This is a genomic window from Novosphingobium sp. IK01, from assembly GCF_033242265.1.
Taxonomy (GTDB): Bacteria; Pseudomonadota; Alphaproteobacteria; order Sphingomonadales; family Sphingomonadaceae; genus Novosphingobium; species Novosphingobium pituita.
The window spans coordinates 455,614-512,355 of record NZ_BTFW01000001.1 but is presented as its reverse complement, the minus strand read 5'-3'; the positions used below and the strand labels follow the sequence as shown (position 1 = coordinate 512,355).

Annotated in this window: 53 protein-coding genes (2 of these 53 cut by a window edge); 23 read left to right on the top strand and 30 right to left on the bottom strand. The window is 68.2% G+C overall.

The annotated features are described in order from the left end of the window. The 5 genes in view from cobN to cobJ are tightly spaced (each overlapping or abutting the next) and all read left to right on the top strand, a layout consistent with a single transcriptional unit that may run on beyond the window. Positions 1-3,169, top strand: the 3' portion of a protein-coding gene (cobN, locus tag SBI20_RS02360) for a cobaltochelatase subunit CobN (protein WP_317973532.1). The gene continues 86 nt to the left of window position 1, outside the view; only the last 3,169 of its 3,255 coding nucleotides appear in the window; the start codon falls outside the window, past its left edge; the stop codon is at positions 3,167-3,169. Further along, entirely contained in the window at positions 3,166-4,296 is a 1,131-nt protein-coding gene (locus tag SBI20_RS02355) for a cobalamin biosynthesis protein CobG (RefSeq protein ID WP_317973531.1), read from the top strand. The genes cobN and SBI20_RS02355 overlap by 4 nt, the downstream gene beginning before the upstream one ends. Beyond that, positions 4,296-4,925, top strand: a complete 630-nt coding sequence (locus SBI20_RS02350; RefSeq protein WP_317973530.1) for a precorrin-8X methylmutase — start codon at positions 4,296-4,298, stop codon at positions 4,923-4,925. The genes SBI20_RS02355 and SBI20_RS02350 overlap by 1 nt, the downstream gene beginning before the upstream one ends. Then, the gene (gene cobI, locus SBI20_RS02345) at positions 4,922-5,665 is read left to right on the top strand and encodes a precorrin-2 C(20)-methyltransferase (RefSeq protein WP_317973529.1); all 744 of its coding nucleotides are present in this window, start codon (positions 4,922-4,924) and stop codon (positions 5,663-5,665) included. The genes SBI20_RS02350 and cobI overlap by 4 nt, the downstream gene beginning before the upstream one ends. Next, complete coding sequence (gene cobJ / locus SBI20_RS02340) at positions 5,662-6,438, top strand: precorrin-3B C(17)-methyltransferase (protein ID WP_317973528.1); 777 nt, start codon at positions 5,662-5,664, stop codon at positions 6,436-6,438. The genes cobI and cobJ overlap by 4 nt, the downstream gene beginning before the upstream one ends. On the opposite strand, the gene SBI20_RS02335 is transcribed toward cobJ, so the two are convergent. Then, positions 6,402-7,163 carry a cobalt-precorrin-6A reductase gene (locus SBI20_RS02335; protein ID WP_317976021.1) on the bottom strand — a complete coding sequence of 254 codons (762 nt, stop codon included), beginning with the start codon at positions 7,161-7,163 and terminating at the stop codon, positions 6,402-6,404. The genes cobJ and SBI20_RS02335 overlap by 37 nt on opposite strands. A gap of 13 nt (positions 7,164-7,176) precedes the next feature. Here SBI20_RS02335 and cbiE point away from each other — a divergent pair, with 13 nt between their 5' ends. Genes cbiE through ubiM form a run of 15 tightly spaced genes read left to right on the top strand, consistent with a single transcriptional unit; the run spans position 7,177 to position 20,213 of the window. Next, positions 7,177-8,412: a precorrin-6y C5,15-methyltransferase (decarboxylating) subunit CbiE gene (gene cbiE, locus SBI20_RS02330; protein WP_317973527.1), complete on the top strand. Its 1,236-nt coding sequence runs from the start codon at positions 7,177-7,179 to the stop codon at positions 8,410-8,412. Then, positions 8,409-8,816 carry a cobalamin biosynthesis protein gene (locus tag SBI20_RS02325; protein WP_411911486.1) on the top strand — a complete coding sequence of 136 codons (408 nt, stop codon included), beginning with the start codon at positions 8,409-8,411 and terminating at the stop codon, positions 8,814-8,816. The genes cbiE and SBI20_RS02325 overlap by 4 nt, the downstream gene beginning before the upstream one ends. Next, a complete protein-coding gene (cobM, locus tag SBI20_RS02320; protein WP_317973526.1) occupies positions 8,813-9,583 on the top strand; it encodes a precorrin-4 C(11)-methyltransferase in 771 nt (256 codons plus the stop codon). Before SBI20_RS02325 ends, cobM begins: the two co-directional genes overlap by 4 nt. Continuing rightward, positions 9,580-10,899, top strand: a complete 1,320-nt coding sequence (locus tag SBI20_RS02315; protein WP_317973525.1) for a cobyrinate a,c-diamide synthase — start codon at positions 9,580-9,582, stop codon at positions 10,897-10,899. The genes cobM and SBI20_RS02315 overlap by 4 nt, the downstream gene beginning before the upstream one ends. Further along, on the top strand, positions 10,896-11,651 hold the full coding sequence (cobF, locus tag SBI20_RS02310; RefSeq protein WP_317973524.1) for a precorrin-6A synthase (deacetylating): 756 nt from the start codon (positions 10,896-10,898) through the stop codon (positions 11,649-11,651). The genes SBI20_RS02315 and cobF overlap by 4 nt, the downstream gene beginning before the upstream one ends. Next, positions 11,644-12,267 carry a cob(I)yrinic acid a,c-diamide adenosyltransferase gene (gene cobO / locus SBI20_RS02305; RefSeq protein WP_317973523.1) on the top strand — a complete coding sequence of 208 codons (624 nt, stop codon included), beginning with the start codon at positions 11,644-11,646 and terminating at the stop codon, positions 12,265-12,267. Before cobF ends, cobO begins: the two co-directional genes overlap by 8 nt. A gap of 27 nt (positions 12,268-12,294) precedes the next feature. After that, positions 12,295-12,702, top strand: a complete 408-nt coding sequence (locus tag SBI20_RS02300) for a DUF1636 domain-containing protein (protein ID WP_317973522.1) — start codon at positions 12,295-12,297, stop codon at positions 12,700-12,702. Then, entirely contained in the window at positions 12,699-13,715 is a 1,017-nt protein-coding gene (gene cobT, locus SBI20_RS02295; protein WP_317973521.1) for a nicotinate-nucleotide--dimethylbenzimidazole phosphoribosyltransferase, read from the top strand. Before SBI20_RS02300 ends, cobT begins: the two co-directional genes overlap by 4 nt. Continuing rightward, positions 13,712-14,308 (top strand): histidine phosphatase family protein, encoded by a 597-nt coding sequence (locus tag SBI20_RS02290; RefSeq protein WP_317973520.1) that lies wholly within the window; start codon positions 13,712-13,714, stop codon positions 14,306-14,308. Before cobT ends, SBI20_RS02290 begins: the two co-directional genes overlap by 4 nt. Continuing rightward, positions 14,305-15,030 carry an adenosylcobinamide-GDP ribazoletransferase gene (locus SBI20_RS02285; RefSeq protein ID WP_317973519.1) on the top strand — a complete coding sequence of 242 codons (726 nt, stop codon included), beginning with the start codon at positions 14,305-14,307 and terminating at the stop codon, positions 15,028-15,030. The genes SBI20_RS02290 and SBI20_RS02285 overlap by 4 nt, the downstream gene beginning before the upstream one ends. Then, positions 15,027-16,019 (top strand): aminotransferase class I/II-fold pyridoxal phosphate-dependent enzyme, encoded by a 993-nt coding sequence (locus tag SBI20_RS02280; protein ID WP_317973518.1) that lies wholly within the window; start codon positions 15,027-15,029, stop codon positions 16,017-16,019. Before SBI20_RS02285 ends, SBI20_RS02280 begins: the two co-directional genes overlap by 4 nt. Then, complete coding sequence (gene cbiB / locus SBI20_RS02275; RefSeq protein WP_317976019.1) at positions 16,012-16,971, top strand: adenosylcobinamide-phosphate synthase CbiB; 960 nt, start codon at positions 16,012-16,014, stop codon at positions 16,969-16,971. The genes SBI20_RS02280 and cbiB overlap by 8 nt, the downstream gene beginning before the upstream one ends. Then, complete coding sequence (locus SBI20_RS02270; RefSeq protein WP_317973517.1) at positions 16,959-18,416, top strand: cobyric acid synthase; 1,458 nt, start codon at positions 16,959-16,961, stop codon at positions 18,414-18,416. The genes cbiB and SBI20_RS02270 overlap by 13 nt, the downstream gene beginning before the upstream one ends. Before the next feature lies 1 nt (position 18,417). Then, complete coding sequence (gene cobU, locus SBI20_RS02265; RefSeq protein WP_317973516.1) at positions 18,418-18,936, top strand: bifunctional adenosylcobinamide kinase/adenosylcobinamide-phosphate guanylyltransferase; 519 nt, start codon at positions 18,418-18,420, stop codon at positions 18,934-18,936. A gap of 14 nt (positions 18,937-18,950) precedes the next feature. Beyond that, positions 18,951-20,213 (top strand): 5-demethoxyubiquinol-8 5-hydroxylase UbiM, encoded by a 1,263-nt coding sequence (gene ubiM, locus SBI20_RS02260; protein WP_317973515.1) that lies wholly within the window; start codon positions 18,951-18,953, stop codon positions 20,211-20,213. A gap of 38 nt (positions 20,214-20,251) precedes the next feature. On the opposite strand, the gene SBI20_RS02255 is transcribed toward ubiM, so the two are convergent. The 7 genes from SBI20_RS02255 to SBI20_RS02225 form a co-directional block, all read right to left on the bottom strand. Continuing rightward, a complete protein-coding gene (locus SBI20_RS02255) occupies positions 20,252-21,307 on the bottom strand; it encodes an aromatic ring-hydroxylating dioxygenase subunit alpha (RefSeq protein ID WP_317973514.1) in 1,056 nt (351 codons plus the stop codon). 104 nt (positions 21,308-21,411) lie between these two features. Then, complete coding sequence (locus SBI20_RS02250) at positions 21,412-22,812, bottom strand: nucleobase:cation symporter-2 family protein (RefSeq protein ID WP_317973513.1); 1,401 nt, start codon at positions 22,810-22,812, stop codon at positions 21,412-21,414. A 36-nt stretch (positions 22,813-22,848) separates the two neighbouring features. Next, complete coding sequence (locus tag SBI20_RS02245) at positions 22,849-24,222, bottom strand: 8-oxoguanine deaminase (protein WP_317973512.1); 1,374 nt, start codon at positions 24,220-24,222, stop codon at positions 22,849-22,851. Beyond that, the gene (locus SBI20_RS02240) at positions 24,219-25,373 is read right to left on the bottom strand and encodes a purine nucleoside permease (protein WP_317973511.1); all 1,155 of its coding nucleotides are present in this window, start codon (positions 25,371-25,373) and stop codon (positions 24,219-24,221) included. The genes SBI20_RS02245 and SBI20_RS02240 overlap by 4 nt, the downstream gene beginning before the upstream one ends. A gap of 52 nt (positions 25,374-25,425) precedes the next feature. Beyond that, positions 25,426-27,825, bottom strand: coding sequence for a TonB-dependent siderophore receptor (locus SBI20_RS02235; RefSeq protein WP_317973510.1), 2,400 nt, complete (start codon positions 27,823-27,825; stop codon positions 25,426-25,428). A 215-nt stretch (positions 27,826-28,040) separates the two neighbouring features. Then, positions 28,041-29,633, bottom strand: a complete 1,593-nt coding sequence (locus SBI20_RS02230) for an adenosine deaminase family protein (RefSeq protein WP_317973509.1) — start codon at positions 29,631-29,633, stop codon at positions 28,041-28,043. Beyond that, complete coding sequence (locus SBI20_RS02225; RefSeq protein ID WP_317973508.1) at positions 29,630-30,751, bottom strand: purine nucleoside permease; 1,122 nt, start codon at positions 30,749-30,751, stop codon at positions 29,630-29,632. The genes SBI20_RS02230 and SBI20_RS02225 overlap by 4 nt, the downstream gene beginning before the upstream one ends. Positions 30,752-30,918: 167 nt before the next feature. Here SBI20_RS02225 and SBI20_RS02220 point away from each other — a divergent pair, with 167 nt between their 5' ends. Beyond that, a complete protein-coding gene (locus SBI20_RS02220) occupies positions 30,919-31,848 on the top strand; it encodes a LysR family transcriptional regulator (RefSeq protein ID WP_317973507.1) in 930 nt (309 codons plus the stop codon). 86 nt (positions 31,849-31,934) lie between these two features. After that, complete coding sequence (locus SBI20_RS02215) at positions 31,935-32,456, top strand: phosphoribosyltransferase (RefSeq protein ID WP_317973506.1); 522 nt, start codon at positions 31,935-31,937, stop codon at positions 32,454-32,456. A 115-nt stretch (positions 32,457-32,571) separates the two neighbouring features. Here SBI20_RS02215 and SBI20_RS02210 read toward each other — a convergent pair whose 3' ends face one another. The 18 genes from SBI20_RS02210 to SBI20_RS02125 all read right to left on the bottom strand — a co-directional run bounded on the left by SBI20_RS02210 (position 32,572) and on the right by SBI20_RS02125 (position 52,018). Next, the gene (locus SBI20_RS02210) at positions 32,572-33,588 is read right to left on the bottom strand and encodes an adenosine deaminase (RefSeq protein ID WP_317973505.1); all 1,017 of its coding nucleotides are present in this window, start codon (positions 33,586-33,588) and stop codon (positions 32,572-32,574) included. An 11-nt stretch (positions 33,589-33,599) separates the two neighbouring features. Beyond that, positions 33,600-34,895, bottom strand: coding sequence for a guanine deaminase (guaD, locus tag SBI20_RS02205; protein WP_317973504.1), 1,296 nt, complete (start codon positions 34,893-34,895; stop codon positions 33,600-33,602). Further along, positions 34,888-35,841 (bottom strand): xanthine dehydrogenase accessory protein XdhC, encoded by a 954-nt coding sequence (gene xdhC, locus SBI20_RS02200; protein WP_317973503.1) that lies wholly within the window; start codon positions 35,839-35,841, stop codon positions 34,888-34,890. Before xdhC ends, guaD begins: the two co-directional genes overlap by 8 nt. Beyond that, complete coding sequence (gene xdhB, locus SBI20_RS02195) at positions 35,838-38,180, bottom strand: xanthine dehydrogenase molybdopterin binding subunit (protein WP_317973502.1); 2,343 nt, start codon at positions 38,178-38,180, stop codon at positions 35,838-35,840. The genes xdhC and xdhB overlap by 4 nt, the downstream gene beginning before the upstream one ends. Beyond that, the gene (xdhA, locus tag SBI20_RS02190; RefSeq protein ID WP_317973501.1) at positions 38,173-39,600 is read right to left on the bottom strand and encodes a xanthine dehydrogenase small subunit; all 1,428 of its coding nucleotides are present in this window, start codon (positions 39,598-39,600) and stop codon (positions 38,173-38,175) included. The genes xdhB and xdhA overlap by 8 nt, the downstream gene beginning before the upstream one ends. A 2-nt stretch (positions 39,601-39,602) precedes the next feature. After that, positions 39,603-39,929, bottom strand: a complete 327-nt coding sequence (uraH, locus tag SBI20_RS02185) for a hydroxyisourate hydrolase (RefSeq protein WP_317973500.1) — start codon at positions 39,927-39,929, stop codon at positions 39,603-39,605. Then, positions 39,926-41,383: an NAD(P)-binding domain-containing protein gene (locus tag SBI20_RS02180; RefSeq protein ID WP_317973499.1), complete on the bottom strand. Its 1,458-nt coding sequence runs from the start codon at positions 41,381-41,383 to the stop codon at positions 39,926-39,928. The genes uraH and SBI20_RS02180 overlap by 4 nt, the downstream gene beginning before the upstream one ends. Then, positions 41,380-41,820, bottom strand: a complete 441-nt coding sequence (uraD, locus tag SBI20_RS02175) for a 2-oxo-4-hydroxy-4-carboxy-5-ureidoimidazoline decarboxylase (RefSeq protein WP_317973498.1) — start codon at positions 41,818-41,820, stop codon at positions 41,380-41,382. The genes SBI20_RS02180 and uraD overlap by 4 nt, the downstream gene beginning before the upstream one ends. Continuing rightward, the gene (gene hpxZ / locus SBI20_RS02170) at positions 41,817-42,197 is read right to left on the bottom strand and encodes an oxalurate catabolism protein HpxZ (RefSeq protein WP_317973497.1); all 381 of its coding nucleotides are present in this window, start codon (positions 42,195-42,197) and stop codon (positions 41,817-41,819) included. The genes uraD and hpxZ overlap by 4 nt, the downstream gene beginning before the upstream one ends. Next, positions 42,194-43,123 (bottom strand): allantoinase PuuE, encoded by a 930-nt coding sequence (puuE, locus tag SBI20_RS02165; protein ID WP_317973496.1) that lies wholly within the window; start codon positions 43,121-43,123, stop codon positions 42,194-42,196. The genes hpxZ and puuE overlap by 4 nt, the downstream gene beginning before the upstream one ends. Continuing rightward, on the bottom strand, positions 43,120-44,313 hold the full coding sequence (locus SBI20_RS02160; protein ID WP_317976018.1) for a pyridoxal-phosphate-dependent aminotransferase family protein: 1,194 nt from the start codon (positions 44,311-44,313) through the stop codon (positions 43,120-43,122). The genes puuE and SBI20_RS02160 overlap by 4 nt, the downstream gene beginning before the upstream one ends. A 43-nt stretch (positions 44,314-44,356) precedes the next feature. Beyond that, positions 44,357-45,601 (bottom strand): allantoate amidohydrolase, encoded by a 1,245-nt coding sequence (locus SBI20_RS02155; RefSeq protein ID WP_317973495.1) that lies wholly within the window; start codon positions 45,599-45,601, stop codon positions 44,357-44,359. Then, positions 45,595-47,196, bottom strand: coding sequence for a gamma-glutamyltransferase family protein (locus SBI20_RS02150; RefSeq protein WP_317973494.1), 1,602 nt, complete (start codon positions 47,194-47,196; stop codon positions 45,595-45,597). Before SBI20_RS02150 ends, SBI20_RS02155 begins: the two co-directional genes overlap by 7 nt. A 6-nt stretch (positions 47,197-47,202) precedes the next feature. Continuing rightward, the gene (locus SBI20_RS02145) at positions 47,203-48,162 is read right to left on the bottom strand and encodes a 5'-methylthioadenosine/S-adenosylhomocysteine nucleosidase (RefSeq protein ID WP_317973493.1); all 960 of its coding nucleotides are present in this window, start codon (positions 48,160-48,162) and stop codon (positions 47,203-47,205) included. After that, positions 48,162-49,487, bottom strand: coding sequence for an NCS2 family permease (locus SBI20_RS02140; RefSeq protein ID WP_317973492.1), 1,326 nt, complete (start codon positions 49,485-49,487; stop codon positions 48,162-48,164). Before SBI20_RS02140 ends, SBI20_RS02145 begins: the two co-directional genes overlap by 1 nt. Next, complete coding sequence (locus tag SBI20_RS02135; RefSeq protein ID WP_317973491.1) at positions 49,484-50,821, bottom strand: AtzE family amidohydrolase; 1,338 nt, start codon at positions 50,819-50,821, stop codon at positions 49,484-49,486. Before SBI20_RS02135 ends, SBI20_RS02140 begins: the two co-directional genes overlap by 4 nt. Beyond that, positions 50,818-50,964 carry a hypothetical protein gene (locus SBI20_RS02130; protein WP_317973490.1) on the bottom strand — a complete coding sequence of 49 codons (147 nt, stop codon included), beginning with the start codon at positions 50,962-50,964 and terminating at the stop codon, positions 50,818-50,820. The genes SBI20_RS02135 and SBI20_RS02130 overlap by 4 nt, the downstream gene beginning before the upstream one ends. Positions 50,965-51,121: 157 nt before the next feature. Beyond that, the gene (locus SBI20_RS02125; RefSeq protein WP_317973489.1) at positions 51,122-52,018 is read right to left on the bottom strand and encodes a LysR family transcriptional regulator; all 897 of its coding nucleotides are present in this window, start codon (positions 52,016-52,018) and stop codon (positions 51,122-51,124) included. Positions 52,019-52,146: 128 nt separating this feature from the next. Between SBI20_RS02125 and SBI20_RS02120 the strand changes: the two genes are divergently transcribed. Beyond that, positions 52,147-53,130, top strand: a complete 984-nt coding sequence (locus SBI20_RS02120) for an aldo/keto reductase (RefSeq protein WP_317973488.1) — start codon at positions 52,147-52,149, stop codon at positions 53,128-53,130. Positions 53,131-53,154: 24 nt separating this feature from the next. Here the strand turns inward: SBI20_RS02120 and SBI20_RS02115 are convergent, their stop codons facing one another. From SBI20_RS02115 to SBI20_RS02100, 4 genes are all read right to left on the bottom strand, one after another. Beyond that, complete coding sequence (locus SBI20_RS02115; RefSeq protein WP_317973487.1) at positions 53,155-54,126, bottom strand: asparaginase; 972 nt, start codon at positions 54,124-54,126, stop codon at positions 53,155-53,157. A 113-nt stretch (positions 54,127-54,239) separates the two neighbouring features. Beyond that, positions 54,240-55,664: a sensor histidine kinase gene (locus SBI20_RS02110; RefSeq protein WP_317973486.1), complete on the bottom strand. Its 1,425-nt coding sequence runs from the start codon at positions 55,662-55,664 to the stop codon at positions 54,240-54,242. Next, positions 55,651-56,328 carry a winged helix-turn-helix domain-containing protein gene (locus SBI20_RS02105; RefSeq protein ID WP_317973485.1) on the bottom strand — a complete coding sequence of 226 codons (678 nt, stop codon included), beginning with the start codon at positions 56,326-56,328 and terminating at the stop codon, positions 55,651-55,653. The genes SBI20_RS02110 and SBI20_RS02105 overlap by 14 nt, the downstream gene beginning before the upstream one ends. Before the next feature lie 114 nt (positions 56,329-56,442). Continuing rightward, positions 56,443-56,742, bottom strand: partial view of a xanthine dehydrogenase family protein molybdopterin-binding subunit gene (locus SBI20_RS02100; protein ID WP_317973484.1) — the final stretch only. It continues 1,986 nt past the right edge of the window; only the last 300 of its 2,286 coding nucleotides appear in the window; its start codon lies beyond the right edge, outside the window — the gene reads right to left on this strand; its stop codon occupies positions 56,443-56,445.

Here is a 56,742-nt window from a genome sequence, read left to right as displayed (position 1 = left end):
GCTGTCGTTTTCCGACAGCGACCTCGGGGCCTTCGGCGCTGCTTGGCACGCGGCACGCGCAGACGATCCGGCCTTTCCCGACATGCGCCTGGCCAATCTGGCCACGCTCGCCCATCCGCTGTCGGTCGATACTTATGTCGAGCGCACGCTGGGCGGCGCGCGGGCGATCCTGATCCGGCTGATCGGCGGGGAGGCCTATTGGGCCTATGGTCTTTCGCAAGTGAGCCTGCTGGCCCGCGCGCAGGGCATTGCGCTGGCCGTCCTGCCCGGCGACGGTCGCCCCGATCCCCGGCTGGACAGCTATTCCACGGTGCCCCCCGAAACCCTGCGCGCGCTCGACCGGCTCTGCACGCAAGGCGGCGCGCCCGCCGCCCGCGCGGCGCTTGCCCTTCTGGCCGGGCAGGCAGGCTTTGCGCCCGGAGCCACGCCCGCCGGGCAAGAGCCGCTCCCCCCCGCTGGCGGCTGGCACCCGGACCGGGGCCTCGTCGATCCGCTCAAAGTGCCCTGCGATCCGGCCCGCCCGCTGGTGCTCGTGGTGTTCTACCGTGCCTATCTGGCCGCGGGTGACCTTGACCCCATCGCCGCGCTGATCCGCGCGTTCGAGGCGCGAGGGGCTGCGGCGCTTGGCCTCTTTGCCTCCTCGCTCAAGGCCCCGGAGGCACGCGGGGCCATCGCAGAATGGATCGCCGCCCTCGCCCCGGCGGCCATCGTCAACGCCACGGCCTTTTCCGCCCGCGACGAGAACGGCCACAGCCCGCTCGACAGTGCCGGGGTGCCGGTCTTCCAACTCGCGCTCGCCACCGCGCCGCGCGCGGGATGGGAGGCCTCGCCGCGCGGGCTGTCTCCGGCAGACCTTGCCATGCATGTCGTCCTGCCCGAGATCGACGGGCGCATTCTGGCCGGTGTCGCCAGCTTCAAGGAAAGCGGCACGCCCGATCCGGCGCTGGGCCTTGCCCCGGCGCGCCATCAGGCCGATCCCGAACGCATCGCGGCCATCGTCGCGCGGGTCGAGGGCTGGATGGCGCTGGCCCGGCACCCTTCACCCCAATCTCTCGCTCTCGTGCTCTCGACCTATCCGGGCAAGCCCCACCTGCTAGCCCATGCCGTCGGCCTCGACGCGCTGGCTTCCGCGCAAGCCATTCTGGCCGATCTGGGCCAGCCGGTGCCCGCCGATCTCGCCACCGCCTTGCAGCACGAGCGCCTGACATGGCCGCTTTCCGCCTATCGTGAAGCGCTGGCCACCCTGCCCCCAAGCTTGCAAGCCGACCTCGCGCGAGCGTGGGGCGATCCGGCCCATGACCCAGCCTGCCGCGAGGGCGCATTCCATTTCACCGGTCTCCCCTGCGGCACCGTGCGCGTGCTGCTTCAGCCCGAACGCGGCGCCCACGCCACGCGCGAGGACGACTATCACGACCTCGACCGCGTGCCCTGCCATGGCTATGTCGCGTTCCATCTCTGGCTGCGCAGCCTTGGCCTCAATGCCCTGATCCATCTGGGCGCCCATGGCACGCTCGAATGGCTGCCGGGCAAGGCTGTCGCGCTTTCGGGCGCCTGCTGGCCCGAGGTGCTGGTCGGGTCGCTGCCGGTGGTCTATCCGTTCATCGTCAACGATCCGGGCGAGGCCGCGCAGGCCAAGCGGCGCATCGGCGCGGTCACCATCGGCCATGCCCCGCCGCCCCTCGTCCCCGCCGGCAAGGCCACCGGGCTGGACCGCCTCGAAGCCCTGCTCGACGAATTTTCCAACGCCGACGGTCTCGACCCGGCCCGGCGCGACCGCCTGACCGGCGCCATCTGCGGCGAGGCACAAGCCCTCGGCCTTGCCGCCGATCTCGGCCTCTCCCCCCAAGCCACCGCCGCCGAAACGATCACCCGCATCGACCGCTTCGTGTGCGAGATCAAGGAAAGCCGGTTTGGCGAAGGGCTTCACGTCTTTGGCCGGGGCGAACAGGGGCTGGCCGAGCGTACCGGCCTGCGCGCCGCGCTGGCCGGGCGGCGGGTGGCACCCGGCCCCTCCGGCTCGCCCTATCGCGGGCGCAGCGATGTCCTGCCCACGGGCCGCAATCTCTACACGATCGATCCGCGCGCGGTGCCCAGCCGCGCCGCCCATGCCCAAGGCGTGACCCTCGCCGAGGAACTCGTGCGCCGCCATCTTCAGGACCATGGCGACTGGCCGCGTGCGCTCGTCGTCGACCTCTGGGGTTCGGCCACGATGCGCACGGCGGGCGAGGAGTTTGCCATGGCGCTCCACCTGCTGGGCGCGAAACCGGTGTGGGACAGTGCCTCCGACCGGGTGACGGGCGTGGAAATCCTGCCCATTGCCCTCCTCGAAAGGCCGCGCCTCGACGTGACCTTGCGGGTCTCGGGCCTGTTTCGCGATGCCTTCCCGCAATTGCCGCTGCTGTTCGGGCAGGCCGTGCGCGCGCTGGCCGACCGCGACGAACCTGCCGAATGGAACCCCTTCGTCGGCCAGCAGGCGCCCCACCGCGTCTATGGCCCCCGGCCTGCGCGCTATGGCCTTGGCATGGGTGGGGCGCTTGAGACGTATGGCGAGCAAGGCCGCCGGGCCGGGGGCGAGGCCTGGCTCGCCGCCTCCGACCAGCCGCTCGACCACGCCGACCTCGCGCCCGATCCGCAAGGCTTGCGCGAACGTGTCGGACAGGCCGATGCCTATGTCCATGTGCAGGATCTGGAGGAGACCGACCTCCTGCTGGCTGCCGACTATGCCGCCCACGAAGGCGGTTTTGCCGCCGCGCAGGCGGCGGTCGGCGCCAACAGGGCCGCGCTCTATCACCTCGACAGCCACGACCCCGCCAAGCCCGTCGCCCGCCCGCTCCCCGAGGAAATCGCCCGCGTGGTGCGCGCCCGCGCCGCCCATCCCGGCTGGATCGCGGGGATGATGCGCCACGGCTTTCGCGGTGGGGCAGAACTGGCCGCCACGCTCGACCATCTGGGCGCCTTTGCCCATCTGGCGGGCGCCGTCCCGGCCCATCTGTTCGATCTCTATCATGACGCCACGCTGGGCGATGTGGATGTCCGCGCGTTCCTCGCCCGCGAAAATCCCGGCGCCCTGGCCGCTATGGAGGCCCGCTTTGCCGCGCTCCACCGCGCTGGCCTGTGGCAGACGCGGCGCAATTCGATCCTCGCCAGCCTGCCGGACACTCCCGCATGACATCGAACGGCACGATCCGGGGCTGGTGTCCCAATGCATGGCGCCCGATGGAGGCAGGCGACGGCCTGCTCGTCCGGGTCAAGCCGCGCATGGCGCGCCTCACCACGCCGCAGGCCCGCGCCATGTGCGAAGCCGCGCTGCGCCACGGCAACGGGATCATCGACCTCACCCGCCGCGCCAACCTGCAACTGCGCGGCGTGCGCGAGAGCCAGTGGCGCCCCCTGCTCGAAAGCCTGATCACGCTCGGCCTCGTCGACGAAGACCCCACCCTCGAAGCACGGCGGACCATCCTCGTCGCGCCCGACTGGCAGGTTGGAGACGATACCCATCGCATTGCCAGCGCGCTCGTCGAGGCTCTGCCCGCCCTGCCGCCCCTGCCCGGCAAAATCGGCTTTGTCGTGGATGCCGGGCCAGCCCCGGTTCTGACCGGCGAGGCGGGCGATTTCCGCATCGAGCGCGGCGCGTCGGGCGGCCTGATCCTGCGCGCGCAGGCCCGCCCGCTGGGGGCCGCCGCCCCGTTCGGGAAAGAGGCCGCCTTGCTCGCCGATCTGGCCTGCTGGTTCGCCCGGAGCGGCGGCGCGCAGGCAGGCCGCATGGCTCGCCACACCGCCCCCCTGCCCGACTGGGCCAAGGGCACGCAAGGCCCCGCGCGCCCGCGCCCACCTCTCGAACCGGGTGCGACCTCCCTCGGCATGGCGCTGGCCGCCCCGTTCGGACAGATCGAAGCCTCGGCCCTGCTGCGCGCGCTCGACCGTCCGGGCGTGAACGGCCTGCGCCTGACGCCATGGCGCGTTTTCTTGATCGAAGGCGGGCGTGGACACGATTTTTCCGGCTTCATCGCCGATCCCGCCGATCCCCTGCGCCGGATCGACGCCTGCCCCGGCGCGCCGCTGTGCCCGCAAGCCAGCGTGGAAACCCGCTCCTTGGCCCGCGCTCTCGCGCCCCATCTGACCGGCCACACCCATGTCGCAGGCTGCGCCAAGGGCTGCGCCTGCCCCGCCCCCGCCGATCTCGTCCTCACCGGGCGCGCGGGCCTGTTCGACCTTGCCCATCACGCCCGCGCCGGAGCCGCGCAGGAAACCGGGCTTTCCCCCCATGCCGTGCTCGCCCGTTTTGGAGCTGCCTGATGCCTCACGTGTATGAAACCGATGGCGCCGCGATCTATGCCCGCTCGTTCGCGATGATCCGCGCCGAGGCCGATCTCGCCCGCTTCACCCCCGATGAAGAGCCGGTCGCCGTGCGCATGATCCATGCCGCCGGCATGGTCGAACTGGCCCGCCATATCCACTTTTCCCCCACGTTCACCGCCGCCGCCCGCGCCGCGCTGGCCACAGGGGCGCCGATCCTGTGCGACGCGCGGATGGTCTCCGAAGGGATCACCCGCGCGCGCCTGCCCGCCGCCAATCCGATCCTGTGCCCGCTGCACGATCCGCAGGTTCCCGGCCTTGCCAAGGACATGGGCACCACGCGGTCTGCCGCCGCGCTCGAACTCTGGCGTCCGCATCTGGCGGGCGCGGTGGTCGCCATCGGCAATGCGCCGACCGCGCTGTTTCACCTGCTGACCATGCTTGAAGACCCGGCCTGCCCGCGCCCCGCCGCGATTGTCGGTTGCCCGGTCGGCTTTGTCGGCGCGGTCGAATCCAAGGCCGCGCTGTGGGAGGAAGCCCCCGTGCCGTGTTGCGTGGTCGAAGGGCGGCTGGGCGGCAGCGCCATCACCGTGGCCGCGATCAACGCGCTGGCGAGCCGCGCGGAATGAGCGCTCCCCTTTCTCCCATTCCGGGCACGATCCACGGTGTCGGCCTCGGCCCGGGCGCACCCGACCTGCTGAGCGTGCGCGCCGACCGCCTCGTGCGCGGGGCATCCCATGTCGCCTATTTCCGCAAGGCCGGACGACCGGGGCAGGCCCGCCGCATTGCCGAAGGCATGCTGCGCCCCGACGTGGTCGAGATCGCGATGGAATATCCGGTCACCACCGAAATCCCGTTCAGCGACCCGCGCTACAACGAGCGGCTTTCGGCCTTCTATGCGCAGTGTACACAAAGGCTCGTTGCGCTCTCGGCAGCGGGCGAGGATGTCGTCGTCCTGTGCGAAGGCGACCCGTTCTTCTATGGCTCGTTCATGCACCTGCACAGCCGCCTGTCGGGGCTGGCGCCGGTGGAGGTCGTCCCCGGCATCACCGGCATGGCAGGGGCCTGGAATGCCACGGGCCTGCCCATCACGTGGGGCGACGACGTGCTGACCGTGGCCATGGCGACGCTTCCCGAAGACGAACTCGTCCGCCGCATCCGCGATACCGACGCGCTGGTGGTGATGAAGATCGGGCGCAACCTGCCCAAGCTGATCCGCGCAGTGGCGCAGGCGGGCCGCGCGGACGAAGCCTGGCTCGTCGAATATGCCGCCATGCCCGAACAGCGCGTCACCCCGCTGGCGCAGGCGAGCAGCGTCACCCCCTATTTCTCGATCCTGCTGATCCACGGGAAAGGCCGCCGTCCATGAGCGCCGGGCAAGAAGGATGGCTGGCGATTGCCGGGCTGGGTCCGGGCGATGAAGCCCTGATCACTCCCGAAGTGCGCGAGGCCCTCGCCATGGCAACCGATGTCATCGGCTATACCCCCTATGTCGCGCGCGTCGCGCCCCGGCCCGGCCTGACCCTGCACCCCAGCGACAATCGGGTGGAACTCGACCGCGCGGCCCATGCCCTGTCGCTCGCACAAGAAGGCGCCCGCGTGGTCGTGGTTTCCTCGGGCGATCCGGGGGTGTTCGCCATGGCCGCCGCCGTGTTCGAGGCGCTCGAAGCCGGGCCGCTGTCATGGCGCAGCCTCGACATCCGCGTGTTGCCGGGCATCACCGCCATGCTCGCGGCCAGCGCGCGGGCAGGCGCCCCGCTCGGCCATGATTTCTGCGCGATCAACCTGTCCGACAATCTCAAGCCCTGGCCCCTCATCGAAAAGCGCCTGCGCCTTGCCGCACAGGCCGATTTCGCGATGGCCTTCTACAACCCGCGCTCCAAGGCCCGGCCTGAGGGTTTTGCCCGCGCGCTCGCCGTCCTGCGCGAGGCCTGTGGCGACAGCCGCCCGGTCCTGTTTGCCCGTGCCGTCTGCACGCCGCAGGAAGCCTTGCGCATAGTCCCCCTCGATCAGGCCCGGCCCGAGATGGCCGACATGCGCACGATGGTCATCGTCGGGTCGAGCCAGACCCGCCTGATCGAACGGCCCGGCGCAGCGCCCCTGCTCTATACCCCGCGTTCCGCACCTGAGGGGGGCGCATGATCGAGCCAGTCGAGCACGTCGACGGCCCGGTGAACCTCCATGCGGGGGGGCAAGGCAGGCCGGGCGATCATGATCACCGGCAGCCCCAGCGCGCGCGCGGCCTCCAGCTTGGCCTGCGCGCCGCTGCCCCCGGCGTTCTTGGCGACGATACATTCGATGCCGTGCGCCTCCATCAGCGCGCGGTCGCCTGCCACGGTAAACGGCCCGCGATCGACCACCAGCGCATGATCGGGCAAGGCGGGCGCCTCCCCCGGCGCATCGACAAACCGCAGGACATAACGATGCTGCGGCTGCGCGGCGAACGCCTCGACATGCTGCCGCCCGAGCGCGAGGAACACCCGGCGCGGCGCCCCGGCCAGTGCCTCGACCGCCTGCGCGATGGTGGCGACTTCACGCCAGCGGTCGCCCTCCTGCGCCTCCCACGCCGGGCGGGTGAGCGCGACGAGCGGCACCCCGGCAAGCTGCGCCGCCGCGCAGGCATTCGCGCTCATCGTCGCGGCAAAGGGGTGGGTCGCATCGACCAGGTGGGTGATGCCCTCCGCACGCAAGTAGGCCGCCAGCCCCTCCACCCCGCCAAAGCCGCCCACCCGCGTCGGGATCGGCTGCGCGCGCGGGTTTTCCGTGCGCCCGGCATAGCTGAGCGTCGCGCAAAGCCCGTGCGCGGCCAGGAGGCGGGCCAGTTCGCTCGCCTCGCTGGTGCCCCCCAGCACGAGAATGCGGCGCAAAAGGCGGTGCGGCATGGCTGATCCTGCAAAGCGGGCGGGGGAAGACGCCCCGTGGCTGATGATTGTGGGCCTGAGCGAGGATGGCTACGAGGCCCTCTCCCCCCCGGCGCGAGCGGCATTGGCCCAGGCCGATGTGGTGATCGGGCCGATCCGCCATCTTGGTCTGGTCCTGCCCCACCTTACGTGCCCGGCCCACGAATGGCCAGTCCCGTTCCGCGAAGGCGTGGCGCGCGTGATGGAATGGCGGGGCCAGCGGGTCGTCGCGCTCGTATCGGGTGACCCGTTCTGGTTTGGCGCGGGCAGCAGCCTTGTCGCCGGCCTGCCCCCCAATGAATGGATCGCCCATCCAGCCCCTTCCACCTTCACGCTGGCCGCCGCGCGGCTGGGCTGGGCGATACAGGATCTGGTCTGCCTTGGCCTTCATGCCGCCCCGTTTGCGCGCCTGCGCCCGCATCTGGCGCCGGGCCGCCGCGCGCTGGTCCTGCTGCGCGACGGCGCGGCGGTGGGCGACCTTGCCCGCTGGCTGACCGATCTGGGCTTCGGCGCGTCCACACTCCATGTCCTCGAAGCGCTGGGCGGCCCGCGCGAGCGGGTGCGCGAGGGCCGCGCCGATGCCTTCACCCTGACCGACATCGCCCACCCGGTCGCGGTCGGGCTTTCCTGTGCAGGCTCCGGCCCGGCGCTGGCGCTCACGCCGGGGCGCGACGACATGCTGTTTGCCTCAGACGGGCAAATCACCAAGGCCCCCGTGCGCGCGCTGACGCTGGCCGCCCTCGCCCCCCGCGCGGGCGAGCACTTGTGGGACATCGGCGCGGGTTCCGGCTCCATCGGCATTGAGTGGCTGCTGGCCCACCCCTCAACCCGCGCCACCGCCTTCGAAGCCGATCCTGTCCGCGCCGCCCGCGCGCGGGCCAATGCCGGGGCGCTGGGCGCCGACCGCCTGACCGTGATCGAGGGCCGCGCGCCTGCCTGCCTGCCATTGGACCCATCCGATCCGCGGCCCGACGCGGTGTTCATCGGCGGCGGATTGTCGCAGGCCCTGCTCGATGCGCTCCGCGCTGGTCTGCCTGCCGGAACGCGGCTGGTGGCCAATGCCGTCACCCTCGAATCCGAAGTGCTGCTGGCGCAGGCCCAAGGCCTGCACGGGGGCAGCCTGTTGCGGATCGAACTGGCCGACGCCGCCCCGCTGGGCCCGAGGCGCGGCTGGAAGGCGCGCTATCCCATCGTGCAGTGGAGCGTGACGCTGTGAGCGAGAGCCCCATCCTCGTCGCCGGTTTCGGCTTCCGCCGGGGCGCCAGCCTTGCCTCGCTGCATGCAGCATTGGCGCAGCATGGCGCAGCAAACATCACCCATCTGGCCACTGCCGACGACAAGGCCGAGGGCCTCGCCCCGCTGGCCCACGCGCTCGGCCTGCCGCTGCTGGCCATCGGGGCACAGGCGCTGGCGGCCATGCCCACGCAGACCCGCTCGGCCACGAGCCTTGCCGCACGCGGAACCGGCAGCCTTGCCGAAGCCGCCGCGCTGGCCGGCGCCCGCATGCTTAGCCCAAACGCCTCCCTCCCCCCCTCCCTCATCGCCCCCCGCCGCCTTTCGCCCGACCGCCGCGCCACGTGCGCCCTCGCGCTGGCAAGCCCTCAAGGAAGCCTTGCATGACCGTTCACTTCATCGGCGCCGGTCCCGGCGCGCCCGATCTGCTCACCCTGCGCGGACGCGACCTCATCGCGGCCAGCCCGGTCTGTCTCTATGCCGGGTCGCTGATCCCGCGCGCGGTGCTCGGCCATTGCCCGGAAGGCGCGCGGATCGTGAACACCGCCCCGCTCGACCTCGACGCGATCATGGCCGAAATTACCCGCGCCCACGAGGCGGGCCAGGATGTCGCCCGGCTCCATTCGGGCGATCTTTCGGTGTGGTCGGCCATGGGCGAGCAATTGCGCCGCCTGCGCGCGGCCCATATCCCGTTCACCGTCACGCCCGGCGTCCCTGCCTTCGCCGCCGCCGCCGCCGCGCTGGAGGCCGAACTGACCCTGCCCACGCTCGGCCAGTCGCTGGTCCTCACCCGCACGCCGGGCCGCGCCAGTTCGATGCCCCCGGCCGAAAACCTGACGGCCTTTGCCGCCACGGGCGCGACGCTGGCCATCCACCTCTCGATCCACAATCTGGCCCGCGTGGTCGCCGATCTTATGCCCCAATATGGCGCGGATTGCCCGGTCGCGGTGGTCTGGCGGGCAAGCTGGCCCGACCAGCGCATCGTGCGCGCCACGCTCTCCACCATCGAGGAGGCCGTGGGCGACACCATGGAGCGCACCGCACTGATCCTGGTGGGCCGGGTTCTGGGCGCACAGGACTTTGCCGAAAGCAGCCTCTATGCAACCGGCTATGATCGCCGCTTCCGCCCGCGCAAGGCGCAAAGCGCGCGATGATGCCCCCCGTCCCCCCCGGTCTTCTGGTCGCGGCCCCGGCCTCGGGCACGGGCAAGACCACGGTCATGCTCGGCCTGCTGCGTGCCTTTGCCCACCAAGGCCTGCGCGTGCAGCCGTTCAAGAACGGGCCGGATTATATCGACCCGGCCTTCCATCAGGCCGCCTGCGGACGCGCCTCGTTCAACCTCGACAGTTGGGCGATGGCGCCCGCGATGCTCCACGGCCTTGCCCGCCAAGGGGCCGGGGCCGACCTGATCCTGGCCGAAGGCTCGATGGGCCTGTTCGATGGCGTGGCCAAGGCGGGCGAAACCGGCAATGGCGCGAGCGCGGATCTCGCCCGCCTGATGGGCTGGCCGGTGGTGCTGGTGCTCGATGTTTCGGGGCAGGCGCAATCGGCTGCGGCGACCGCGCTCGGTTTTGCGCGGCTCGATCCGCAGCTTCCCTTTGCGGGCGTGATCCTCAACCGCGTGGCCAGCCCCCGCCATGAAAGCCTGCTGCGGGCAGGGATGGAGGCAGCGGGCCTGCGCGTGCTGGGCGCGCTGCCGCGCCGGGCGGACCTTTCCCTGCCCGAACGGCACCTCGGGCTGGTGCAGGCGATGGAGCATCCCGATCTGGACGCCACGCTCGACACATTGGCCACCCTTCTGCGCGATCATGTCGATCTGGATGCCCTGCGCGCCGCCGCATCCGGGCAGGCCCCCGATCATACCCCTTCCCCGCCCATGCCCCCACCGGCCCAGCGCATCGCGGTGGCGCGCGACGCGGCCTTTTCGTTCCTCTACCCCCATCTCCTTCAAGGCTGGCAGGCGGCGGGCGCGCAAATCCTGCCGTTCTCGCCGCTGGCCGACGAGGCACCCAATGCCGGGGCCGATCTGGTCTGGCTGCCCGGTGGCTATCCCGAATTGCACGCAGGCCGCATCGCCGCCGCGCAGACCTTCCTGAGCGGGTTGCGCACCCACGCGCAGACCCGCCCCGTCCATGGCGAATGCGGCGGCTACATGGTGCTGGGCGAGGCGCTGATCGACAAGGCGGGAACATCGCACGCCATGGCCGGGCTGCTCGGCCTCGTCACCAGCCATGCCCGGCGCCAGATGCATCTGGGCTATCGCCATGCGCGCCTGCACGCCCCCATCGGCGCGCTGCCCGCCGGAACAGCCCTGCGCGGCCACGAATTCCACTATTCGACGATTGTCGAGCAGCGCGACGAACCGCTGGCCCGCGTAGAAGACGCCAATGGCGCGCAACTGCCCGAGACCGGCTCGCGCCGGGGCATGGTCACCGGCACGTTCTTCCACCTGATCGGAGCGGCCACATGATCGACCTTACCCTGATCGGCATCGGCACCGGCAACCCGGACCACCTGACCGCGCAAGCCCGGCGCGCGATGGCCGGGGCCGATCTCATCCTCCTGCCGCGCAAGGGCAGCGACAAGGCCGATCTGATCGACCTGCGCCGCACGCTCTGCGCCGGACTGGAAGGCCCCCGGATCGTCGAATTCGACATGCCCGTGCGCGATGGCGCCGCCGCCTATCTCGGCGCCGTCCACGACTGGCACGCGGCGATCACCGCCCTCTGGCGCGCCGAAATCGAGGCGCACCTGCCCCAGGGCGGCAGCCTCGCCCTGCTCGTCTGGGGCGATCCGATGCTCTACGACAGCACCTTGCGGATCGCCCGGCGCTTGGCGACAAGCGGCATGAGGCTGACCATCCGGGTTGTTCCGGGGATCACCAGCATTCAAGCGCTCTGCGCGGCCCATGCCATTCCGCTCAACCCGCTGGGCGGCGCCGTGACCATCACCACGGCCCGCATGCTGCGCCGCCATGGCTGGCCGCAAGGGGCGACTTGCGTGGTCGTGATGCTCGACGATGGCACCACCCTCGAAACCCTGCCGCCCGAGGGCATCACCGTGTGGTGGGGCGCCTATCTGGGCATGGAGGCCGAGGCGCTCGACCACGGCCCCCTCGCGCTGGCCGCCCCGCGCATTGCCCGCCTGCGCGCGCAGCTTCGCGCCCGCCATGGCTGGATCATGGACATTTCCCTCCTGAAAAAGGACCAGACCGATGCCTGAAGCATCCCCCTCTTCCGAAGAGCAGGACGCCCGCCACGCGGCCAAGATGCGCAAGAAGCAGGCGGCGCGCGACACCATCCTGGCCAGCAAGACCCGCGAACAGGGCCTGCTGATCGTCCACACCGGCAAGGGCAAGGGCAAGACCAGCGCCGCGCTCGGCATGGTCGTGCGCGCGATTGGCCACGGGATGAAAGTCGGCGTCGTCCAGTTCGTCAAAGGGGCCATGCACACCGGCGAAAAGGCCGTGTTCGAGGCCTTCCCCCAGCAGGTCACGTTCCAGCCGATGGGGCAGGGTTTCACCTGGAACACCCAGGACCGCAGCGCCGACATCGCCGCCGCCCGCACCGCGTGGGAGGAAGTCAAGCGCCTGATCGCCGACCCGGACATTGCGATGGTTGTGGCCGACGAACTCAACATCGTGCTGCGCTACGATTACCTGCCGCTCGACGAAGTGCTCGCCGTGCTGACCGCGCGGCCCGAGATGAAGCACGTGATCGTCACCGGCCGCAATGCGCCCGAAGCCCTGATCGAGGCCGCCGATCTCGTCACCGAGATGACCCTCGTCAAGCATCCGTTCCGCGCGGGCGTCAAAGCCCAGCCCGGCATCGAATTCTGATTTCCCCGCACGAAAAGGCCCCCCATCATGCTCGAACCTGTCGAAGACGGCCCCGCGGTCGTCGCCTGCAACACCTGCCGCCACAGCAAGACCGAACGCGAGGACGCGCAAGGCCAGCGCGGCGGCGCGCGTCTGGTCGAAGCCTTGCGCGCGGTCCAGTCGGGCGAGGAACGCTTTGCCGGGATCGCCGTGCAGGAAATGCCCTGCCTGTTTGCCTGCGGTGATTTCTGCACCGTCCATGTCCGCGCGCCGGGCAAGATCGGCTATGTCATGGGCCGCTTCGAGCCGGGCGAGGAGGCCGCCACCGCCATCCTCGACTACACCCTGCTGCTCTCGCAAAGCGAGCATGGGCAGGTTCCGTTTCGCCAATGGCCCCAAGGTGTTAAAGGCCACTTCATCACCCGCACCCCTCCAGCCGGATTTGTCGCAGCATGAGCTTCTTTCCCACCCGCGCCGCCTTTGCCCAGACCCTCGCCGCCCTGCCCGGCCCGAATGAAGCGGCCATCGAGGCCGCGCGCGAACGCCAGAGCCAGTTGACCAAGCCGGCCGGTTCGCTCGGCCGCCTCGAAGACATCGCGATCTTCATGGCCGGATGGCAGAACCGCACGATCCCCGCGATCGACAAGGGCCGCACGGCGATCTTTGCCGGAAACCACGGCTTCATGGTTCATGGCGTCAGTGCCTTTCCGGTCAGCGTGACCCAGGCCATGGTCGCCAACTATGGCGCCGGGGGCGCGGCCATCAACGCGCTCGCCGGGTTTGCCGGCATGGACCTGACCATCGTCCCCCTCGAACTCGACCGCCCCACCGTCGATTTCACCCAGGGTCCGGCGATGAGCGAGGAAGAATGCCTCGCTGCGCTCAATGCCGGGGCCGCCGTGGTCACGCCCGATCTCGACCTGCTGACCGTGGGCGAAATGGGCATCGGGAACACGGCCTCGGCCTCGGCCCTGTGCGCCCACAGCCTTGGCGGCAGCGCGGCCCACTGGGTCGGGCCGGGCAGCGGGCTCGATCCCGAAGGGGTCGCGCGCAAGGCCGCCGTTGTCGGACAGGCTTTGGCGCTCCATGCCGATGCCCCGCGCGATGCCTTCGAAACCCTGCGCCGTCTGGGGGGGCGCGAAGTGGCCGCCATGGCCGGGGCCACCCTCGCCGCGCGTGCGCAGCGCATTCCGGTCGTGCTCGATGGCTTCATCAACTGCGCGGCGCTGGTGCCGCTGTTCGTCGACAATCCGGCCATCGTCGACCATTGCCTTGCCGGGCATTGCTCGGCAGAGCCGGGCCATGTGCGCATCCTTGAAACCTTTGGCCTTTCCCCGTTGCTCTCGCTGGGCCTGCGACTGGGCGAAGGCAGTGGGGCGGCGCTCGCCGTGCCGATAATCCGCGCCGCGCTCGCCGCCCATGCCCAGATGGCGACTTTTGCCGATGCGGGGGTCGAAAAGAGCCTGTGAGCGCGTTCCGGCTCCACCTGCTGCGCCATGGCGCGCCCGAAGTTCCCGGTCTCCTGCTCGGGCGGACCGACGCCGCGCCGACCGGGGCGGGCGTAGCCGCCTGCGGCAGGGCGGTGGCCGGACTGTCGTTTGAGCACCTCGTCTGCTCCGATCTGGCCCGCGCGCGCGTAGCGGCACGGGCCATCGGCGCAGGCAGGGGCCTTGCGCCCCAGATCGATCCGCGCTGGCGCGAAATGGACTTTGGCGCATGGGATGGCCTTTCACCCGCAGCCGTCCCTCCGGCCAGCCTGTCGGCCTTCCAGACCGATCCCGATGCCTTCCCCCCACCCGAAGGAGAGAGATGGTCGGCGCTGGTCGCACGGGTGCGGGCCGCGCTGGCCGAAGGGGCAACCGGCGATACCCTGATCGTCACCCACGCCGGGGCGATGCGCGCGGCGCTCACGGTCCTTTGCGGGTTTTCCTATGATCAGGTCTGGGCCTTCGACTTGCCCTATGCCAGCCTGCTTTCGCTCAGGGTCTGGCCCGGAAATCCGATGTCCGGAAACCCCATGATGGCCCAGATCACCGGGCTTTGCGCCGGAGAGCCCGCATGAAGGGCCTGCTGATCGCCCTCCAGTTCATGACGCGCCTGCCCGGCCCGCGCCTGACCGTCAGCGACGCTGAATTTTCCGCCTCGATGCGCTGGTTTCCCGCCGTGGGCGGGGTGATCGGCGCGATTGTGGCAGGCGCCAGTTGGCTTGGCGCCCATGTCGATCCCTGGACTGGCGCGCTGGCCGGGCTGGTCGTCTGGGTGGGCGTGACCGGCGCGCTCCATCTCGATGGCCTCGCCGACATCGCCGATGCGGCGGGCGCCGCCCACAAAGGCCCGGGCCGCGTGCGCGAGGTTCTGGCCGATCCGCATCTGGGCAGCTTTGGCACCAGCGCCCTCGTGCTTCAGGCGCTCGCCAAGCTGGTCCTGCTCCATGCGCTGATCGTGCAGGGGGTCTGGCTGCCGCTGATCGCGGTGCCCTTTGCCGCGCGGATTGCCCCACTCGTCTGGACGCGCACGATGACCCCGCTTCACGCCGGGCTGGGCGCGCGCTTTGCCGGGGTGATCCGCCCGGTCGATCTCGCGCTCTGGGGGCTGATCCTGCTGGGCGCGGCATGGTTTGCCCCCGGATTGCTGGCGACGGTCCCGGCCATCGCGCTGTGGCGCCGCTGGATCCTGCGCCGCATCGGCGGCATTTCGGGCGATGGCATGGGCGCAGGGATCGAACTGGTCGAAAGCCTGCTGCTGCTCGCCCTTTCCATCGGAGCCATCGGAGCCTTGCGATGAACACGAATCGCTGGACATGGCACGGCGGCGGCCTGTCTGCCGCCCGCGCCCGCTTCGGGGGCGAAGCGGCAGACTGGCTCGACCTTTCGACCGGCATCAATCCATGGGCTTGGGGCTGGCCCGAAACGCAAAGCTCCCCCATCGACTGGCGCGCCCTGCCCGACGAACAGGCCCTTGCCACGCTGGAGGAAGCCGCCGCCGCCCATTTCGGCTGCCATCCCGATCATGTCTGCGCGGTGCCGGGTACCGAAATCGGCCTGCGCCTCGCCGCCGACCTGCTCCCCCGCGACGCCGCCCATGGCGTGCCCGGCTATCGCACCCATGGCGCGATGATCGCGGGCAGCACCCCCATCGCGCCCGAGGCCATGGCCTCCAGCACGGCGGCCACGCTCATTCTGGCCAATCCCAACAACCCCGATGGGCGCCTGCTGTCTCGCGACCATCTGCTTGCCCTCGTCGAAGCGCGGCCGGGCTGGACCGCGCTCGACGAAGCCTTTGTCGACACCCACCCCGGCCACAGCCTCGCCCCCATGATCGACGACGCGCGCCGCCTCGTGATCTTTCGCTCGTTCGGCAAGTTCTTCGGTCTGGCGGGCCTGCGCCTTGGCTTCGTGCTGGGGCCACGCCCGCTGCTGGCCACCTTGCGCGCAAGGCTGGGCGCCTGGCCGGTCTGCGCCGCCGCGCTGGCCATCGGCACGGCGGCCTATCGCGATACGGGCTGGATCACGCAGATGCGCGCGCGCCTCGTGGCCGAGGCCGATGCGCTCGATGCCGCGCTCGCCCGGCGCGGCTATCAGGCGACCGGCCAAAGCCCGCTGTTCCGCCTGATCGCCTGCAAGGATGGCCCGGCGCTGTTCGCGCATCTGGCCGCGCAGGCCATCCTGACCCGCCCGTTCGAGGATCATCCCGGCTGGCTGCGCCTCGGCCTGCCCACCGATGAGGCCGCCCGCGCGCGGCTGATTGCAGCCTTGCCCCCCCATGATAGCTGATCCGCGCATTGCTCTGGTGGCGCTGGGCCTCGATGCGCTGATCGGCTGGCCCGCGCCGCTCTATCGTGTGGTGGGCCATCCTGTCGGCCTGTTCGCGCGCCTGATCACGGCCTGCGAGCGGGGCTGGAACCGTGCGACCTGGGACTTTGGCTGGCGCCGCGCGGCGGGGGTCGTCACGGTCCTGTTGTTGCTGACCCTCAGCATCGGGGCAAGCATGGCCTTGCAAACCCTTTTGCCCGAAACAGGGCGCTGGGTGCTGCTGGGGCTGGCGGCATGGCCCGCGCTCGCGCTGCGCAGCCTCTACCAGCATGTCGTGCCCGTCGCCCGCGCGCTCGAAGCGCAAGACCTGCCCGCCGCGCGCCGGGCGGTGGGCATGATCGTCGGGCGCGATGTCGCCGCGCTCGACGAAGCGGGCGTGGCGCGTGCAGCCATCGAGAGCCTCGCCGAAAGCTTCTGCGACGGCGTGGCCGCGCCGCTGTTCTGGCTGGTCGTGGGCGGGCTTCCCGGCGCCTGGGCCTACAAGGCGATCAACACCGCCGACAGCCTGATCGGCCACCGCGAACCGCGCTGGCGCGCCTTCGGCTGGGCCGCCGCGCGGCTTGACGATGCGCTCAACCTGATCCCGGCGCGGATGGCCGGGCCGCTGCTCTGCCTCGCCGGGCATGGTGGCTGGGCCACGCTGTGGTGCGATTGCCGCCGCCATGCCTCGCCCAATGCGGGCTGGACCGAGGCCGCGATGGCGGGTGCGCTGGGCCTCAAGCTGGCAGGCCCCGTCGCCTATGATGGCCTGTCCCACGACAAGCCGTGGATCGGAACGGGCCGCGCGCAGGCGAACGCGGCAGACCTTCGCCGCGCGCTGGCTCTTTATGTCCGCGCCTGCCTGCTGCTGGCGGGGCTGGTCGCTGCTCTGGTCGCGGCCCTCACTTTTGGAGAACGACCATGGTTGCCGTGATGCTGCAAGGAACCGGCTCGGACGTGGGCAAGTCGGTGCTGGTCGCCGGACTGTGCCGGGCGCTGGCCAACCGGGGCCTGCGCGTGCGCCCGTTCAAGCCGCAGAACATGTCGAACAATGCCGCCGTCACCCCGCAAGGCGGCGAAATCGGGCGGGCGCAGGCGCTTCAGGCGCTCGCCTGCCGGGTGCCGCTTCACACCGACATGAACCCCGTCCTGCTCAAGCCGCAGGCCGACCGCACCTCGCAACTGGTCGTCCATGGCCGCGTGCAAGGCACGCTGGGCAGCGGCAATTTCCGCATGGGGCGGGCGAGCCTCCTGCCCCACGTGCTCGAAAGCTTTGCTCGCCTCTCCGACGAGGCCGATATCGTCGTCGTCGAAGGCGCCGGTTCCCCCGCCGAGATCAACTTGCGCGCGGGCGATATCGCCAACATGGGCTTTGCCCGCGCCGCCGGGGTGCCGGTGGTGCTGGTGGGCGACATCGACCGGGGCGGGGTCATCGCCGCGCTGGTGGGCACCCGCGCGGTGCTCGATCCTGAAGACGCCGCGATGATCCGGGGCTTCCTGATCAACAAGTTCCGGGGCGATCCGGCCCTGTTCGAAGATGGCTATCGCCAGATCGAGGCGCGCGCGGGCTGGACCGGGCTGGGGGTCGTCCCGTGGCTGACGCAGGCCGTCCACCTGCCAAGCGAAGACGCAGTCGTGCTCGAACGCGCCACGCCCGCAGCCAGCGGGGCGATCCGCGTGGCCTGCCCGATCCTGCCGCGCATCGCCAATTTCGACGATCTCGACCCGCTCAAGGCGGAATCGGCAGTCGAACTGGTCATGGTCCCGCCCGGCCAGCCGATCCCCGGCGATTGCGCGCTGATCGTGCTGCCCGGATCGAAGGCGAGCCTCGCCGACATGAAGGCCATGCGCGCGCAAGGCTGGGATATCGACGTGATCGCCCACCACCGGCGCGGCGGGGCCATTCTGGGCATCTGCGGCGGCTACCAGATGCTGGGCAAGACCCTGTCCGACCCGCACGGTATCGAGGGCGCGCCCGGCGCGGTTCCCGGCCTTGGCCTGCTCGACTGCACGACCGTCCTCACGCCGCGCAAGGCCCTGCGCGAGGTGGCCGGCACGGCCTGGGGCCAGCCTTTCACCGGCTTTGAAATGCACATGGGCGAAACCACCGGACCCGATTGCGCGCGCCCGTTTGCCCTGCTCGATGGCGCCCGCCCGGATGGCGCCATCAGCCCCGATGGCCGGGTAGTCGGCAGCTATGTCCATGGCGCACTCGCCAGCACGGGCCTGCGCGCGGCGCTGCTCGACCGGCTCGGCGCCCGCTCGGACGGGCACGACCATGCCGCCCGCGTCGATGCCGCGCTCGATGCCATCGCCCGAACCCTCGAACAGCATGTCGATATCGACGCGCTGCTCGCCATCGCGCATCAGGGAGCCTGAGATGACCCGCCTGTTCGTTCTGGGCGGCGCGCGCTCGGGCAAGAGCCGCTACGCGCAAGCCCGTGCCGAGGAAACCGGCCTTGCCCCCGTCTATATCGCCACGGCAGAAGCGTGGGACGCGGAAATGCGCGAGCGGATCGCCCACCATCAGGCCGACCGCGGCCCGCAGTGGACCACCGTGGAAGCCCCCCTCGCCCTCCCGCAAGCCCTGCGCGAGGCCAGCACGCAGGGCCGTGTGGTCCTCGTCGATTGCCTGACCCTTTGGCTCACCAACCTGATGCTGGGCGAACACGATATTCCCCGCGCCCGCGACGACCTGATCGCCGCCATCGAGGACGCGCAAGGGCCGGTGATCCTCGTGGGCAACGAAACCGGCCTTGGCATCGTGCCCGACAATGCCCTCGCCCGCCGCTTCCGCGACGAAAACGGGCGGCTCAACCAGACCGTCGCGGCCTGCACCCATGAAGTGCAGTTCCTCGCCGCCGGACTTCCGCTCGCCCTAAAGTCCCCGCCAATTTGACACCAGTCATTTCCATGGACGACCCGCCCTGCCATGCCGCCTTTCCCCCGGCGCCGTCAGGGTCCGGGATCGACAAGGAAAGCGGCGGCGTGATGGATTATGATGTGGTGGTGGTCGGCGGCGGTCCGGCAGGTCTGGCCTTTGCACGCGGCCTCGCCAGAGCCAGCCAAAGGGGACGCCCGCTCAAGGTCGCCATTGTCGAGCGCCAGCCGCGCGAGGCGCTTGCCCAGCCCGCCTTCGACGGACGCGAGATCGCCCTTACCCACCGTTCCATCGACACGCTCAAGGCGCTGAGCGCGTGGGAGCATATCCCGCAGAACGAGGTCGCCCCGCTGCGCGAGGCGCGCGTTCTCAACGGCGCGTCGCCCTTTGCGCTGGCCTTCGACCCGCGCGGGGGCGTCCACGACCGCCTCGGCACGCTGGTTCCCAACCACCTGATCCGCCGCGCCCTGTTCGAGGTCACCGCCCGGCAGGAAGGCCTCGACCTTCTCACCGGAGCCAGCATCACCGCCCTTGTCGCAGACGACAGCGGCGCGCATGTGGTCCTTGCCGATGGACGACGCCTTGCCGCGCCCTTGCTCGTCGGCGCGGATTCCCGGTTTTCCTTCGTGCGCGAGCAATTGGGTATTCCGGCCCAGATCAACCGCACCGGGCGCTCGATGCTGTGCTGCCGCGTCCATCACGAGGCCAACCACGACAGCATCGCCACCGAATGGTTCGACCATGGCGAGACCAAGGCCATTCTGCCGCTCAATGGCCGGATGGCCTCGGCTGTGCTCACGCTTGCCAGCGAAGAGATCGACCGGCTCTGCGCGATGGACCCGGCCACGCTGGGCGCCGAACTGACCCGCCGTTTCGATGGGCGTCTGGGCCAGATGCGCGTGGCGCAAGCGCCCCATGCCTATCCGCTGGCGACCACCTGGTCGCGCCATTTCGCCAGCACCAGCGCGGCGCTGATCGGGGACGCTGCCGTGGGCATGCACCCGGTGACCGCCCATGGCTTCAACCTCGGCCTGCGCAGCGCGGCGAGCCTTGCCGCGCTGGTCGTCCGCGCGCACGGGTTGGGCCGTCCGCTTGCCTCGCCGCTGCTGCTGCGCCGCTATGAAGCCGGGCAGCGGCTGGCCGCGCGCCCGCTCTACGATGGCACCAACTTGCTGGTGAACTTGTTCACCGCCGAAACGCCGCCCGCGCGCCTGGCCCGCTCGGCCAGCCTGCGCCTTGCCGCCCGGCTTCCCGGCCTGCGCGGCGGGGTCAGCCGCCTGCTCCTGCAACGCTAGAAAACACCTGCGGGCTGAAAACACCTGCAGGCCGGGGATCAACCCCGGCGCAACCCCATGTCCTTGAGCGCGCGACGATAGAACATCGAGCTCATGTCGGCGGCCAGATGGGCTTCGGCAAGCGGGTCGAGCGGGACATGGGCGGGCCATTGCGCCTCGACCATGGCGGCGTCTTCCTCGAAGACCTGCCGGTTGAAGTCGTAAACGCCCTGCACCGGCTGGTCGGTATCGAAATTGCGGGCAATCGGCACGAACAGCCGCGTCTCGCGCGCCGAAACCGGCGAGGCCGCATTGAAGATCACCAGCCGGTCCTGCCCCGGAAAATGAACCTCCAGCGTGGCGGTAAACGGTGCATGGCAGCGGAAATGGCGCAGCCAGCGGAATCCGGGCGGCGCCTTGTCGATCCCCTTGGGATAGTTGGCCACCGTGCTCCAGTATTCGGCCTCGAACCCGTGTTCGGTGCGCGTGGGGCGATAGTCGGGCACATGGGCGTTGTCGGGATCGGCAAAGCTCTCGGTATGGATGAAGGCAAAGTGGGCGACATCGAGGAACCCCTCGATCTGGCGCCCTGCATAGCCATGGATATCGATCCACGGGCAGACGATCTGCTGGAACCCGGCCTCGTCCCAATGGGGCATGTCCATGATCGCGCCCGGAGCAGGCTCAGCATTTTCAGGATCAAGGCAGGTCCACACGAGGCCATAGCGTTCGACCGCCGGATAGGTCTCCAGATGGAACTGCGCGGGGATCGCCCGCTGCGGCTGGGCCGGAACATGGACACAGCGCCCGCCCGCGCCGAAGGTCAGCCCGTGATACGGGCATTCGACCCCCTTGCCATTGGCCCGCCCCATGCTGAGCGGCACCCCGCGATGGGGGCAACGGTCGGGCGCCACGACAATCGCGCCATCATCCCCCCGATAGATCACCAGCGGCTGATCGAGCAGCATGGCCTTGAGCGGTGTTTCGCCCACCTCGCGCACCAGCGCGACCGGATACCAGTGCCGGGCCAGGATCGCCCAGTCCTGCGCATCGAACGTGCAACCATCGGGGAGCGCGGGGCTCGCAGGGGCGCGGGTGAGAGGGGCCGTAGCCATAACCAGTACCTTGTCTGTTTTAAACCGTCCCGAAGACGATGAAGCCCCCAAGGCGCTCGATCAAACGCAATGATTTTAACGCCGCATTGCAAAATTGAGAGCAGTCAGATCTCCTGCGGCAGGATCAGGTTGAGCACCACCGCAATCACCGCCACCGGCATCACCCCCGAAGACAGCAGAATCCGCGCCGTTTCGGGCAGATGGCCCAGCGCCTCGGGTTCGAGCTGAAGCCCGAGCGCCAGCGACAGCGCCGTCCCGCCGATCAGCATGTTGCGCTGGTTCCAGACCACCCCCGACAGCATCGCGATGGCCGAAGACGCCACCATGCCGAACATCACGATGACCCCGCCGCCCAGAACCTCGATGGGAACCGTGGTGATCACCGCGCCGATCTTGGGCAGAAGCCCGCATACGATCAGGAACAGCGCGCCCAGCGTCACCACGAAGCGGCTCATCAGGCCCGACATCGCGATCAGGCCCACGTTCTGGCTGAATGTCGTGTTGGGCATGGCCCCGAACAGCGCCGAGAGCGCCGTGCCCACGCCATCGGCGGCCACCGCGCCCATCACCTCGCGGTCACTCGCGCGGCGCCCGGCGCCGTTTTCGCAGATCGCCTCGACATCGCCGATGGATTCGATCGAGGAAACGAACCCGATCAGGCAGAAGCCGACAATGGCCGAAGGCGACAGCGCCCAGCCAAAGGCGAGGAAATGCGGCAGCATCACCCAGTGCGCCTGCCCCACCGGCGCGAAATCGACCTTGCCCATGACCAGGGCCGCGCCATAGCCGACGAGCAGCCCCAGCAGAACCGCCGCCGTCGAGAACACCCCGCGCCCGAAGAACTTGAGCCCCAGCGTCGTTACCACGACCACGCCCGCCAAAGCCCAGCTTTCGAGCGAACCATAAGCCGGATGCCCGCGCAGCGCGACCCCGCCTGCGGCATATTCGATGCCCACCCGCACCAGCGACAGCCCGATCATCAACACGACGAGCCCGGTCACCAGCGGCGGCAGGGCAAAGCGGATCGGCCCGACCAGCCGGCTCAGCCCGGCATGGAGCAGCCCGGCCAGAAAGGCCGCCGTGGTGAGCGCGGCCATGCCCTCCACGCCCTTGCCCGCGACGATGGGGATCATCACCGAGATGAACGCAAAGCTGGTGCCCTGCACCAGCGGCAGCCGCGCCCCGATGGGACCAAGCCCGACGGTTTGCAGCAAAGTGGCCACCCCGGCAAAGAGCATGGCGGCCTGGATCATGTAGATCAGCGCCGAAGGATCGGGTGAGCCGAACCCGAACCCCGCGGCGCCCGCGACAATGATCGGGGGCGTGATGTTCGAGACGAACATCGCCAGCACATGCTGAACCCCCAGCGCAATCGCCATCGGCAGGGGCGGCACATAGGCCGGATCGCGCCGCTGTTCGAGGGTCAGCCCCCGCGCGGGGCTGCTATCGACCTCCCCGGCCTCGGGCCTTTGCTCCAGCCGGTCAGATCGTGCATGGCTCGCCATCGGTTCTGCCTTTCCTCAACTCGAATATCGGGGGCGCTAGGCCGCCATCAGCCGGGCCAGCGCGGTTTGCGCGCCCGCGACCACTTCGCGCCGCGATGTCAGCACGAGGTCGCCCTCGCGCACGATGGCGCGGCCTTCGACAAAAACATCCCGCGGCCCGGCAGGCGGCGCGAGGACCAGCGCGGCGAGCTTGTCCCAGCTTCCGCTCGACGCCACGTCATCGACCGGCCAGATCGCAAAGTCGGCCCGCTTGCCCGGCACGAGTTGCCCGCAATCATGCCGCCCGAGGATTTCAGCCCCGCCGCGCGTGGCCAGACGCAGCGCCGCGCGCGCGCTCAGCGCCCCGGCCCCGCCCTGCACCCGCTGGAGCAGCATGGCCTGTCGCGCCTCGGCCAGCAGATGCCCGCTGTCGCTCGACGCCGCCCCATCGACCCCGAGCCCCACCGGCACCCCGGCGTCGAGCATGGCCCGCACCGGCGCGATGCCTGAACCCAGACGGCAATTCGAACACGGGCAATGGGCAACGCCCGTCTGGGTGCGGGCAAACAGCGCGATCTCGGTCGCATCGAGCTGAACGCAGTGCGCGTGCCAGACATCGGGGCCCGTCCAGCCCAGGCTCTCGGCATAATCGCCGGGGCGGCAACCGAACTTTTCGAGGCTGTAGCGCACATCGTCGACGTCTTCGGCCAGATGGGTGTGCATCATCACGCCCTTCTCGCGTGCGAGGAGCGCCGCATCGCGCATCAGCTCGCGGCTGACCGAAAACGGCGAACACGGCGCCACGCCCACGCGCACCATCGCGCCATCGGCGCTGTCGTGGAATGCGTCGATCACCCGGATCATGTCGTCCAGAATGGCGCCTTCGGCCTCGACCAGACTGTCGGGCGGAAGGCCGCCAAGGCTCTCGCCCACGCTCATCGCCCCGCGCGTGGGGTGAAAGCGCATGCCGATGGTCTGCGCGGCGGCAATCGTGTCTTCGAGCCGCACGCCATTGGGGAACAGGTAAAGATGGTCGGACGAAAGCGTACAGCCCGATAGCGCCAGCTCGGCCAGCCCCAGCCGCGTCGCATCGAACACATCGTCGGGCGTGTAGCGCGCCCAGATCGGATAGAGCGTCTTGAGCCAGCCGAACAGCGAGGTGTCCTGACATTCGGGCACCGCGCGGGTGAGCGACTGGTAGAGATGATGGTGCGTGTTGACGAGGCCGGGCGTGACCACACAGCCGCGCGCATCGATGGTTTCCACGCCATCGAGCTGTACGGCCATATCCGCCGTTGGCCCGCAGGCCACGATCACCCCGTCACGCCAGACCAGCGCGCCATCGGCGATCTCGGTGCCCGCATCATCCATCAGCGCGATCACGTCGGCATGGACGATCGCGCGCGTCTTGCCTGCCTCTCCTGCCATCATTGTGCCGGGGCCTTGGGCGGCATCTTTTCATAGCGCGGCCAATCGGCCAGCAGGGTATCGACCACCTTCGAACCGACCGTATAGAGCGCTTCGAGCGAGGCGTTCATGCCCGAATAGCTCTCGTTTTCTTTCAGCAGGTTGGTCGCCGCAGACACGCCGGGCGGCGGCATCGTGAAATTGGACGCCCCGCGCAGCACCATCACGCGGTTGCGATCGGCCCGGCCCACGCGCGAAAGATAGTCGATAGACTGGAACGTACCGGTCTCCTCCATCGCCGAGGTGACGAACGTGCCCTTGCCCCCGGTCCAGAAATCGACCCAGTCGTGCGCCCATTGCGTCATCATCGCGCCGTGCCAGAAGGTCATCGCAGCGAGGTTGTCGCCGGTCATCACGCGCGGCGCGGCCAGCGCCTCGGGTGTGTCGGTGTAGGGCGCGCGGGCCTTGGCCAGATCGGCGCTGTCGGGCAGCGTGATGCCCTTGGTCAGGCCATAGGCCCAGTCGGCAAGGCCCGCGTTGAGCGCGAACATCTCGCCTTCCTCGGCGCTCTGCGGGTGCTTGTCGAGCGGCCCCTTGGCATTGAGCGGGAAATAGCCGCTCGGCCAGTTCCTGGGCATTTCGCGCGCGTCGATCTCGTGCGCCAGATCGCCATCGACCAGATAGTGCGCCCAGACCGCCGAACCGATGGTCGCCTGATGCGGGTCCACCCCGGCGATCCCGGCCACCAGCCAATAGGCATGCGAAAGGTCGAAACGCTGGTCGAGGCCGAGCGCGAGGGTCGCCGTTGCCGAGCGGATCGAGCCCATGCCCGTCACCATGCCCAGAATCTGGCTCCTGGGGTTGTAATAGAGGTCGTGGTGGGACTGCGGAAAGGGAATGCGCACGTCGAGCTTGCGCCGCTCGCGCCAGAACTGGAACTCGCCGGGCGCGTCGCCGGTGTCCTGCCCGATCTCGAACATGGTGACCACCACCACCTTGACCGGAATGCGCGCCGCGCAGGCCCCGCCCGGCTTGCACGCCAGCGCCGCACTCACTTGCGCGGGAAGCGCGGGTGCAGATGCCGCCCCTTTGGCCTGTGCCACCGCGCTTCCTGCCGCACCGGCAAGTGCCAGGCCGATTGCTCCGCGCCAAAAGGCCTTCATCTGCACCATCATGATATTTCCATCGAAAACGGGGCGGCACTGGGCCGCCCCAAGGGTTGAACGATCAGAACTTGTACTGGAGAGTCGCCTGGAAGCTGCGCGGCTGCTGCGGCAGGGCAATGTCGGCCCCGAACAGATCCTGACCACCGGCCCGGAAATAGCGCGCATTATTGAGGTTCTTGACCACCACACGCAGCATCCAGCGGCCCGTGGTGAACGAGGCCCCGGCATTGAGCAGCCAGTAGCCGGGCAGGCGAACCTGCTGGCTATAGCCCGAGAACACCGAGTCGACGTGGCTGAGGTCGGCATTGACCGCCAGTCCGTTGTCGAACGCATATGTCCCCGTGGCCGACACCACGTTGTGCGGAATGCCCGGACGGCGGGCCTGCGAATTGGTGGTGAGATAGAGGTTGCCAATCTGGCTTCCCCCGAGCGCCAGCCAGGGGCTGGCCACGTTGCTCAAATCGCCGATGCCGAAGTAGTTGAAATAGGCCCCGGCCAGCGCCGAGATATTCACCACGTCGATATAGGTGTAGTTGGCGCTCACCAGCAGGTGGCGGTCGACCGACCAGCGCAGTTCGGCTTCCACACCCTTGGTGCGGATCGACTGGTTGGTCAGCGGGCTGTCGGAAACGACATCGGTGCGTTCCTGCTTGTAGACCGACAGCGCGGCATAGAGACGCTTGTTGAGGAATTCGCCCTTCACGCCCGCTTCCAGCAGGCGCGAGGCCGACAGGAACGTGCCCGAAGCGATCGCCGCAGGCTGGATTTCCGCCCCTTCCCCGGCCACCACCGTCGACTGGCGCGAGGCGGTGAAATAGGGGATCAGGCCGATCGGCGTGCGATAGGAAACGCTGGTGTTCCACGACAGGCCGCTGTCCGACCCGCTGGCCTCGGGAATGCTCGGCAGGCCGGTGGGATCGTACTTGCTGAGGATCGCGGTCGACTTGGCATGGACATGATCCCAGCGCAGGCCCCCGATGATGTCGAGGCCGAAGTTGAAATCGGCATCGACAAGGCCCGCCACGCCGACATCAAGGTAGTGCCCCTTGAGATAGTCGGAATAGTCACATTCGCAATCGGTCGAAAGCTGGCGCGTCGAAGCATCGGTATAGCCGGTGGTGATGTCCGGGCGGTTCCACAGTTCCACGCCGAAGTCGTCACCGAACTTGAAGTGGGTGTAGCGCAGCGAGGTGGCACCCTGAACCGAGAGCTTCATCAGCGAGGTGGTGAAGCTGTCAGAAGCGACGATCTTGTCTTCAATGACGTAGGAATTGATGAACTGCGAGAAACCGTAATAGTTCTCGTTGAGGTTCTTGGTGCCATCGTAGAAGAGCTGGTTCTTGATCTCCAGCTTCTTGGGGCCCGTCCAGATCAGGTCGAAGTAGCCGGTCTTCTGGTCGTTGTTGAGCTTGTCGTTCGGGCCCGTCAGGGTATTGCGCTTGCTCAGCGTGGTCGTGCCGTGGTTTTGCAGCGCCATGTCGGGATAGTTGGCGCGCAGGCAGGCATCGGTCCAGCCCCCAGGTCCGTCGAGGCCGCCACAGGCAAACGAACCGAAAGCGACAAGACCAGCGCCGCCATTGGCCGCGCGTGCTTCCGTGCGCGAAATCTGCCCGTCGTGGTTGGTGTCGAGCGCGTTGCTGGCATTGCCGGTGATGTAGGTGCCGTTGTCGACCAGATCCTGCGTCAGGCGGTTCCAGCCACCGTTCTGCTGGCCACGGAACTTCTGGTACATGCCGCCAAACTCGACGCGCAGGTTCGAGGTGATGTCGGTGTCGAAGGCCGCCGAAAGAACCAGGTTGCGCGGGTGAATGTTGCGGTAATAGCTGCCCGAATCCTCGACCTCGCCATAGAGGCTGTAGCCGAACTGGTGGTTGCCGATCTTGCCGGGGCCGGTGATATTGGCCTTGAACACGTTGCGGCCCCAGCTTCCGGTTTCATAGCTGACGAAACCGGTCGGATCGGGCGCATAAGTCCCGTTGGCCGCACGTGCGGTCTTGGGCACGAAGTTCATGTAGCCGCCGGTCTTCGACGGGCCATAGATCGGCGAGGCCGGGCCGCGCACGATGTCGATGCGGTCGGCAGCGGCAATCGGGGTGGGATAGTTGCCGGGATTTTCCAGACGCAACATGCCACGGAAATAGACTTCGCCGGGCGTGCCGCGAATGTCGAGCGCGCCGCCGGTGCCGAAGAACGAACTGGTGAACGTGCCGGGAACCTGGCTGACCAGATCGTAGATCTGGGTAATGCCGAAGCGTTCGAGCTGTTCGGAGCTGACCGTCGAGGCCGAGCGCGGCGTTTCGGCCAGGGTCTTGTCGAACCCGAAGACCGAACCGACATCCTTGAGCGGAAGCGCGCCCAGCGAGCCGGTGACGACGATTTCCTTCTGCGCATCATCGGCAGCAGGCGGCGGCGTGGCATCGTCGGCCAGGGCTGGACGGGCCAGCGCCGTTCCGGCCAGCAAAGCCAGGCCTACGAGCGCCCGGCGAGGTCTGGCACGATGCCTGAAGCCGGAGTGATACGCTCCCATTTGTTCTGTGATCATCTGTCGAACCCCCATGGTCAGGTTGCGCCGTCGCCGACGCACCGTCCGTTGCTTTTTTCGCCCTGGCCCCTCTCCCGAAGAGGCATTATATTTTTGCTATAACGTCGATTATAGTATCGTTTGAAATCAGCCCGTCAGAGCTTCGCGCCGGTCACTTCCCCTGTCTCGGAGCTGACCTCTGTCTCGAAGCTGGCAAAGCGGCGTTCGAGGTCCGCCTGGAGGCGGGCCTTTTCGCTTTGCGCCAGCAATGTCCGGCACGCCGGGGCGTCCAGCTTGCCGTCGACGCAAGCAGGGGCCCAGGAACCGGGATGATGCGCGTTCCACAGGCTTACGCCCGGCAGGAACGCATATTCGAGGCTGGCCCGCGAGAGCGCCTTGAGATCGGCATAGCCAAGCCCGTGCTCGCTCGCCGCGCGCTGGTATTCGTGGGTCAGGTCGATGCGCAGCACCCCGGCATCATCCGTCGCCAGCACGACCGGAACCCCGTGGTGCCGATAGAGTTCGAACGGATGTTCGGCCCCCTTGACCCCCAGGATCACCGCGTTGCTGCTCAGGTTGATCTCCACGGCCACGCCCTCGCGCGCCATGCGGGCCATCGTTGCGCGGCCCTGATCCTCGAAGGCGATGTCGACACCATGGCCGATCCGCCGCGCCCCCGAAGCCACCGCCTTGCCGATATGATCGGCAAGATCGGCAGGCGGCACGCTGCCAAAGGCCAGTTCGCCCGCGTGCATCGAAACGGCGACGCCCGGATGCCGCTTTTCGAGAAAGCGGAACATGGCCATGTGCAGGTCGTAATCGGCCCGCGCCACCGGCCAGTCTTCGGGCGCGACGATATTGACCCCCACGAAGCGCGGGTCCTTGTCGGCCAGCGCAAAGGCCAGGATCATCGAGCGGAACACCGCCGCCGGGGCCACCGAGCGCAACACGAAGGCCTGATAATGCACCGCCACCGCGCAGCCCGGCTCGGCCTGCGCCGTCCCGCAGGCTTGCGTGGTGCGGGCCTGCGCCTCCTCGGCATCGATCTGCTGGCGCATGGCGGGCACCATCGCGGCCAGATGCGGCGCCTCGCGCGCGAAAAAGGCATCCAGCCCCTTCGCATCAAGCGGCTCGGCAGGGGCGGAAAGCCCAGCCTGCAAACCCGCCTGCAACAGGGCAGGCGGATTGTGGATCAGTTCGAGATAGAGCACGCCCTCGCGCGCGGCCTGACGGCGCAGGGCGACCATCGCGGCCGCCTCGCTCCCCTCGACCGCCGGATCGAACCGGGCAAACGTGGCAAAGAACTGATCGTGGCCATCGACCGCCCCGGCATCGACCCCAGCCTGCCAGCCGCGCGTCGACAGGCTGTCGACCAGTCGGCCATAGCGCTCGGGCGCGGTCTGGCCGAGGCTGGCGGCCTGTGTTCCCGGCGCGCAGGGCGGCTGCGTGAAACCGGTCGTATCGGCCTTGACGCAAAGCCCCTTGCGCCCGGCCCAGTCGATCATGTCCTCGGCAAACAGGGCGCCCGAAAGATGGTCGTGGAGATCCCCGCCCTTGGGCATGGCGTGAAGGAACAGGCGCAATTCGCCCGGATCGCGCGCCGCACGCGCCATGATCGCGGCGACAGCAGCCTCGCGCTGGGCCGACACGATCGCCGGCGCTTCGGCCCGCGCCCGGGATTGAGCCGATGCCGCAGCCAACAAGGCGATGGTGCCTGCAACGGCACACCCGCGCATCAACCGGATCATGGCTGGCCCGCTTCGGGCACGGTATCACGATAGCGGCCCCAATCGGCCAGCAGATGATGCACGACCACCGCACCGACGCGGTAGTTGCTTTCGTAAGCGGCAACCTGCCCCGGCCCTTCGTCGCCCACGCTGGCCAGCGGGGATTGCCCCGGCGGCGGCATCGAGGCGTTGCTGGCGCTGCGCAGCACCATGACCCGCTTCATGTCGACCAGCCCGTCCTGCGCGGCCACCAGCATGGTTCCGGCCATCAGCTGGCTTTCCATGTTGGTCATCGCAAAGCGGCCCTGCCCGTGGGTCCACAGCTTCACCCAGTCGCGCGCCCACTGCGTGCGCCCCGCGCCATGCCAGTAGCGCAGCGCGCCGAGTGTCTCGCCCATCAGCACGAAGGGCGCGCGCTGGGCCTGCGGGAAGCCCTTCCAGCGCGCCCGCGCGGCGGCCAGAGCCGGGGAATCAGGCAGCGGCGTATCCTTGCTGAGCGCAAAGGCCCACTGCGCCAGCCCCTGATTGAGCGCGACCGCCGCCCCCAGCGAACTGGTGTCGGTCATCCCGGCAAAGCTGTCCGCCGCAGCGGGAAGCTCGCCCGGTGCCTTGGCGCCAATGGCAAAGAGGCCATAGGGCCAGCCCCTGGGCGTGTCGGACGGCGCGAACTCGCGCATTTCGTCGCCGCTCACCACCCAGCGCGCCCAGGCCACGCTGCCCACCGAAGCCACTTGCGGATCGGCCCCGGAAATGCCGGTAAACAGCCAGTACGTATGCGAGAAATCGAAGCGCGGATCGAGCAGCAGCGCCATCAACTGCACATCGGGCGTTGCCACCAGCGAATGCGGATCGCCCCAGACCATGCCATAGAGCCCCTGCCCATTGCGCCGCAGCGGATGGAGCGCGCCGCGCACGGGGATCACCTCGTCGAGGTGCTCGCGCTCGGCCCAGAGCTGGAATTCACCGGGCGCATCGCCGGTATCGGCGCCGGGCTCGAAATTGGCGATGACCATCACCTTGACCGGGATGGGCTTGACCACAGGAAGCGCGGGAACAGCAGGTTCAGCCGCCTGCACGCAGGCCCCCGACGCCGCCACCATAAGCGCCAGAGCGGCGCCAAGCGTGGCACCAGCCTTCAAAGCATGACTAATGGCCCGGGTTTTCCTGCCCGAGCCGACTATGACGGCGCGTCCCAAATTGTCTTCCCTGAATGATATTTTGTGACTTTAGCTTGCTAAAGGACTTGACCCGTTGCAATCAATCATAATGAATCTGACAGAGCGTTGCAAAATTTAGAGAGCCCCCCATGCCCGCCTTTTCCCGCTTCCTGCGCTACTTCATGGCCGTCGGGCGGCTCGGCTCGATCCGCAAGGCAGCCGACGAGCTGAACGTCTCGGCCTCGGCCATCGACCGACAGATCCTCAATGCCGAAGCCGAACTGGGCATGCCCCTGTTCGAGCGCCTGCCCACCGGGCTGCGGCTGACTGCGGCGGGGGAAATCGTGATGGCGGCGGGCAGCCGCTGGCAAAAGGGCCTGAGCGACGTGCGCGCCCAGATCGAGGACTTGCGCGGGCTCAAGCGCGGCCATGTCACCATCGCCATCATGGACGCGATGACCAAGGGCTATGTGCCCGGCACGATCCGCGCCGTCCAGAGCCGCTATCCGGGCATTTCCGTCGATATCAAGGTCATGCCCAATGAACAGATCCGCGGCGCCATCGCCAGCGGCGAGGTCGATTTCGGCATCTGCTTCGATCCCCAGACCTTCCGCGAACTGACCGTGCTAGCCTATGCCAATATCCGCCTGGGCTTTGTCGTCCCCGCCGACCATCCGTTTGCAGAGCGGGCCTCGGCCCGCTTTTCGGCTTGCATCGGCATGCCGATGATCGTGCCCGCCCTGCCGCTGGCCGTGGCCCAGCAGGTTCAGGTGCTGGTCGGCACGTCGAAGCTTCCGCTCGAACGCAAGGCCTCGTCGGACAATATCCAGATGATCACCTCGCTCGTGCTGCAAGGCGTGGGCATCGGCCTGCTGACCTCGCTCGATGTCGCCAACGAGGTGCGCTCGGGCCAGCTGGCCTTCGTGCCGATCACCGACGCCGTGCTCAAGCCGATGACGCTGGCCCTGTGCACGGCGACCTCGCGCGCGACCTCCTATGCCGCCGATGTCGTCCTCAAGGAAATCCAGAACAGTTTTGCCGCGCTGGACTATATGGACCCCAGGGGTGCAAGCCTGTAAGGGCCACCACTTCGATTCGGGGGACGGCCGGAAATGGCGGCATCCCAACGTAACACCCGCCTTTCAGCCTAGCGGACCCAAGACCCATGACGCAGCCCGTTTTCGACTATATCGGTTATGACGATTTCCTGTCCTTCGTCAGCACCCTGGCCCGGACCGTGAGTCAGGACGAATGGAAGCCGGACTTCGTGGTCGGCATTGGCCGTGGCGGTCTCGTGCCCGCCGTCTACATGAGCCAGATGATGAGCATTCCGATGCTCTCGATCGACCAGTCGGCCAAGGTTCCCGGTTTCGCCGACGAACTGCTGGTCAAGCTCGCGACGATGACCAAGGCCGGACAGCGCATCCTGATCGTCGACGACATCAACGATTCCGGCCGCACCATCGCAGGCCTGCGCCGCCTGCTGCGCGCGCACGAAACCGTCGAGGATCACCTGCGCTTTGCCGTGATGATCAACAACATGGTCTCGCAGGAAACCGTCGACTATGCCGTCCAGACCATCGACCGCACCGACGACAAGCGCTGGTTCGTGTTCCCGTGGGAAGCGGTCAACACTGTCGAGACGCTGACCGGCCAGGCCCAGGAAGTGCCAGAACGCCTTGGCTGACGCAGGCCTTGGCTGATGCACGCCTCGGTTGAGCGGGCGCCATCGCGCAAACATCAAAAAGGGGGGGAAGCAGCCTGCTTCCTCCCCTTTTTTCGTGCGCTTTCAAACGTGGCGATCAGCCATGCGTGGCAAGGTACGCGTCAATCGCCCGAAGATGGCTGGCCACGGCCTCTGCGGGCAGGAACGAGCCGGTAAAGCTGTTGCGTGCCAGCTGCGCCAGCGCCTCGCGCGAAAGCCCGCGCGCCTTGGCCACTGCCAGATAGTTGTCGCCGACATAGCCCCCGAAATAGGCCGGATCGTCGGAATTGACGGTCGCCTTGAGCCCCAGATCGAGCATGCGGTCGATCGGATGCTCGGCCAGATCATCGACCACGCAGAGCTTGTGGTTCGAGAGCGGGCAGATCGTCAGCGTGATCTTCTGCGCCACGAGACGGGCGACCAGCGCCTCGTCCTCCAGCGCGCGGTTGCCGTGGTCGATACGGTCGACCCCCAGCAGGTCGAGCGCCTGATGGACATAGGCGGGCGGGCCTTCCTCGCCGGCATGGGCCACGCGCTTGAGACCCTTGGCGGCAGCAGCGGCAAAGACCGCCTCGAACTTTTCGGGCGGATGGCCCACTTCGGAGGAATCGAGGCCCACTGCCGCGATCCGGTCAAGCCAGGGCTCGGCCATGTCCAGCGTTGCAAAGGCCGCCTCCTGCGGCAGATGGCGCAGGAAACTCATGATCAGCACGCTCGACAGGCCCAGACGCGCCTGTGCCTGCGCCATGGCCGAAAGCAGCCCCTCGATCACTTCGGCAAAGGCCACGCCCCGGTCGGTATGGGTCTGGGGATCGAACATCACTTCGGCATGGCGCACGCCATCAGCCGCCGCGCGCTCGAAATAGGCGATGGCGAGGTCGTGGAAATCCTGCCGGGTCTGGAGGACACCCGCCCCGGCATAGTAAATGTCGAGAAAGTCCTGAAGATTGGAAAAGGCATAGGCGGCCCGCACCGCCTCGACGCTGGGATAGGGCAGGGCAATGCCATTGCGCGCGGCCAGCGCGAACATCAATTCAGGCTCGAGACTGCCTTCGATATGCAGGTGCAGTTCGGCCTTGGGCAGGCCGCGCACGAAGGCTTCGAGATCAACCACAAAACAACTCCTCACACATTCCGGTCCCAGGCGCATTCGCCCAGAATCCACGTCTGGGAAACAACCCGGTCGTCCCCCAGGATCTGCATGGCAAACAGCCTTTCGGCAAGCCCCGCCCCGGCACAGCGCCGCGCGAGCAGGGGCGTGGCCGCGCTGTCGAGCACAACGAAATCGGCCTCCTGCCCCACGCCCAGCGCGCCGACCTTGTCCTCGATATGCAACAGCCGCGCGCTGCCCGCTGTCGCCAGATAGAGCGCACGGAACGGATCGAGCCGCTCCTCGCGCGCGAGCGCGGCCTGATAGGCCTGGCCCTGTGTGTAGAGCATCGAAAAACTCGTGCCCGCACCGATATCGGTCCCCAGCCCGAGCTTCACCCCGTGCCGGTCGGCCTGACCGAAGTTGAAAAACCCGGAGCCCAGAAAGAGGTTCGACGAGGGACAGACCGCGATGCCCGCCCCGCTCTGCCCCATCCGCGCGCACATCCGCTCGGACATGTGGATGCCATGGGCAAAGACCGAGCGGTCGGCAACGAGGCCAAAGCGGTCGTAAACGTCGAGATAGTCCGCCGCATCGGGAAAGCGCGCCGCCACCGCCGCGCATTCGTGGCGGTTCTCGGCCAGATGGGTGTGCAGCAGGACATCGGGGTGCGCGGCCAGCAATTCGCCTGCCAGCGCCAGTTGCGCGTCCGACGAGGTAAGCGCGAAACGCGGGGTGATCGCATAGGACAGCCGCCCGCGCCCGGCCCAGCGCGCAATCAGCGCCTCGGTCTCGGCCCGCGCGCTTTCCACGCTGTCCTTCAGCCCGTCGGGCCCCAGATCCATCAGCACCTTGCCCGAGGCGATCCGCATGTTCCGCGCCAGCGCGGCCTCGAACAGCGCGTCGACCGAGCTTTCGTGGACGGTCGGGAACACCAGCGCCGATGTCGTCCCGTGGCGCAGCAGTTCGCCCAGAAAGGCCTGTGCCATGGCGCTGGCATGGGCCGGGTCGGAAAAGGCCTTTTCCGCCGGAAAGATATGGCGTTCGAGCCAGTCGAGCAATTGCTCGCCATGGCTGGCGATGCGGTCCATCTGCGGATAGTGGACATGCGCGTCGACAAAGCCCGGCACGACCAGCCCGTCGAGGACAGTCACGCGAACATCGGCAAAACGCGTGGCGAGGCTCGCATAATCGCCGCGCGCCACGATCACCCCGTCCTCGACCACCAGCAGCCCGTCGGCCTGATAGGATAGGCCAGCGCCCTCAGGCAGGCCGAGCGGGTCCTCATCCACCGAGAGCATTTCGCCGCGAAAAGCGTGGAGCTTACCCAAGAACTGAAACTTTCTCTTTGTTTTCTGCCATCTGTGCAGACAACTGAAGCAATTGTGCTAAGACCGAAATCGCGATCACGTCGGGCTCCTTGCCCGTCACACCGCCGATCCCGATCGGGCAGACGAGGCGTCCGGGGGTGGCCGCGTCTATCCCCTCGTCGCGTAGGCGCGAGACGAACCGCGCGCGCTTGGTCGCCGATCCGATCAGCCCGACATAGCCCCGCGCAGTGCGCTGCAACGCGGCCCGCGTGAGCCGGTAATCGAGCGCATGATCGTGGGTCAGGATCAGGAAGGCCGCCTCGGGCGGGGCTTGCGCCACGCAGGAGGCGATCTCGTCTTCGGCCACGATCACCACGCCATCGAGCATCTCGAACATGGGCCGCGTATCGAACCAGCACAGGCGCAGCGGCAGGCCGGTCATGTGCCGGGCTATCGCCTGGCCGACATGCCCCGCCCCGAACAGATAGACCGGGCGCCGCCACTGGCCGACCGTCTCAAGAATGCGGGCCCCGGCTTCGGGCTTGTCGGCCCGCGCGGAAAGCGGCGTGGGCTGCCCATCGACGATCCAGTGCCGGTCGATCCGCTCGAGACTGAAATGGCTGACCAGCAAGGCCCCTTCGTGCATCCCCTGCAACGCGGCAAGGCCCCGGAAATCGAGATGCTCGATCAGCAGACGCACCCGCCCGCCGCAACACTGGCCCAGCAGGGGGCCGAGCGGATAGTCCTGCACGCGCCAGCTTCCCGGCGCCAGATCGAGCGCCCGCCGGGCCTGCTCGATGGCCCGGAATTCGAGCGCCCCGCCCCCGATGGTGCCCCAGGTGCTGCCTGCGGATACCAGCATGCGCGTGCCAGGCCCGCGCGGGGCCGACCCCTCGCAGGCCAGAACCGAAACCATCGCCAGCGGCTCACGCTCGGCCCAGCCACGGGCCATGTCCCACCACATCATTGCCCGCGCTCCACACCCGCTTTCCGGGCCCCCGCCTTCTGGCGCGCAATCGCGGCCAACATGCGCTCGGGCGTGGCCGGCGCATCGAGTTCGGGCCAACCGGCTGCCGGGTTGCACGCGGCCACCGCCGCCCCCAGCGCCGAAAGCACCGCATTGGCCAGCATGAACGGCGGCTCGCCCACGGCCTTGGAGCGGTGGATCGTCGGCTTCAGGTTCGGCCCGTCCCACAAGGTCACGCTCAGGTGGTCGGGGCGGTCGTTGGCGGTGGGAATCTTGTAGGTCGAGGGGGCATGGGTGAGCAACTGGCCCTTCGCGTCCCAGACGAGTTCCTCGCTTGTCAGCCAGCCCTGCCCCTGCACGAAGGCACCCTCGATCTGGCCCTTGTCGATGGCCGGGTTGAGCGAGTTCCCGCAATCGTGGAGAATATCGGCAGCCAGCACGCGATATTCGCCGGTCAGCGTGTCGATCACCACTTCGGCCAGCGCCGCGCCATAGGCAAAGTAGTAGAACGGCGTGCCCTGATGCGCCGCGCGGTCATATTCGATCCCCGGCGTCGCATAGAAACCCGTCGAAGACAGCGAAACCCGCGCCAGATAGGCCCGGCGGCACAGGGTTTCCCAGGTCATCACCTCGGCTCCGGCGGTCACCGTCCCGGCCTCGAACACGACCTCCTCCGCCCCGCAGCCATAGGTCCGCACGCAGAATTCGACGAGTCGCTCGCGAATGGCCAGCGCCGCATTATAGGCCGCCATGCCGTTCATGTCGGCCCCCGAAGAAGCCGCCGTGGCGGACGTGTTGGGCACCTTGTCGGTCCGCGTCGCGGTGATCCGCACGGTTCCCAGCCCGACGCCAAAAGCCTGCGCGACGACTTGCGCGACCTTGGTGTGCAGGCCCTGCCCCATCTCGGTCCCGCCGTGGTTGATCTGGATCGAGCCGTCGGCATAGACGTGGAGCAGCGCGCCTGCCTGGTTGAGGTGGGTGGTGGTAAAGCTGATCCCGAACTTGACCGGGGTGAGCGCAAGCCCCTTTTTCAGCACCGGACTGCCTGCGTTGAACGCCGCCACATCCTGCTGCCGGGCGGCATAGCGCCCGTCCTCGCGCAGCTTCGCGATCAGCTCGGGCGCGATATTGTCGAGCACTTTCATGCCATAAGGCGTGACATCGCGGCCCGGACCATAGAGATTGGCCACGCGCACCGCCAAAGGATCGCAGCCCAGATACCCGGCCACCGCATCCATCACCCGCTCGATCGCCAGCATCCCCTGCGGCCCGCCAAAGCCGCGGAAGGCCGTGGCCGAGACCATGTTGGTCTTCAGCCGCTCCGAAACGATCTCCACAGCGGGCAGGAAATAGGTGTTGTCGACATGGAACATCGCGCGATCATTGATCGCGGGCGACAGGTCGACCGTCGCCCCGCAGCGCGAGGCAAGGCGCACCTGCAGCCCCAGAATATGCCCCGCGTCATCGAAGCCGACATCATAGTCGACCTCGAAATCGTGGCGCTTGCCGGTCTGGACCATGTCGTCGTCGCGGTCGGCGCGGAACTTGGCCGGGCGCCCGGTGTGATGGGCCACGAGGGCGGCGGCAGCGGCATAGAGCGAGCCTTGTGTCTCCTTTCCGCCAAAGGCCCCGCCCATGCGCCGTACCTCGACCGTCACATCGGCCGAAGAGCGCCCGAGCAGGTGCGCGACGAGGTGCTGGACCTCGCTGGGGTGCTGGGTCGACGACAGCAGATGGATCTGGCCATCCTCCATCGGACGGGCCAGCGCGATCTGCCCTTCGAGGTAGAAATGGTCCTGCCCGCCCATGGCCAGTTGGCCGCTCAGGCGATGCGGCGCCTGCCCCAGAGCCTGATGCGCGTCGCCACGCGCCATGCGCTGGGTCGGTTCGATCAGGCTCTGCGCCGCGCGGGCCTGCGCGATGGTCAGGATCGGCGGGCGCGAACCATAGGTGATGGCGCCCAGCCGCGCCGCCTGACGCGCCGCGCGGCGGCTGGTCGCCGCCACGAGGAACACCGGCTGCCCCAGCCACAGCACTTCGCCATCGGCCAGCAGGCGATCATCGCCCGCAAAAGGCGAGACATCGTTGGCGCCGGGAATATCGGCGGCGGTGAATACCGCGACAACACCGGGCGCGGCGCGCACGGCAGAAAGGTCGATGCCTTCGATCGTCGCGCTCGCCTCGGTCGAGACCCCGAAAGCCAAGTGGAGCAGGCCGGGCCATTCCGGTTCGTCATCGATGTAGCGGGCCTTGCCCGCGACATGGAGCGCGGCGCTGTCGTGGCGCTGGTCGACGCCGACAACCGGCGTCCTGGGGTGCTGGATGCCTGCCTCAGCCATGGGCCACGTCCTGCACGCGCACATCCTGAACACGGACAGGCGTTCCCTGCGCCTGATGCCACAGGCGCCAGAGCAAGTTGCCCGCCGCCTCCAGACGATAAGCCGCGCTTCCACGAACGTCGCTCAAAGGCTTGAAATCACGCCGCAAGGCTTCGACAGCCGGGGCTATCGTGGCCGCCTCGAATGGCTTGCCGACAAGCGCCGCTTCGGCTTCGCGGGCGCGGGCAGGCGTTGCCGCCATGCCGCCAAAGGCAATCCGTGCTGCCGTGACCTGCCCGGCCTCGACCGTCAGGCAGAAGGCGCCACAAACTGCCGAAATATCGCTGTCGAAACGCTTGGAAAGCTTGGAAATATGGACAACCTGATGGGGCGCGGGACGCGGTACGAACACGCTTTCGACGAATTCGTCGACGGCACGGTCCTGGTTGCCATACGCAACGAAAAAATCTTCGAGCGGCATGGTCCGTTGCCCGCGCAGCGACCGCAAGGTCACTTGCGCGCCCAGCGCGATCAGCGCCGGGGGCCCGTCGCCAATGGGCGAGCCATTGGCGATATTGCCACCCACGGTGCCCGCATTGCGCACCTGAAGCCCGCCGATCCGGCGCACCAGTTCGCCCAGTTCCGGGCTCAGCCGCGCCATCGCGCCATGGGCATCGGCATAGCGCACGGCAGCGCCCAGCGTCAGGCCATCAGGCGTTTCGGTGATTTCCCCCAGTTCGGCAATATCGCCGACAAAGACCACGGTTTCGAGATCGACCAGCTTCTTGGTGACCCACAGACCCACATCGGTCGCCCCGGCCACGATCCGCGCGCCGGGATTGTCGGCCAGCACTTGCGCGAGTTCCTCGGCGGTGGCGGGCGCGAACCAGCCAGTTCCCCGCGCCGGGCCCAGTGCCCGTGCAATGCCGAGCAGGGCCAGCAGCGGCGTATCGTCGTGCTCAAGCCGCGCATGCGCCGCGCCCGCGGCCAGGATCGGGCCATAGCCGGTGCACCGGCACAAGTTGCCCGCCAGAACATCGCCCACCGGAAGCTCGCACCCGGCAGCGCCAATCGCGCGGCCATGGAGCGACATCACGAAACCGGGCGTACAAAATCCGCATTGCGAGGCGCCATTGGACGCCATCGTGCCTTGCAGCGGGGTCGGGCCATCTTCGCCCAACCCGTTAACCGTCAACAGGGCCTTGCCGTGAAGCATCGGCAGGAACTGGATGCAGGCATTGACCGCGCGCCAGTCCAGCCGGGTCATCGCCGCATCGGGCGTGCCGACCAGAACCGTGCAGGCTCCGCAATCGCCCTCGCCGCAGCCTTCCTTCGTGCCGGTCTTGCCGGCCCGTTCACGCAAGTAATCGAGAACGGTATCGCCGGGCACGACACCATCCAATTCCACCAACTGACCATCACAGACAAAACGCACGGCCATGCTCAGCTGCCCCGGTAGGTCGAATAGGCGTAAGGCGAGGCGAGCAGGGGCACGTGATAGTGCCCCCCCTCGCCCACGCCGAAGTGGATCGGCACGACATCGAGGAACGGGGGATCGGGCAGGTCCGCCCCCTGCGCGCGGAAATAGGCAGCGACATGGAACGCGAGGGTATAGGCCCCCGCTTCCAGCGTCGGAAAGGCGCGCAGGCGCCCGTCCGCATCGGTTTCGCCTTCGGCCAGCAGGGCATCGGCAGACCAGAGCATGATTTTCATGCCCTGTGCCGGACGCCCGCTGACGGTATCGAGCACATGCGTCGAAAGACTGGTCATTCCACGCTCTCCCCCGCCGGTTCCGTTTCGAGCGGCCATTGGCCGAGGAATTCCTCCTCCTCGTAGGCGATGAAGGCGTCGAGCAGGACTTCGCGATCATCAAGGAAGAGCTGGTCGGCAATTCCGCGCACCAGACGCGGCAGCGCCTTGTTCATGCCCGACAGCGCCGAGGCCGAAAGACCCAGGCTGATCAGCGCCGAATAGTTGAACGCGAACAGGCCATGGAGCGGGGCCACGCCCGCCTCGTCGCGCGGGGTAAACTCGAACGCCGGGCCAAGATAGGGATGCGCGTCGATCAGGGCATTGCGCTGCCCTTGGGGCATCTTCACCTTGTCGCCCCAGAGCGCGATATGCCCGGCCACTTCGGCCAGTTCGGGCCGCAGGCGCGGGTCGGAAATGAGGCCGGTCGAGAGGATCACGAAATCGAACGTGAAGCGCGCGTGGGGCGTGGTCACGACCACCGCGCCGTCTTCGTGGGCGACGCTTTCCCACGGGCTCGCCATGTGCAGGGCAAAGCCCGGCCAACTTGCCGCGCGATTGAAGGTATCGTTCGTAGGTGGCTGATTGTGCGACAGAAAAGACGCCATGGCGCGATATTTCTCGGTGTCCGACAAGGCCGGATAGCGCGCGGCCAGCCCGACCTTTTCCATGAAACGGATCGGGTTGATGCGCGGCATTTGCGCACGGCGCATGAACACATGGACTTCGCCCACGCCCTGTTCGAGCGCCCAGTTGGCATTGTCGAAGGCGCTCGCGCCGCCGCCCAGAATGCCGATGCGCTTGCCCTTGAGCGCCTCGAAATCAATCGCCTCGCTGGTGTGGGCATAGAGAGCGCGCGGCAGGGCATCGCGGATCATCGGCGGGGTGTGCCATTCGCCGCCGCCTTGGATGCCGGTCGCCAGCACGACCTTGCGGGCCAGAACCGCCTCGCCACCGGCCAGCATCACGCGGTGGATGCCGCCATCGAGCGGCACGATGCGCTCCACTTTGGCCTCGTTGCGCACGGGCAGGTCGAGCACGCGGCGATACCAGCGCAAGTACTCCATCCAGACCCCGCGCGGGATCTTGTCCAGCTCTTCCCAGGCCCTGGCGCCATAACACGCCTCGTACCACGCCTGCGGGGTCAGGGCAGGCAGGCCATAGTCGATGGGGGTCAGCCCCTTGGGCGTGCGCAGCGTGACCATCCGCGCATAAGTCTCCCACGGGCCTTCGAAGCCTTCCTTGCTCTCGTCGAGGATCAGGATGTTGTTCACCCGCTCGCGCTTGAGACCATAGGCCGTGGCAAGGCCGCTCTGCCCGCCGCCCACGATCACCACGTCATAGACATGCCCCTCGGGATGGCTGCGCGGGCGGGTCCATTCCGCGCCGATCGCGTCGACCAGCTTCAACTGGCGCGCAAGTTCTGCTTCGAGAGCAGCAAGGGCAACAGTATCAATGGGTTGGACGTTAGTCATGCCATGTCCTCCAGCCTGAGGCGGGTAATCTTGCCGATCTCGGCAAGCGCGGTGGCGATTTCGGTTTCGGTGTCGTTTTGCGCGCGCGCTTCCATCGCCGCGAGGATCCCGGCCTTGTCGGTCAGGCGCACGCAGATGATGAAGGGCATCGCATGGGCCGCGTGATAGGCCGCGTTGAGCGCGTGGAACCGGGCAAATTCGTCGGGCGTCAGGCGGTCCAGCCCCGCAGAAGCCTGCTCGGCGGCCGAGGCCTGCGTCAAGGTGCCGTCAATCGCCGCCTTGCCTGCCAGTTCGGGGTGCGCGCGGATCAGCGCGAGTTGTTCCTCGCGCGTGGCGGCATGAACGACGGCCATGAGGTCGGCGTGGCGGTCTCCCGAGGACGGCGCGGCATCGGCCCGTTCCTCGACCCACGGAGAATGTTCAAACAGGGCGGTCAATGACTGTTCCCTTCAAGGCTGACATGCGCCGAAACGACTTTCCAGCCGTCTGCAAACCGAACCCAGGACTGGCTCTGGCGGCCCCGCTTTTCGGAGCCCTCGCGGAAGAATTCGGCGTCGGCGGTGGCGAAGCTGTCGCCATAGGTGGTGATCGAGACGCGCCCGAGTGTGCGCTGGGGCGATCCACCACGCCCTTTGCGGAATTCGCGGATCGCCTCGATCCCGTAGAGCACTTCGCCCACGCCGAAACGGTTGGTGGTGGGGGCATCGTGGAACAGCGCGTCCATCGCCGGAATATCGTCGGCCATCAGCGCGCGCTCGTAAGCCTCGAATGCGGCGGTCACTTGCGCCAGAGCCACAGGATCGTTGATGATCATGCGTCCTCTCCGGCAAAAGGATTGCCCTGCAACGGTCGATCCCCGTTAAACGGGTTCTGCGCCGACCAGAGCTGCGCGATGTCGAGGCGGGTGGCGATCCACCCGCGCCCATCGGCCAGGACATGATCGACAAACCGCGCCACCGCCCGCGCCCGCCCCGGACGCCCGGCGATGCGCCCGTGAAGGCCCACGCTCATCATCCGCCCGCCTTCCTCGGCGAGCTGGTCGTAGGTATCGCGCAAGTAGCGGAAGAACTGCTCGCCCTCGGTAAAGCCGTTGAGCGCCACGATCTTCATGTCGTTGGCGTCGAGGCTGTAAGGCACGATCAACTGCGGTTTCCCGTGGGAGGCATCCCAATAGGGCACGTCGTCGGCATAGCTGTCGGCATCATAGACGAAGCCGCCTTCCTGCGCGACGAGGCGGGCGGTATTGGGGCTGGTGCGCCCCTGATACCAGCCGAGCGGGCGGCTGCCGGTCAGGCGGGTGTGGATCGCGATGGCCTTGGCGATATGCTCGGCCTCAAGCTCCTCGGGCAGGTACTGGTAGTCGATCCAGCGATAGCCGTGGCTGGCCACTTCCCAGCCCGCCTTCAGCATCGCCTCGACCGCCTGCGGGTTCTGTTCCATCGCCGCCGCCACGCCGAACACCGTGAGCGGAAGCTTGCGTTCGGTAAACAGGCGATGAAGCCGCCAGAACCCGGCCCGGCTGCCATATTCGTAGAGGCTTTCCATCGCCATGGCGCGGCCCGGATGGCGGGCCGCGCCCACCATGTCCGAGAGGAACCCTTCGGACAGTTCGTCGCCGTTGAGGACGCTGTTTTCCGCGCCTTCTTCATAGTTGATGACGAAATTGACCGCCACGCGCGCGCCTTCAGGCCAGACGCCAAGGCGCGGGGTCGCGCCATAGCCGACGAGATCGCGCATCATGCGGCCATGACCTCGTCCCAGGCGGCCAGCGCCGCAGGCACCGCCGCGCCCAGCGGCAGCGACAGCCCTTGCGCCGCCAAGCAGGCTTCGAGCGCGGCCAGCGTGATCAGCACCTTGTGCTTCATCGCGTTGTAGCCCATCGCGCCCAGACGCCAGATCTTGCCGACCAGCGGGCCAAAGGCAGTGCCGATCTCGATCTCGAACTGCTCGCGCATGGCGCGGCGCACGGCCTCGCCATCGACGCCTTCGGGAATATAGACGCCGGTCACATTGGTCATGCGGTGGGCGTCCTGCCCGAACAGGGTCAGGCCCATCGCGCGCAGGCCCGCGCTCATCGCCGCGCCCGCCGCGCGGTGGCGGCGGAAGCGGGCGTCCAGCCCCTCGCCCAGCGCCACGCGCGCGCATTCCCGCGCGCCATAGAGCATGGTCGTCGCCTCGGTGTGATGGTTGAGGCGCTTGTCGCTCCAATAGTCCATGATCATGGCCAGATCGAAGTAGTTCGAGCCGATCCGCGCGCCCGTGCCGTCAATGGCGTCCGCCGCGCGAATGCCTTTTTCGTCGTGGCGACGGGCAAAGATCGCCTTGGCCGCGGCATCCGACACGGTGATCGGCGCGCTGCCCGAAGGCCCGCCCATGCACTTCTGCAGGCCGCCGGTCACGACATCGGCGCCCCAGCGGTCAGCGGCGATTTCCATGCCGCCCAGCGTCGCGGTGGCATCGACATAGACGAGCGCGCCCACTTCGCGGGCAATCGCGCCGATGCCGTCGAGCGGCTGGGCCATCGTCGTCGAGGTATCGCCATGGACCGTGCAGATCAGGCGCGGCTCGATCCGCAGCGCGGCCTCGCGGATAGCCTCCATCGGCACGACTTCGCCCCAGGGCGCATCGACCGTTTCGAACCGCGCGCCGATGCGGGTGAGGATTTCCTGAAGCAACAGGCCAAAGCGCCCGAAATTGACCACCAGCGCGGTTTCCCCCGGCTGGATCATGCTGACCAGCGCGGCCTCGATCCCCGCGCGCGCGGTGCCGTCGACCAGCATCGTCCACTGGTTTCCCGTCCCGAAGATCGGACGATAGAGCGCCATGACCTGGTTCATGTAGCCGGTCATTTCCGGGTCGAACTGCCCGAGCAGGTCTGCGCTCATCGCGCGCAGCACGCGCGGATGGGCATTGACCGGGCCCGGCCCCATCAGCAGGCGCTGGGGCGGGTCGATTTCGCCAAAAAGCAGGGGATCAGGCACAGGACACTCCCAGGTTCTCGATAAAGCCCAGCATGACGGCGAGCGCGGCTTGCGCATCGGCCTCCTCGACATGCTCGGCAGGATTGTGGCTCACCCCTTCGCGGCAGCGGGTGAACAGCATGGCCGTGGGGGCAATCGCGGCCATGATCATGGCATCGTGGCCGGCCCCGGAAACCAGCCGCCGGGCGGGGTAGCCAGCGCCCACAAGCGCAGCTTCCAGCCCGTCCATCAGCGCCGGATCGCAGGGCGACGGGGGAAGATCGTGGATCAGGCGATGGTCTAGCGAGAGCCCGCGCCGCGCGGCAATGGCGGCGATTTCGGCCAGGACCGCCTGCGCCGCGTGGTCGCGACGGGGGCTTTCCCCGGCGCGCACGTCGATGGTGAAGCGCACTTCGCCCGCGATCACGTTGGCGGCCCCCGGAAGCGCCGCCAGACGGCCCACGGTCGCCACCAGATCGCTGTGGTCGGCGCGCGCGATGGCCTCGATCGCCAGGATCATTTCAGCCGCCCCGGCCAGCGCATCGCGGCGCAGCGGCATGGCCGATGTGCCCGCGTGCCCGGCAAGGCCGCGAACCGCGACCTCGTAGCGCAGTTGCGCGGCGATTCCGGTCACCACGCCCAGCGCCAGCCCTTCGGCCTCCAGCACCGGCCCCTGTTCGATATGGGCTTCGAGATAGGCGAGCGCGCCCGGATGCCGCGCGGCCAGCAGCGTTTCGGGCGAAAGGCCCCACTCGCCCAGTGCCTGCGCCAGGCTCACCCCTTGCGCGTCGGCCATGTCGGGCACGGTGTCGAGCAGGCCCGCAACCGCCTTGCTCGTCAGCATCGCGGCAGGAAAACGGCTGCCTTCCTCGTCGCCAAAGGCGATGACCTCGATGGGAAAAGGCATGTGGCGGCCCTGCGCATGAAGCGCGGCCACGCATTCCACGCCCAGCATGATGCCGAGCGGACCATCATAGAAACCGCCATCGCGCACACTGTCGATATGGCTGCCAATGATCAGCGGCGGGCCATTGCCGGTGCCCGGATAGGTGCCGACCAGATTGCCCGCGCCGTCGATGCGGGCGGCCATTCCGGCCTCCTCCATCCACTGGGCGAGGGTCTCCACGCTCGCGCGGTGGGCCGGGCTGAGCCAGCCGCGATAGAGCCCACCCTCCATGTCGGAATAAGGCGCCCGGCCCAGCGCGCGGCAGCGTTCGACCGCCCGCACGCCGCCCGAACCTTCCGCAATGCTCACCATGCGGCAACCCCGCCATCGCTGCGCGGATCGGTCGCCCCTTCGAGCGCGCCGTCGGGATGGCGCACGAGCGCGCCGGCATGGCCCATCATCGCGGTGAGTGGGCCGACGCGTTCGACCTCGTGCCCCGCCTGCGCGAGCGCGGCATAGACCGCCTCGTCGAAGCCATCCTCGATCTTGAGCGTCGTGCTGTCCTCGCCCCAGGTGCGGCCCAGCAGCCAGCGTGGCGCGGAAATCGCCTCCTGAAGGTCCATCCCGTGCCAGACATGGCGCGAGAAGACCGCCGCCTGCGTCTGGGGCTGCCCCTCGCCGCCCATCGTGCCATAGGCCATGACCCGGCCATCGGCCAGTTCAGCCAGCGCGGGGTTGAGCGTGTGGAACGGCACGCGGCCCGGCTTCAGGGCATTCCAGCCACTTTGCGCCAGACGGAACGAGGCCCCCCGGTTCTGCCAGGTAATCCCCGTGCGCGGCAGGACGAGGCCCGAGCCGAACTCGAAATAGGTGCTCTGGATCGCCGAGACGACCTGTCCCTTGCCGTCGATCGCGCCAAACCAGCAGGTATCGCCCGCCTGCGAGGGCTGCGGCCAGGGCAGCGCGCGCGCGGGGTCGATCTTCGCGGCCATGCTGTCGAGCAGGGCTTCGTCGTCGAGCACGTCTTGCGCGGCCTGCGCCATGTAGGCCGGATCGCCGCAGTGCACGTCGCGCCACAGGAAGGCCTGCTTGGTCGCCTCGACCAGCGCGTGGACATGGGCGAAATCCTCGCCCGAGGGCGCCGCATAGCCCGAGCGCTCGGCCAGCGCGAGGATCAGCAACGAGGCGACGCCCTGCGTGGGCGGCGCGCTGTTGTACAGGCGCCCGGCGCGGGTCGCGACGCTCAGCGGCGCGGGCCTGCTGGCGCGGTGGGCGGCAAGGTCGGCCGCGCTGACCGGGCTGCCCAGTTCGGCCAGATCGGCCGCGACATCGACGGCCAGTGCCCCGTCATAGAAATCGACAACCCCGGCCTCGGCCAGACGGCGCAAGGTGCGGGCCAGCGCGGGTTGGCGCAGCACGTCGCCTTCGCGCAGCGGGCGGCCTTCGGGCTCGAACACGCTGGCATAGGCGCCGCCCTGCACGCGCAGTTCGGGCCCCTTGGCCGCCGCGATGGCGGCATGGCCCGCCGTCACGACAACGCCTTCTTCTGCCAGCGCAATGGCCGGGGCCAGCAGGCGCGAAAGCGGCAGCGGCGAAGGTTCGGTCTCCAGCACGGCCTGCCAGGCCGAAAGCGTGCCCGCGACCGTATTGGCCGCCAGCGGCCCGCGCCAGGGCACCACATCATGACCCGCCCCGGCATAGAGCCCCAGATCGGCCTTAGCCGCCGCGGCGCCGACCCCGTGGACGCCATGAAGGCGCCCGTCGCTCTCGCGGATCAGCCAGAAGCCATCACCGCCAATGCCGGTCATGTGCGGATAAACGACCGCCAGCGTGGCCGCGACAGTGATCGTCGCCTGCGCGGCGCTGCCCCCGTCTTCCAGCACGCCAAGGCCTGCCTGCGCGGCCAGATAGTGCGGCGCGGTCACGATGCCGTGGCGGCCCTTCACGGTGTGGAGTGGTCTGGTCATGGCTGATCAATCCGGCAGGGCGGCGACGAAAGCCTCGACCACTTTGGCCGAGTTCACCGACGCGAGGTGGTCGAAAACATATTCCATGTTGTGGTCAGCGTCGCCGCCGGCCAGATCGGAGAGCGAGCGGAAGACGATGGCAGGCACCTTGTTGGCATAGGCCACCTGCGTCAGCGCGGCGCTTTCCATGTCGAGCAGCCGGGCATGCCAGGCGCGGAACAGGTATTCGCGGAACTGGGCATTGTCGGCATAGGCCCCCGCCGAAACGCCGGTGCCCCCCACTTCGACCTTGGGCTGATGGGGCAGGCACAGCTTCGTCTGGGCGCTCTGCCCGGCGGACGGCGCCACGCAGGCCTCAAGGCTGATCCCGGCAGCAACCTTGCGCGCAAGGGCCAGCAGGCCCGGATCGACCGCAAAGGTCATGTGGTTGCGCGCGGGTTCATCCGCATTGCCCACGATGGTGCCGTTGGGGAACAGGAATTCCCAGTTTTCGGGCGCACCTTCCGGGCTGGGCTCGGGAACCTGCCAGCCCTTGCCGGTCTTGCGGGCGAGCATCACCTCCAGATACTGCCCCCAGTGTTCGGGCACAGACACGTCGCCAATCGAGAGCGCGGGATCGACGCCCCCCGCCACGCCCGAAAAGACGATCCGCCGGACCCTGAAATGATCGAGCGCAAGCTGGGTGTTCATGGCCGCGTTGACCATGCTCACCCCGCTCGACATCAGGATCACCGGGTGGCCCGAAAGCGTGCCCAGCACGATCTCGCGGTCGTTGATCTTCAGCTTTTGGCCATGGGTAATGACCGCCGCCATCGCTTCCCATTCGGGAGCATAGGCGGTGAGGATCAGCGTGCGCGGGGTGCTGTCGAGCAGGGTGGACACCTGGGCCGGAGCCGGAGCGGCGGCCAAGGCGGGCACAGCGACACCAAGGCTGGCAGCAGCCAGAAAAACACGGGCAAAACGCATCAGGCCGCTCCCATCCAGACAAAGCGGAACACGAAGAGCGCGGCGAGCAGGAACAGGAACCAGTCCTTGCGGCTGGCCCGGCCGCGCAGCAGGATCAGCAGCGCATGCGAGGTGATCCCCATGGCAAGGCCATTGGCGATCGAGAACGTCAGCGGGATCGTCGCCACGGTCAGGAAGCCGGGGATCGCCGCCATCGGGTCTTCCCAGTCCACTTCGGTGAGCGGCAGGAGCATCAGCCCGCCCACCACGATCAGCGCGGGCGCCGTTGCCGCGAGCGGCACGAGCTGGGCATAAGGGGCCACGAACATCGTTGCAAAGAACAGCAGGCCCGCGACGATCGCGGTCAAGCCGGTGCGGCCACCGGCCTGAACCCCGGCGGCGCTCTCGACATAGGAGGTCACCGTGCTGGTCCCGGCCATGGCGCCGACCATCGTGGCCACCGCATCAGTGATCAGGATGCGGTTGAGGCCCGGAATGCGCCCGGCCTTGTCCATCAGCCCGGCCCGCTTGGTCACGGCCACAAGGGTGCCGATATTGTCGAACAGGTCGACGAACAGGAACACGAAGACGATCTCGGCCACGCCGCCCGACAGCTTGAGTACGCCGGGCAGGTCGAGCTTGAAGACCGTCTGCGTCATCGCGGCCAGATTGTAGGGCTGCGGATCGACATGGACCATGCCCACCAGCCAGCCCACGAGCGTGGTCGCCACGATGCCCAGCAGCATCGCCCCGCGCACGTTCCACACCGACAGCACGCCGATGATCAGCAGGCCCAGCAGCGCGAGCGCAGGCCCCGCGCTCTTGAGGTTGCCCAGCGCCACGATGGTCGCCGGATTGCCCACGACGATCCCGGCATCCTTGAGGCCGATGAAGCCGATGAACAGCCCGATCCCGCCCGCGACCGCCGCGAACAGGTAGTTGGGAATGACCGAAACGATCAGCTGGCGCACACCCGTGAGCGTCAGGATCAGGAACACCAGCCCCGAAATCAGCACGCAGCCCAGCCCGACCGGCCAGGGAACATGCATCTGGCCCACCACGGTAAACGCGAAATAGGCGTTGAGCCCCATGCCCGGCGCCAGCGCGAGCGGGGTATTGGCCGCAAACCCCATCAGGATCGAGGCGAAGGCCGCGGCAAAGCACGTCGCCGCCGCGACCGCCGCCACCGGCATCCCCGCCTGCCCCAGGATCGAGGGGTTGACCAGCACGATATAGGCCATCGTCAGGAAGGTGGTGGCACCTGCCACCACTTCGGTGCGGATGTTCGTCCCGCGCGCCTCCAGATCGAAATAGGCCCCCAGTCGCTGCGCGACACTTTGCGTCATTGCCATTCCTTCGAGATTGCCCCCGGCGCACGCGCGCCGACAATGCCCCGCTCTTCGAGCATTTGTGCGCAGGCGAAAAGAGCCGTTTCCCCAAATCGACGGCCTATCAACTGAATACCGAGCGGCAATTGCCCCTCGCGTGCGAGGGGGACGCACAGCGAGGGGAGCCCGAGGAAGGTGATCGGCTGGGTGTGAATGCCAAGATCGGCACGGGCCGGCACCAGGGCGCCATCGATTGCGATGCGCGGATCGGCGATCAGCGGGGCAACGCAAGGGGTTCCGGGCGCCACCATCACATCGACCCCGGCCTCTTCCATCATCGTATCGACATGGTCGCGGGCCGTGGCGCGCAAGTCTTGCGCGGCCTCGTAAAGGGTGGCGGGCAGCAGGCTTCCGGCGATCAGCCGGTCGCGCACGGCGGGGTCATAGTCCATCGCCGCGCGGGCAAGCGTCTCGCGGTGAAGCGCCCCGCCCTCGTATGCGGTGATCAGGAAGGCCGCCGAACGATAGCGTGCCAGATCAGGGAAAGACAGCACCGGCCCCTCGCCCACGATCCGGGCAATCGCTTCGGCCTGAAAGGGATCGCGATTTTCGGCAAAGCGGCCCCCGAGCGCGGCCAGACGGGGGACATCCCCCCCCGCATCGTCAGGGCGGGCCGACAGAACCGACCAGATCGCGCGCATATCGGCCAGCGAGCCGGTGAACGGCCCGATGTCGTCGAAACTGTGCGCGAAAGGGAATGTCCCTTCGAGCGGCAAATCCGCATGCGTGGGCTTGAGGCCATAGAGGCCGCACAGGCTGGCCGGAACGCGGATCGACCCGTTGGTGTCGGAGCCCAGCGCGAAAGCCAGATGCCCCGCCGCGACCACGGCCGCCGAACCGCCCGAAGAGCCGCCCGCCAGCCGCGCGGGGTCGTGGGGGTTACGCGTCGTGCCATGGCGCGCGTTGATCGTCGCGAAGCCATAGGCGAACTCGTCCATATTGAGCGTGGCGACCAGCACCGCGCCAGCAGCCTGAAGACGGCGGACCGCTTCTGCATCATGGCTGGCAGGCGCGGCTTGAGCGCGCACCGCAGACCCTGCCGTCGTCACCTCGCCCGCCACGTCGAACAGGTCTTTCACGCCATAGGGCACGCCCGCCAGAACGCCCGGATCCTGCCCGGCGGCAAGCATGGCATCGATCCGGTCGGCCTCGTCCAGCGCGCGCGCGGCCAGCAGGCGGGTGACGGCGGCATGCTCATCGACCGCGAGGCGGTCGAGCGCAACCTGCGCCAGATCGCGCGCCCGCACCCTGCCCGCCCGCACGGCGGCGGCCTGTTCGAGCGCGCTGATCATGCGCCCGCCCCTTCACCCGAAAAAATCGCCGCATGACGGGCCAGCAGCCCCAGATTGGCGATCACGCCGGGCATGCATGCCTCGGGAACCTGCCAGCCCTCCCCGGCAGCCAGAGCCTGCACCTCGTGCGGAGTGCGCGGCAATGCAAATGCCGGGGAAGACTGCGCGCCAGAGGGGGGCGCGAGGGAAGATCGGGAAACGGGATCGGTCATGACCCGCCGATGATAGCCACCACCCCCCTATCGATCCAACGCAATGATCGGAACGGATCATTGCAAAAATTAGAGCAGCAACTTCCCTTCAACCACCACGATAGCGCAGCGCCTCCACCACCACCCCGAAGGCCGACGAAGCATGATGACGGCTCGGATAATAAAGATGATAGCCGGGAAACGGTTCGCACCAGTCTTCGAGCACGCGGATCAACCGCCCTTGCGCGACATGGTCGAGGATCTGGTCCTCGGGCAGATAGGCCAGCCCCAGTCCGCCCAGCACCGAAGCCAGCCTCAACCCGGCATGGTTGACGATCACCTGCCCCTCGACCCGCACGCGCACCTCGCGCCCGCCGTGGTCGAACTCCCACGCAAACAGGCCGCCATACGTCGGCAGGCGGATATTGATGCAGTTGTGATCAGTCAGGTCCCGTGGCGTTTCGGGCCGGGCATGGCGGGCAAAATAGGATGGCGCGCCGACCACCGCCATGCGCATGGGCGGCCCGATGGGCACCGCGATCATGTCTTTGGCCACCTGCTCGCCCAGACGGACCCCCGCATCGAACCGCTCGGCCACGATGTCGGTCAGGCCATAATCGACGACGATCTCCACCGTGACATCGGGATAGCGCGGCAGGATCCGCGCCAGCGCAGGCTGGAGGACCGAGAGCGCGGCATGTTCGGCCGCCGTGATCCGCACGTTCCCGGCGGGCCTGTCGCGCAGCATGGTCAGGGCGTCCAGTTCCTGTTCGATCTCGCGGAAACGCGGCGCCACTGTCGCGAGCAGGCGTGCGCCAGCCTCCGTCGGGGTAACGCTGCGCGTGCTGCGGGTAAGCAGGCGAATGCCCAGCCGGGCCTCCAGCCCCTTGATCGTCTGGCTGAGCGCCGACTGCGAGACCCCCAGTCTGGCCGCCGCGCGGGTGAAGCTGCGCTCTTGCGCCACCGCCACGAAGGCGGCGAGATTGTTGAACTGTTCCGCCGCCATTTATTACCCACCCTAATCAAGCCATCCCGATTATATGGCCTAATCACTGGCGCTGCCCAGCCCTATCTTCCTTTCACGAATGGCGCCGCGCCTGCTCCGGCGCCTCCCCGCTCGAAAGGAGAACCATCATGATCACCCGCAAACTGGGCACATCCGGCCTCGAAGTTTCCGCTCTGGGGCTCGGCTGCATGGGCCTGAGCTTCGGCTACGGGACCACGACCGACCGGGGCGAAGCCATCGCCCTGCTGCGCGCCGCCCACGAACGCGGCGTCACCTTCTTCGACACCGCCGAAGCCTATGGCCCGGGTGCCAACGAGGACCTGCTGGGCGAAGCCCTCGCTCCTGTGCGCGACACGGTCGTGATCGCGACCAAGTTCGGCTTCGTCGACGGTGTGCCCTCGCAGGGCCTCGACAGCCGCCCCGAACGGATCCGCCAGGTCGCCGAGGAATCGCTCAAGCGCCTGCGCACCGACCGCATCGACCTGTTCTACCAGCACCGCGTCGACCCCAAGGTGCCGGTCGAGGATGTCGCGGGCACTGTCAGGGACCTGATCGCCGAGGGCAAGGTCAAGCACTTCGGCATGTCCGAGGCCGGGCCCGACGCGATCCGCCGCGCCCATGCCGTCCAGCCGCTGGCGGCATTGCAGAGCGAATATTCGATGTGGTGGCGCGAGCCCGAGCAGGCCATCCTGCCCCTGCTCGAAGAACTGGGCATCGGCTTTGTCCCCTTCGCCCCGCTGGGCAAGGGCTTCCTGACCGGCAAGCTCACCGCCGACACCGTCTTTGCCAAGGACGATTTCCGCAGCACCGTCCCGCGCTTCCAGGCCGAGGCCCTGAAAGCCAATCAGGCCCTGCTCGATCTGGTCGGCCTGATCGCCGCGGAAAAGGGCGCCACCCCGGCCCAGATCGCGCTGGCCTGGCTGCTGGCCCAGCGTCCGTGGATCGTGCCGATCCCCGGCACCACCAAGCTCCACCGCCTCGAAGAAAATCTGGGCGCGGTCGCGGTCGAACTGACCACCGGCGACCTCGACCGCATCCGCACCGCCCTTGCAGGGATCGAAACCGTCGGCGACCGCTACCCTGCGACCATGCAGGCATTCATCAACCGCTGAACGCGCAACACACGAGAAGATCGCCTAGGCAAACAGCGCTGAAAGCGGCGTGATCCCGTTCTCCAGACCCGCAGCCAGCAGGATGCGGGCCTGGGGGGCAGGCAATTCGCGCAGCGGCAGCGCGCCTGCGGCCACGAGGGCATGGCCGCTCGAATAGACCCCGTCGACACTGCCCGCCAGACACCGCGTGCCCAGCGCCACGGCAACCCCTGCGCCAAGCGCCCGACCGACCGCCTCGACCACGGCATCGGGCGCATTGCCCGAGCCCAGCCCGGCCAGCACGATCCCCTCGTAGCCTGCCGCCACGGCGGCATCGATCAGCTTGCCCGACATGCCCGCCGACAGGGTGATCAGCGCCACGCGCTCGCCCAGCGGGCCGCGTGCCAGAGGCCCCACACGCGCGCCGGGACACACACCGGGCCGGGGCAAGGTGATCGCGCGCCCCTCGATCCGCCCGGCATTGCCATCGCGCGCGGCAAAGCCCTGCGTTTGGGCCAGATGGACTTTCGTGGCCTGCGCCGCAGGAAGGATCAGCCCGCCAAAAACGATCAGCACGCCATGGTCGCGCGCCTGGGCAAATCCCGCCAGCGCCAGTGCATCGCCCAGATTGGCCGTGCCGTCGAAATCGGGAGCATGGGCGGCCCGCTGGGCTCCGGTGAAAACGACCGGCTTGCTGCGATCATGGAGCAGATCGGCGTAATAGGCCGCTTCCTCCATCGTATCCGTGCCATGGGCCACGACCACCCCGGCCACTTCGGGATCGCGGCAGGCCCGGCCAATCGCCTCGGCCACGCGGGCGAAGTCGGCAAAGCCCATCGCCTCGCTCAACCCGGCATAGACTTTCTCGACCGAGAACGGCGGCGCCCCTGCGGGCAGGAGCGCGCGCAAGGCCTCTCCGGCCCCATTCCCGTCTGCGTCCCCCGCACCCGCCAGAGCGCCCCCGGCGCCCACCACCGACGTGATCGTTCCGCCAGCATCGACAAGATGGATACGCAAGGGACAACTCCACTCGATTGCACAAGAAAGGGCCGCCCCGTTAAGCCCATCGCCAGCCGGTGCGCAACGGGCCCATCCCGGAAAAGGCGCGGATACCGGTTTTCCGCAGGGCTTCAGGCCAGCCCCCGCCCTGCCAGACGGATCACGACCCTCAGCCCCCTGCCCATTTTTGTGCCCGTTCCTTCATCCCCGTCCTCAAGCCGCAAGTCGCCCCCGTGAAGGCGCACGATCGCCGCCACCAGCGCAAGGCCGAGGCCCGAACCGGGCGTCGAACGGCTGGCATCGAGACGGACAAACCGCTGCAAGACCCGCTCGCGCTGATCCTCGGGCACGCCGGGGCCATCGTCCTCGACCACCACGACCGGTCCCGACGCAGCCTGCTCCGGGCGAAGAAGGCGCACGGTGATGCGGCTCCCCGCCGGGGTATGGCGCGTCGCGTTCTCGATCAGGTTGGTGATCGCCTGGGCAAGGAGATCGCCGTCACCCTCGGCGCAGACGCCCTCGTCGAGGGCGAGGTGCAAATGGCGCCCCTCGTCCTCGACCGCCGGGCCATAGACCGCGCCGAGCCGGGCCAGCAGCGCGCTGAGATCGACCGGCGCAAAATGGGCACGCGCCTCGTGGTTTTCGAGCGCGGCGATGCGCAGGAGCGAGGAAAAGATGCGGATGATCTCGTCGATCTGGGCAAGGCAGGCGGCGACCTGATCCTCCAGCCCAACCCGATCGCCAGGCCCCGGCTCGGGTTGGTCGAGCAGCCCCTCGATGCGATGGCGCAGGCGGGTGAGCGGGGTGCGCAGGTCATGCGCGACATCGACCGAAACCTGCCGCAGCCCCGCGACCAGCCCGTCGATGCGTTCGAGCATGGTGTTAAGATTGGCGGTCAACCGGTCGAACTCGGGGCTGATGCCAAACCGTGGCAAGCGCTCGGACAGGGCGCCCTTGACGATTCGGTCGATGGCCTCGTTCGTCTGGTCAAGACGGCGCAGGAACACCGTTCCGGCCCAGAGCCCGCCGACCAGCGCGAGCAGCACGATGCCGCCGCCCCACAAGGCGGTAAAGCCGATCAACTCGTCGCGCAGTTGCCGCAAGTCTTCCATGTCGCCGCCCACCACCAGCACTGCGCCGTCGGCCAGGGTCACGCCATTGGCCAGAACCCGCACGCGCCCGGCATGGGTAACGATCTCCACCTCCCCCCAGCCGACCCTGCGCGCCGCGAGCGGCAATGTCCCGGCCAGCCGCTTGCCCGCGCGGTCGACGAGCAGGTAGCGAAAGGCATGATCGTGAACGGCACGGGTGTGCCGGGCAATGGCGCGGACCAGCTCGGCCCGCCCCAGTTCGCGGTCCTCGCCCACGAGAATGCCGGTCTCGGTAGCGACCGCGTCGGACAGGCCCTCGGCAATCGCATGGTTGGTCACCATCGCCACGGCCACGAGCAGCAGCATCGAGCCGAGCGCGGAAATCCCCGCCATGAGCCCGGCAAAGCGAAAGGCCCCGCTCGACAGCGCCCGGTTGGGAAGAGCCCGGCGGTCAGGACGGCGCATCGAGAACATACCCCGATCCGCGCACCGTGCGGATCATCTCGCGTTCGAACCCGCGATCAAGTTTGCTCCGCAACCTGCTGATATGGCTTGCGATCAGGTTTGTGCCCGGATCAAAATGAAAATCCCAGACCTGTTCGAGCAGCATCGTGCGGGTAACCACCTGTCCGGCATGGCGGGCCAGATAGTCGAGCAGGCGATATTCCTGATGCTGAAGGTCGATCCGCTTGCCCGCGCGGGTGACCGTGCGGGCAAGCTGGTCGATCTCCAGATCGCCCACGACGATCACCGTCGCGCGTTCCGCCACAGGCGAACGGCGGGCCAGCGCCTGGACGCGGGCGAGCAGTTCGGAGGCTGCAAAGGGCTTGACCAGATAGTCGTCGCTTCCCGCGTCGAGCCCCTCGACACGGTCGCTGATCTCGCCCAGCGCGCTCAGGAACAGGGCCGGTGTCTGGATGCCTGCCCCGCGCAAGGTGCGCAGCACGCCCAGCCCGTCGACACCGGGCACCATGCGGTCGAGGATCAGCACTGCATAGGCCACGCTGGTGGCCAGAAAGATGGCGTCCGGGCCCGTTGTCGCCAGATCGACGACATGCCCGTGCGACCGCAGCATCTGCGCCACGAAATCGGCCGTTTCGGGATCGTCCTCAAGAAGCAGCAGTTTCATCGCGCAGCGTCTCAATCCTCGCAGGCGGTCGGCGCAAGTTGATAATTGCCAACCATCTGCCGCCTTGCGCCCCCTTGCCGGAACGATGCAGCCTTTTGTGCCTCCCGGCGCGGCTCAGGCCGTGAACTTGAGCCGGGAGAGCGGCATCGAGCGCACGCGCTGCCCGGTCAGGTGCGACACCGCATTGGCCACCGCAGGGGGAATGGCCGGAAGCCCCGGTTCGCCAATGCCGCCCATTGCCTCCCCGCTCTCGACAATCCGCACATGCACGCGCGGCATCTGTTCGAGCGGGAGGATCGGATAGGTGTCGAAATTGCGGGCGACCGGCTGGCCGTTCTCGTAGGCGACTTCCTCGAACAGGACTTGCGAAACCCCGAGCGCCACCGCCGAGTTGACTTGCGCCTCGACAATCGC

Coding starts and splice junctions, on each gene's coding strand:
- SBI20_RS02250 (WP_317973513.1), bottom strand. CDS start 22,812: ATGGCGAGCCATGCACGATCTGACCGGCTGGAGCAAAGGCCCGAGGCC.
- SBI20_RS02125 (WP_317973489.1), bottom strand. CDS start 52,018: ATGGCGGCGGAACAGTTCAACAATCTCGCCGCCTTCGTGGCGGTGGCG.
- SBI20_RS02150 (WP_317973494.1), bottom strand. CDS start 47,196: ATGACCAGACCACTCCACACCGTGAAGGGCCGCCACGGCATCGTGACC.
- puuE (WP_317973496.1), bottom strand. CDS start 43,123: ATGATGCGCGATCTCGTCGGCTATGGCGCGACCCCGCGCCTTGGCGTC.
- SBI20_RS02285 (WP_317973519.1), top strand. CDS start 14,305: ATGAAGGGCCTGCTGATCGCCCTCCAGTTCATGACGCGCCTGCCCGGC.
- SBI20_RS02245 (WP_317973512.1), bottom strand. CDS start 24,222: ATGATGGCAGGAGAGGCAGGCAAGACGCGCGCGATCGTCCATGCCGAC.
- cobU (WP_317973516.1), top strand. CDS start 18,418: ATGACCCGCCTGTTCGTTCTGGGCGGCGCGCGCTCGGGCAAGAGCCGC.
- cobO (WP_317973523.1), top strand. CDS start 11,644: ATGCCTGAAGCATCCCCCTCTTCCGAAGAGCAGGACGCCCGCCACGCG.
- SBI20_RS02135 (WP_317973491.1), bottom strand. CDS start 50,821: ATGATCAGCGCGCTCGAACAGGCCGCCGCCGTGCGGGCGGGCAGGGTG.
- SBI20_RS02255 (WP_317973514.1), bottom strand. CDS start 21,307: ATGGCTACGGCCCCTCTCACCCGCGCCCCTGCGAGCCCCGCGCTCCCC.
- SBI20_RS02355 (WP_317973531.1), top strand. CDS start 3,166: ATGACATCGAACGGCACGATCCGGGGCTGGTGTCCCAATGCATGGCGC.
- SBI20_RS02280 (WP_317973518.1), top strand. CDS start 15,027: ATGAACACGAATCGCTGGACATGGCACGGCGGCGGCCTGTCTGCCGCC.
- SBI20_RS02160 (WP_317976018.1), bottom strand. CDS start 44,313: ATGGGGCCGGGCCCGGTCAATGCCCATCCGCGCGTGCTGCGCGCGATG.
- cobI (WP_317973529.1), top strand. CDS start 4,922: ATGAGCGCTCCCCTTTCTCCCATTCCGGGCACGATCCACGGTGTCGGC.
- SBI20_RS02240 (WP_317973511.1), bottom strand. CDS start 25,373: ATGATGGTGCAGATGAAGGCCTTTTGGCGCGGAGCAATCGGCCTGGCA.
- SBI20_RS02350 (WP_317973530.1), top strand. CDS start 4,296: ATGCCTCACGTGTATGAAACCGATGGCGCCGCGATCTATGCCCGCTCG.
- SBI20_RS02300 (WP_317973522.1), top strand. CDS start 12,295: ATGCTCGAACCTGTCGAAGACGGCCCCGCGGTCGTCGCCTGCAACACC.
- SBI20_RS02230 (WP_317973509.1), bottom strand. CDS start 29,633: ATGATCCGGTTGATGCGCGGGTGTGCCGTTGCAGGCACCATCGCCTTG.
- uraH (WP_317973500.1), bottom strand. CDS start 39,929: ATGACCAGTCTTTCGACGCATGTGCTCGATACCGTCAGCGGGCGTCCG.
- SBI20_RS02180 (WP_317973499.1), bottom strand. CDS start 41,383: ATGACTAACGTCCAACCCATTGATACTGTTGCCCTTGCTGCTCTCGAA.
- hpxZ (WP_317973497.1), bottom strand. CDS start 42,197: ATGATCATCAACGATCCTGTGGCTCTGGCGCAAGTGACCGCCGCATTC.
- cobT (WP_317973521.1), top strand. CDS start 12,699: ATGAGCTTCTTTCCCACCCGCGCCGCCTTTGCCCAGACCCTCGCCGCC.
- cobM (WP_317973526.1), top strand. CDS start 8,813: ATGACCGTTCACTTCATCGGCGCCGGTCCCGGCGCGCCCGATCTGCTC.
- SBI20_RS02270 (WP_317973517.1), top strand. CDS start 16,959: ATGGTTGCCGTGATGCTGCAAGGAACCGGCTCGGACGTGGGCAAGTCG.
- cobF (WP_317973524.1), top strand. CDS start 10,896: ATGATCGACCTTACCCTGATCGGCATCGGCACCGGCAACCCGGACCAC.
- SBI20_RS02110 (WP_317973486.1), bottom strand. CDS start 55,664: ATGCGCCGTCCTGACCGCCGGGCTCTTCCCAACCGGGCGCTGTCGAGC.
- SBI20_RS02105 (WP_317973485.1), bottom strand. CDS start 56,328: ATGAAACTGCTGCTTCTTGAGGACGATCCCGAAACGGCCGATTTCGTG.
- SBI20_RS02215 (WP_317973506.1), top strand. CDS start 31,935: ATGACGCAGCCCGTTTTCGACTATATCGGTTATGACGATTTCCTGTCC.
- SBI20_RS02220 (WP_317973507.1), top strand. CDS start 30,919: ATGCCCGCCTTTTCCCGCTTCCTGCGCTACTTCATGGCCGTCGGGCGG.
- SBI20_RS02140 (WP_317973492.1), bottom strand. CDS start 49,487: ATGACGCAAAGTGTCGCGCAGCGACTGGGGGCCTATTTCGATCTGGAG.
- xdhC (WP_317973503.1), bottom strand. CDS start 35,841: ATGATGTGGTGGGACATGGCCCGTGGCTGGGCCGAGCGTGAGCCGCTG.
- ubiM (WP_317973515.1), top strand. CDS start 18,951: ATGGACGACCCGCCCTGCCATGCCGCCTTTCCCCCGGCGCCGTCAGGG.
- SBI20_RS02120 (WP_317973488.1), top strand. CDS start 52,147: ATGATCACCCGCAAACTGGGCACATCCGGCCTCGAAGTTTCCGCTCTG.
- xdhB (WP_317973502.1), bottom strand. CDS start 38,180: ATGGCTGAGGCAGGCATCCAGCACCCCAGGACGCCGGTTGTCGGCGTC.
- SBI20_RS02145 (WP_317973493.1), bottom strand. CDS start 48,162: ATGCGTTTTGCCCGTGTTTTTCTGGCTGCTGCCAGCCTTGGTGTCGCT.
- cobJ (WP_317973528.1), top strand. CDS start 5,662: ATGAGCGCCGGGCAAGAAGGATGGCTGGCGATTGCCGGGCTGGGTCCG.
- xdhA (WP_317973501.1), bottom strand. CDS start 39,600: ATGGCCGTGCGTTTTGTCTGTGATGGTCAGTTGGTGGAATTGGATGGT.
- SBI20_RS02315 (WP_317973525.1), top strand. CDS start 9,580: ATGATGCCCCCCGTCCCCCCCGGTCTTCTGGTCGCGGCCCCGGCCTCG.
- SBI20_RS02155 (WP_317973495.1), bottom strand. CDS start 45,601: ATGGTGAGCATTGCGGAAGGTTCGGGCGGCGTGCGGGCGGTCGAACGC.
- cbiE (WP_317973527.1), top strand. CDS start 7,177: ATGGCTGATCCTGCAAAGCGGGCGGGGGAAGACGCCCCGTGGCTGATG.